At 74.1% G+C, this 40467-nt stretch carries 34 protein-coding genes; 24 read left to right on the plus strand and 10 right to left on the minus strand.

The window, feature by feature from the left end; all coding sequences use genetic code 11:
* The 6 genes from BI06_RS13285 to BI06_RS13310 form a co-directional block, all read left to right on the plus strand.
* Positions 1 to 944, plus strand: a 944-nt coding sequence (locus BI06_RS13285; protein ID WP_051740965.1) for a lysylphosphatidylglycerol synthase domain-containing protein, incomplete at its 5' end; no start/stop codon positions are given.
* Positions 931 to 2331 (plus strand): aspartate aminotransferase family protein, encoded by a 1401-nt coding sequence (locus tag BI06_RS13290; protein WP_030395676.1) that lies wholly within the window; start codon positions 931 to 933, stop codon positions 2329 to 2331. The genes BI06_RS13285 and BI06_RS13290, both read left to right, overlap by 14 nt.
* Positions 2332 to 2444: 113 nt before the next feature.
* Positions 2445 to 3476, plus strand: coding sequence for an NAD(P)-dependent oxidoreductase (locus BI06_RS13295; RefSeq protein ID WP_043469444.1), 1032 nt, complete (start codon positions 2445 to 2447; stop codon positions 3474 to 3476).
* 13 nt (positions 3477 to 3489) lie between these two features.
* Positions 3490 to 4425 carry a UbiA prenyltransferase family protein gene (locus BI06_RS13300; RefSeq protein WP_030395678.1) on the plus strand — a complete coding sequence of 312 codons (936 nt, stop codon included), beginning with the start codon at positions 3490 to 3492 and terminating at the stop codon, positions 4423 to 4425.
* 56 nt (positions 4426 to 4481) lie between these two features.
* A complete protein-coding gene (locus BI06_RS50685) occupies positions 4482 to 6671 on the plus strand; it encodes a glycosyltransferase (protein WP_158516428.1) in 2190 nt (729 codons plus the stop codon).
* A gap of 22 nt (positions 6672 to 6693) precedes the next feature.
* A complete protein-coding gene (locus tag BI06_RS13310; RefSeq protein ID WP_051740967.1) occupies positions 6694 to 7629 on the plus strand; it encodes a class I SAM-dependent methyltransferase in 936 nt (311 codons plus the stop codon).
* A 144-nt stretch (positions 7630 to 7773) separates the two neighbouring features.
* On the opposite strand, the gene BI06_RS13315 is transcribed toward BI06_RS13310, so the two are convergent.
* The 5 genes from BI06_RS13315 to bioB all read right to left on the minus strand — a co-directional run bounded on the left by BI06_RS13315 (position 7774) and on the right by bioB (position 12970).
* Positions 7774 to 8517 (minus strand): AfsR/SARP family transcriptional regulator, encoded by a 744-nt coding sequence (locus BI06_RS13315; RefSeq protein WP_149030370.1) that lies wholly within the window; start codon positions 8515 to 8517, stop codon positions 7774 to 7776.
* A 210-nt stretch (positions 8518 to 8727) separates the two neighbouring features.
* A complete protein-coding gene (locus BI06_RS13320; RefSeq protein WP_063764289.1) occupies positions 8728 to 9174 on the minus strand; it encodes a hypothetical protein in 447 nt (148 codons plus the stop codon).
* 192 nt (positions 9175 to 9366) lie between these two features.
* Complete coding sequence (gene bioD, locus BI06_RS13325) at positions 9367 to 10293, minus strand: dethiobiotin synthase (protein ID WP_233290137.1); 927 nt, start codon at positions 10291 to 10293, stop codon at positions 9367 to 9369.
* On the minus strand, positions 10290 to 11594 hold the full coding sequence (locus BI06_RS13330) for an adenosylmethionine--8-amino-7-oxononanoate transaminase (protein WP_030395684.1): 1305 nt from the start codon (positions 11592 to 11594) through the stop codon (positions 10290 to 10292). Before BI06_RS13330 ends, bioD begins: the two co-directional genes overlap by 4 nt.
* Before the next feature lie 71 nt (positions 11595 to 11665).
* Positions 11666 to 12970, minus strand: coding sequence for a biotin synthase BioB (gene bioB / locus BI06_RS13335; RefSeq protein WP_043468241.1), 1305 nt, complete (start codon positions 12968 to 12970; stop codon positions 11666 to 11668).
* A gap of 260 nt (positions 12971 to 13230) precedes the next feature.
* On the opposite strand from bioB, the gene BI06_RS50690 reads away from it, so the two are divergent.
* Positions 13231 to 14127, plus strand: coding sequence for a hypothetical protein (locus tag BI06_RS50690; protein WP_158516429.1), 897 nt, complete (start codon positions 13231 to 13233; stop codon positions 14125 to 14127).
* Positions 14128 to 14246: 119 nt separating this feature from the next.
* On the opposite strand, the gene BI06_RS13345 is transcribed toward BI06_RS50690, so the two are convergent.
* Entirely contained in the window at positions 14247 to 16757 is a 2511-nt protein-coding gene (locus BI06_RS13345) for an RNA helicase (protein WP_043468246.1), read from the minus strand.
* Positions 16758 to 16910: 153 nt separating this feature from the next.
* Here BI06_RS13345 and BI06_RS13350 point away from each other — a divergent pair, with 153 nt between their 5' ends.
* Entirely contained in the window at positions 16911 to 18107 is a 1197-nt protein-coding gene (locus BI06_RS13350) for an 8-amino-7-oxononanoate synthase (protein WP_043468249.1), read from the plus strand.
* A 110-nt stretch (positions 18108 to 18217) separates the two neighbouring features.
* The gene (locus BI06_RS55115; RefSeq protein ID WP_030395688.1) at positions 18218 to 18820 is read left to right on the plus strand and encodes a hypothetical protein; all 603 of its coding nucleotides are present in this window, start codon (positions 18218 to 18220) and stop codon (positions 18818 to 18820) included.
* A 29-nt stretch (positions 18821 to 18849) separates the two neighbouring features.
* On the opposite strand, the gene BI06_RS13360 is transcribed toward BI06_RS55115, so the two are convergent.
* From BI06_RS13360 to ligD, 3 genes are all read right to left on the minus strand, one after another.
* Entirely contained in the window at positions 18850 to 19773 is a 924-nt protein-coding gene (locus tag BI06_RS13360) for an aminoglycoside phosphotransferase family protein (RefSeq protein WP_082558459.1), read from the minus strand.
* A complete protein-coding gene (locus BI06_RS13365) occupies positions 19770 to 20426 on the minus strand; it encodes a GNAT family N-acetyltransferase (protein ID WP_051740971.1) in 657 nt (218 codons plus the stop codon). The genes BI06_RS13360 and BI06_RS13365 overlap by 4 nt, the downstream gene beginning before the upstream one ends.
* A 106-nt stretch (positions 20427 to 20532) precedes the next feature.
* On the minus strand, positions 20533 to 21531 hold the full coding sequence (gene ligD / locus BI06_RS13370) for a non-homologous end-joining DNA ligase (RefSeq protein WP_030395691.1): 999 nt from the start codon (positions 21529 to 21531) through the stop codon (positions 20533 to 20535).
* A gap of 150 nt (positions 21532 to 21681) precedes the next feature.
* Between ligD and BI06_RS13375 the strand changes: the two genes are divergently transcribed.
* The gene (locus tag BI06_RS13375; protein WP_030395692.1) at positions 21682 to 22743 is read left to right on the plus strand and encodes an ATP-dependent DNA ligase; all 1062 of its coding nucleotides are present in this window, start codon (positions 21682 to 21684) and stop codon (positions 22741 to 22743) included.
* 84 nt (positions 22744 to 22827) lie between these two features.
* Here the strand turns inward: BI06_RS13375 and BI06_RS13380 are convergent, their stop codons facing one another.
* A complete protein-coding gene (locus tag BI06_RS13380) occupies positions 22828 to 24291 on the minus strand; it encodes a serine hydrolase (protein WP_233290138.1) in 1464 nt (487 codons plus the stop codon).
* Positions 24292 to 24571: 280 nt separating this feature from the next.
* Here BI06_RS13380 and BI06_RS13385 point away from each other — a divergent pair, with 280 nt between their 5' ends.
* The 14 genes from BI06_RS13385 to BI06_RS46250 all read left to right on the plus strand — a co-directional run.
* Positions 24572 to 25501, plus strand: coding sequence for an ATP-binding cassette domain-containing protein (locus BI06_RS13385; RefSeq protein ID WP_051741279.1), 930 nt, complete (start codon positions 24572 to 24574; stop codon positions 25499 to 25501).
* Positions 25498 to 26154 (plus strand): hypothetical protein, encoded by a 657-nt coding sequence (locus tag BI06_RS13390; protein WP_043468252.1) that lies wholly within the window; start codon positions 25498 to 25500, stop codon positions 26152 to 26154. The genes BI06_RS13385 and BI06_RS13390 overlap by 4 nt, the downstream gene beginning before the upstream one ends.
* 425 nt (positions 26155 to 26579) lie before the next feature.
* A complete protein-coding gene (tdh, locus tag BI06_RS13395) occupies positions 26580 to 27608 on the plus strand; it encodes an L-threonine 3-dehydrogenase (protein WP_030395696.1) in 1029 nt (342 codons plus the stop codon).
* A gap of 38 nt (positions 27609 to 27646) precedes the next feature.
* Complete coding sequence (locus BI06_RS13400; RefSeq protein WP_030395697.1) at positions 27647 to 28840, plus strand: glycine C-acetyltransferase; 1194 nt, start codon at positions 27647 to 27649, stop codon at positions 28838 to 28840.
* An 820-nt stretch (positions 28841 to 29660) separates the two neighbouring features.
* Positions 29661 to 30572: a LysR family transcriptional regulator gene (locus BI06_RS13405; protein WP_030395698.1), complete on the plus strand. Its 912-nt coding sequence runs from the start codon at positions 29661 to 29663 to the stop codon at positions 30570 to 30572.
* 306 nt (positions 30573 to 30878) lie between these two features.
* Positions 30879 to 31199 (plus strand): hypothetical protein, encoded by a 321-nt coding sequence (locus BI06_RS13410; RefSeq protein WP_030395699.1) that lies wholly within the window; start codon positions 30879 to 30881, stop codon positions 31197 to 31199.
* 121 nt (positions 31200 to 31320) lie between these two features.
* Positions 31321 to 31881, plus strand: coding sequence for a helix-turn-helix transcriptional regulator (locus tag BI06_RS53485; protein ID WP_369826116.1), 561 nt, complete (start codon positions 31321 to 31323; stop codon positions 31879 to 31881).
* A gap of 1 nt (position 31882) precedes the next feature.
* The gene (locus tag BI06_RS13420; RefSeq protein WP_043468256.1) at positions 31883 to 33748 is read left to right on the plus strand and encodes a BTAD domain-containing putative transcriptional regulator; all 1866 of its coding nucleotides are present in this window, start codon (positions 31883 to 31885) and stop codon (positions 33746 to 33748) included.
* A 228-nt stretch (positions 33749 to 33976) separates the two neighbouring features.
* Complete coding sequence (locus BI06_RS54680) at positions 33977 to 34108, plus strand: hypothetical protein (protein ID WP_255360214.1); 132 nt, start codon at positions 33977 to 33979, stop codon at positions 34106 to 34108.
* A gap of 219 nt (positions 34109 to 34327) precedes the next feature.
* The gene (locus BI06_RS13425; RefSeq protein ID WP_063794963.1) at positions 34328 to 35650 is read left to right on the plus strand and encodes a glycosyltransferase; all 1323 of its coding nucleotides are present in this window, start codon (positions 34328 to 34330) and stop codon (positions 35648 to 35650) included.
* Positions 35556 to 36614, plus strand: coding sequence for a hypothetical protein (locus BI06_RS55120; protein WP_043468258.1), 1059 nt, complete (start codon positions 35556 to 35558; stop codon positions 36612 to 36614). Before BI06_RS13425 ends, BI06_RS55120 begins: the two co-directional genes overlap by 95 nt.
* Complete coding sequence (locus BI06_RS13435; RefSeq protein WP_043468260.1) at positions 36611 to 37873, plus strand: radical SAM protein; 1263 nt, start codon at positions 36611 to 36613, stop codon at positions 37871 to 37873. The genes BI06_RS55120 and BI06_RS13435 overlap by 4 nt, the downstream gene beginning before the upstream one ends.
* Positions 37870 to 38991 (plus strand): hypothetical protein, encoded by a 1122-nt coding sequence (locus tag BI06_RS13440; RefSeq protein ID WP_233290141.1) that lies wholly within the window; start codon positions 37870 to 37872, stop codon positions 38989 to 38991. The genes BI06_RS13435 and BI06_RS13440 overlap by 4 nt, the downstream gene beginning before the upstream one ends.
* Positions 38988 to 40467, plus strand: a 1480-nt coding sequence (locus BI06_RS46250; protein WP_082558554.1) for an MFS transporter, incomplete at its 3' end; no start/stop codon positions are given. The genes BI06_RS13440 and BI06_RS46250, both read left to right, overlap by 4 nt.

The raw sequence follows: 40467 nt of genomic DNA on the forward strand, positions 1-40467 counted from the left end.
CCCTCGCCCGCGCCGACGCGGTGCCGCCGCTGCTCGCCGCGCTGGCCGCCAACGTCGGCGGCCTGGTCCTCGCCGTGCACGCCTGGCGGGTGCTGGTGCCCGCGCCGCCCGGCAGTGCCCCCGGCACGCCGGGCCCGGTCCGGGGCCTGCTCGCGGCCCGGATCTACTTCCTCGGCCAGCTGTCCAAGTACCTGCCCGGCCGGGTGTGGGGCGTGGTCACCCATGTCACCCACGGCCGCGCGGTGGGCGTGCCGGCCGCCGCGATGACCTCCGCCTATCTGCTGAGCCTCGCGCTCACCGTGCTCACCGGAGCCTGCGTCAGCCTGTTCGCCGCGCCCGCCGTCCTGCCGGGGCAGTGGTTCTGGCTGGTCCTGCCCGTCCTCGGCCTGCTCGCCTGCCTGGCCAGGCCCGCCCTGGCGACCGGGCCGGTGGTGGCGCTCGCCCGGCTGGCCCGCCGCACCGTGGAGCCGCCGCCGGACGCCGCCGTCCGCCGGGCGATCGCGCTGGCGGTCGCCGCCTGGCTGGTGTCCGGGCTGCACCTGTGGTTCCTGGCGATCGCCCTCGGTGCGCCGGCCGTGTCCTCCGCGGGGCCGGCGATCGGGGCGTTCGCGCTCGCCACCGTGGTGAGCAGCCTCGCCGTGGTCGTCCCCGACGGCTGGGGCGTGCGCGAGCTGACCATCGCCGCCGCGCTCGCGGCCGCGCTGCCCGACGGCACCGCGGCGACGGCGGCCGTCGCCAGCCGCGTGGTGTGCGTGGCCGCCGAACTCGGCAGCTCCGCCGTCGTCCTGGCGCTGGCCCGGGCCCGGCTCGGCGCCCCGGGCACCCGTACCGACGCCCCGGGCACCCGTACCGACGCCGACAGCGGCACGCTCCCCACGCCCGCCCCAGCCTCAGTCCCCGCCCCAGCCCCCACTCCGATCGGAGATTCCCGTGTACACCCTTGACGACGCCGAACGGTTCGAGGTCGGCGAGGTGCACGACCTGTACCGCCGGTACGTGAACAAGAGCCAGGTCTCGCTGATGACCTCCTTCGGCTTCGGCCGCGAGCTGGTCGCGCACGCCGAGGGCGCCCACCTCACCCTCACCGACGGCCGGCGGATCCTCGACGTCACCGGCGGCGTGGGCGTGCTCAACCACGGCCACAACCACCCCCGCATCCTCGCCGTGCGGGAGCGCTTCGCCCGCGAGCGCCGGATGGAGGTCCACAAGACCTACTTCTCGCCCTACCTCGCCGCCCTCGGCCACAACCTGGCCGAGGTGCTGCCCGGCGACCTGTCGATGTCCTTCCTCCCCAACTCCGGCGCCGAGGCGGTCGAGGGCGCCGTCAAGCTCGCCTTCAAGTACCACAACGGCAAGCGCCGGACGGTGCTGCGCGCGGACCGGGCCTTCCACGGCAAGCTCCTCGGCTCCGGCGGCCTCACCGGGCAGTCGCAGTTCGCGTTCCCCACCATCCCGGGCATCGACACCTTCACCTACAACGACCTCGCCTCCGTGCGGCGCGCCGTGGCCGCCCACCCCGGCGACGTCTACGCGATCCTGATCGAGCCGTTCAGCGCCTCCACCATCGAGGCCTGCTCGGAGGAGTTCCTGCGCGGCCTGCGCGAGCTGTGCGACCGCGAGAAGATCGTGCTGATCTTCGACGAGATCTACACCGGCTGGGGCAAGACCGGCACGCTCTTCCACTTCATGCGCTACCCGGGCCTGCTGCCGGACGTGCTCACCACCTCCAAGTCCTTCGGCGGCGGCAAGTCCTCCATCTCGGCGTTCGTCGCCCGCGAACCGGTCTTCCGCAAGGCCTACGACAACCTCGGCGACGCCCTGCTGCAGTCCACCTCGACCACCTACTACGGCTTCGGCGAGGAGTGCGCCACCGCGCTGGAGGCCGTCAACATCGCGATCGAGGACGACTACCCGGCCCGGGCCCGGGCGATCGGGGCCGTCCTCGAACCGGGCCTGCGGCGGCTCGCCAAGGAGCACCCGGACACCGTCGCCAGGGTGGACGGCGCGGGCGCCCTGTGGGGGGTCTTCATCGACGGCGGGCCGCGGATCCTCGACCTGGTCGCCAAGCTCGCGCCCGGCGGGATGGCGCGCGACCCCCGGTTCAAGACGAAGCTGGTCACCTGCGCCGTCATCAGCGCCCTCTACCAGGACCACGGCATCTTCGCCTACTACACCCTCAACGGCCGCAATCCGCTGATCATCGGGCCGTCCCTGATCACCGAACCGGCCGACGTCGAGCGGACCGTGGACGCCCTCGGCACCGTTCTCGAGGAGGGGCTCGGCCGGCTGGTCACCCGCTTCGTCAAGCAGAAGGTGGCCTCGCAGTGGTGACCCCGACCGGCCCCGACGGCCGTCCCGACGCAGGCTCCGGCACCGCCCCCGAAGCCCGCCCTACCCCGGAAGCCCGCCCTGCCCCCGAAGCCCGCCCCGGCCCCCGCCTCACCGTGGCCGTCACCGGCGCCGCCGGCATGCTCGGCTCGCGTCTCGCCGAACGCCTCACCGCCGACGGCCACCAAGTACGCGGCATCGACCTGCGCCCCGGCCCCGGCGTCGAGGTGGTCGGCGACATCCGCGACCGCACCGCCCTCGACCGCGCCCTGCACGGCGCCGACATCCTGGTCCACGCCGCCGCCGCGCTCCCCAGCTACCCGGACGAGCAGATCCGCTCCATCATCGTCGACGGCACCCGCGCCGTCTTCGCCGCCGCCCGCGCCGCCGGCACCCCGCGCGTGGTGCACATCTCCTCCACCGCCGTCTACGGCCTGCCCCGCCGGGTCCCCACCCCCGAGACCCACCCCCGCGAACCCGTCGACACCTACAGCCGCGCCAAGGCCGCCGCCGAGGAGATCGCCGAACGCCACCGCGCCGACGGCCTGTGCGTCCCGATCCTGCGGCCCAAGACCTTCGTCGGCCCCGGCCGGATGGGCCTGTTCGCGATGCTCTTCGAATGGGCCGAGGAGGGCCGCAACTTCCCCGTGCTCGGCCGGGGCGACGTCCGCACCCAGATGTTCGGCATCGACGACCTGGTGGACGCGGTGGTCACCGTCCTGCACGCCCCCGACCACCTCGCCAACGACACCTACAACCTCGCCGCCGCCGAATTCGGCACCCTGCGCGAGGACTTCCAGGCCGTCCTGGACGCCGCCGGCCACGGCAAGCACGTCGTCGGCCTGCCCGCCCGGCCCGCCCTCGCCGTCCTCAACACCCTGCAGCGCGCCCGCCTGTCGCCCGTCTACGGACGCCTGCTGCACAAGCTCACCGCCGACTCCTACGTCTCCATCGACAAGGCCCGCGACCGGCTCGGCTTCGACCCCAAGCTCTCCAACCGGGACGCCATCCTGCGCACCTACGACTGGTGGCGCACCGCCCGGCACGAGACCCCGGCCGCCCCGCGCACCGGCGGCCCCGACGCGGGCCGCACCAGCCGCGACCCGTGGAGCCAGGGACTGCTGTCCGCCGTGAAGATCTTCTTCTGAGGAGCGCTCCGCCATGACCTCCCTGAGCGAACAGAGCTCGCAGCACGAGACGGGCCGCCCCGAAGGACCGCCCGAGCCCGCCCGCCGCACCGCCGGGCCCTCCCGGCTGCCCGCACCGCTCGCCCTGCTCCGGCCCGGCCAGTGGCCCAAGAACATCCTGGTCGTCCCGCTGCCCTTGCTCGGCGCCGACCTCGCCTGGGACATGACCGCCCGGATCGCCGTCGCCGTCGGCGCCTTCGTCCTCGCCTCCTCGCTCGTCTACGTCGTCAACGACCTCGCCGACGTCGAACGCGACCGCCGCCACCCCGTCAAACGCCACCGGCCGCTCGCCTCCGGACGGGTCGCCCCGCGCACCGCCGTCGGCCTCGCGCTGCTCCTCGCCGCCCTGCTCGTGCCCGTGCTGGCCGTCGCCGGACCGGGCGTCGCCGCACCCGTCCTGCTCTACCTCGGCGTCAACGCCGCCTACAGCTGGCGGCTCAAACACCTCCCGCTGCTGGACGTGTTCGTCGTCGCCACCGGCTTCGTGCTCCGCCTGCTCGGCGGCTACGGGGCCAGCGGACGACCGCTCTCCGCCTGGCTGGTGCTCACCGTGCTCACCCTCTGCCTGGTCCTCATCGTCGGCAAACGACGCCACGAACTCGGCGTCGCCGGCAGCGGCCACCGCCCCGCGCTGGTCGGCTACTCCGCGCACTTCCTCGACCTGGTGCTGGTGCTCTGCTCCGGACTCACCGTCGTCGGCTACCTGCTGTACCTGCGCACCGAGTCCGGCTACGAGACCGGCGCGCTGCTCACCGCCCCGCTGGCCCTGTTCGCCCTGTTCCGCTACCTGCAGATCGTCGTCGTGCACGCCGAGGGCGGGAACCCCGTGCACACCCTGCTGCGCGACCGGGCCATGCTCGCCACCGCCGCGCTCTGGGTCGCCCTCCTGCTCACCTTCCAGCTCACCTGAACGAACTCACCGGAAACCCGAGCCCGTTGACCCCCCGCCGTTCCGAACGAGGAGCCATGCCCACCACACCGCTCGTCTCGGTGGTCGTGCCGATGTACAACGACAGCCGCACCGTCGACCTCTGCCTCGGCTCCGTCCTCGCCCAGAGCCACCCCGTGCACGAGGTGATCGTCGTCGACGACGCCAGCACCGACGACTCCGCCGCGCTCGCCGCCGCCCACCCCGTCACCCTGATCCGCGCCGAACGCAACGGCGGCCCCGGCGCCACCCGCAACCTCGGCGTCGAACACGCCACCGGCGACATCGTCTTCTTCCTCGACGCCGACCTCGCGATGCACCCCGACGCCGTCGCCGAAGCCGTCGCCGTCTTCGCCGAACACCCCGAGTACGGCGCCGTGTTCGGCGTCCCCGACAAGGAACCCCTGTTCCCCGAGGGCCCCGTCGGCCAGTACCGCATCCTCCAGTACCACTACTGGCGCAAGAGCGCCGAAGGACTGGTCAGCGGCGGCTTCTACGCCCTCGGCGCCGTCCGCCGCACCGCCTTCCTGGAAGCCGGGCCGTTCAATCCGGCACTGCGCCAGACCGAGGAGATCGACCACGCCGAACGGCTCGCCGCCCGCCACCCCATGCTGCTCACCTCACGCGTCCGGGGCCGGCTCTCCGACGAGAACCGGCTCCGCCCGCTGCTGCGCAAGGCCTTCGTGCGCAGCCGGCTGCGGGTGCCGTTCTACCTCGACCGCGGACGGGCGATGCAGGGCATGGAGACCCCCGGCCGGGCCCTCGCCTCGGTGCTCGCCGCACTCACCCTGCTGAGCCTGCCCCTGATCGCCTGGCAGCCCGCGGCCGCGCTCGCCACCGCCCTGCTGCTCGCCGCCTTCGTCCTCACCGACCTCGGGCAGTACCGCTTCGTCCGCCAAGAGCGCGGCTACCGCTTCCTCGCCTTCTTCACCCTCTGCCACCTCCTGCTGAACGCCGTCGTCACCGCCGGACTCGCCGCCGGGGTCGGCCGGTTCGCGGTCAGCCGGGAGTTCCGCCGGATGTACCGGCGGGACGACCCGGCCGGGGCGACCGCCGAGGCACCCGCCGACGGACCGGACGGCGGACCGACCCCCGAACCCACCCGGGCCCGCCGGGCCGCCCGACGGCTGCGCACCTGGTACGGCCGCGCCCTGGTCGGCCTCACCGGCATCTGGCTGATCTACGCCTTCTTCCGCTGGTCGGTCAGCGGACGCTGGCACTGGGCGATCCTGTTCGACGCCGTCCCGCCGGTCCTCCTCGTCGCCGTGCCGCTGTTCCTGGTGCTCGCCGCCGCGGGCGCCTGCGGCCCCCGCCGCGGCTGGGCGCTCGGACTCGCCCTGCCGCCGCTGCTGCTCGGCCTCACCACCGGCTCCGGCCTCAACTGGCCCGCCCTGTGGCACGGCGAGCGGACGGTCCCGGCCGGAGCGCTCCACGTGGTCTCCTTCAACACCCAGTACTGGGCCGCGTCCACCGGCGTCGACCGGCTCTACGACCTGATCCACCGTCAGAACGCCGATGTGTACCTGTTCCAGGAGCACGTGGTCTGGCAGCCCGGCCTCGGCGAGGACGGCTACCGCCGGCTCGACGACGACGCCCGGCTCGCCGCCGAGTTCCCCGGCTACCACATCGCCCGCACCGGGGAGCTGCTCACCATCTCCCGCTACCCGATCGTCGAGCAGCGCTCCGTCGGCACCGGCGCCGCCCTCGAGGCGGACGCCTCCTTCAGCCGGATCTTCGCCCGCGACAAGGTGATGCGCACCGACCTCCAGGTCGGCGGCACCCTGCTCAGCGTCTACAACGTGCATGTCACCGTGCCGCTGGCGCCCGACCTCGACCCGTTCTCGGGCTTCGACTTCGACTCCTACTTCAAGCGCAAGTTCGCCTGGCGCCAGGAGGAGATCCGGGGCCTGGAGACCGACCTCAAGGGCAACCCCAACCGCACGGTGATCGCCGGCGACTTCAACGCCAGTCCCGCGATGCGCGACCTGGACGGGGTCCGCTCGCTCGCGGACGACGCGATTCGCGCCAACAATGACTTCCTGCCGCTGAGTTGGAAATTCTCCGCACCGGCCGGCTTCGACTGGGACAGCGCGATCAACCGCCCCTACCCGCTCTGGCGGCTGGACTGGAGCTTCACCCGCGGCCCGGTGAAGGTCCACCGCTACGACTTCCGGTCCGCCGAGGGCATCTCCGAACACCGGCTGCAGGACCTCTGGCTCTCGCTCTGAACCCCCCCCGAAAGGACACGACATGGTGCTCAAGGATCTGCGGACCGCCGTCCGTACCGCCTCCGGCGTCGAACTGCTGGAGCGCCTGCCCGCGCTGCGCCGGCCGGTGGACTGGCTCGGCGAGCGACCGGTGCTGCACGGCCTCACCCTGTGGGCGTTCGGGCTGCGCAAGCCGCTGTTCTGGGACCACGTGGTCACTCCCGAGCCGCGCGCCGAACTCACCGAGGTGCGAGAGCTGTTGGAGAAGAACCGGGATCGCTACGCGGAACGCCTGGCCGGCTTCGTGGAGTTGGGCGACACGCTGGGCGGCATCCCGCTGCGGGGCACCGCGGCCGGCTCCACGCCCTACTGGAACAACGGCTGGCTGCCGCCGCTGGACGCACTGTCGCTGTACGGGTTCCTGGCCCAGCTGCGGCCCGCCCGCTACCTGGAGATCGGCTCCGGCAACTCCACCAAGTTCGCCCGCCGGGCCGTCGAGGACCTCGGGCTGAGCACCCGGATCACCTCGATCGACCCGGCCCCGCGCGCCACCGTGGACCGTCTCTGCGACGAGGTGGTCCGCACCCCGCTCCAGCACGCCGACCTCGCGGTGTTCCGCGAGCTGGAGCCGGGCGACATCGTCTTCTTCGACGGGTCGCACCGGCTCCACATGGGCTCGGACGTCGCGGTGTTCTTCTTCGAGGTGCTGCCGGTGCTCAAGCCGGGGGTGATCGTCCACGTGCACGACATCATGCTCCCGGCGGACTACCCGAGCTCGTGGCGCTGGCGGCACTACTCCGAGCAGTACCTGCTGGCGGCGCTGCTGACGGCCGCGCCGGGGCGGTTCGACGTCGAGCTGCCGGACGCCTTCGTGCACGCCGACCCAAAGCTGCGGCGGATCGCCGAGCCGCTCTGGCGCAGGCTCGGGGTCACCGAGCACTACGAGCCGGGGTCGTTCTGGTGGCGGCACACCGGCTGAGCCGTACCGGCCGAGGCGCATCGGCTGGGACGCACCCGGCCGAGCCGCACCGGCCGGCCCGGCCCGGGCGGGTGGCCCGGGGGACCGGGAGCGGCCGGCGCGGCCAGCGTGGACCGGCCGGGTCCGGGAGGCCCGACGGACGGCTCAGCGGGCCGGGCAGGCGCCGTTGAGGATGTCCTGCTCCAGCGTCCGCAGCTCCGGCCCCGGCTCCAGGCCCAGCTCCTCGACCAGCTGGGCGCGCAGGGTGCGGTAGACGCCGAGCGCCTCCACGGTCCGCCCGGAGCTGTGCAGGGCCTGCATCAGCAGGGCGTGCAGATGCTCGCGGAACGGATGCGCGGAGACCAGTTCGAGCAGCTCGCCGACCAGGTCCCCGGAGCGGCCGAGGGCCAGTTCCAGGCGCACCCGCTCCTCGACCGCGCGCAGCCGGTTCTCCTCCAGCCGGCGGGCCCAGGACTCCAGCGCCGGGCAGTCCAGGCCCGCCATGGCGGGCCCGGTCCACCGGGCGAGGGCCTGCCGCAGGACGGCGGCGGCCTCGGGGAGGTGGCCGGCGGCGGCCCGCATCCGGGCGCGGGCGACCTCCTCGTTGAACAGCGTGGCGTCCAGCTCACCGGGCCCGAGTCGGAGCCGGTAGCCGTTCGGATGGGTCTCGATCACCGGTGGCGCGCCCGCGTCGGCGAACACGCGGCGCAGCTGCGAGACGCAGATCCGGATCTGCGTCCGGGCGCTGGCCGGTGGGGCGGCGCCCCACAGGTTGTCCACCAGCCGGTCCAGCGGGACGACCCAGTTGGGTGTCAGGGCGAGGGTCGCCAGCAGGAGTTGGCTGCGTCGTCCCCCGAGTGGTACCGGCCTTCCGTCGACGTCGACCTGGAGTGGTCCCAGGATATGCACCAGCACAATACGGCCCCCGTTCGTCGCTCTCACCTGCGCCGAAATGGCGCCGCGGAAGCGGAGAAGACTCCGCCGTCCGGGCGCCGGATGGCAGCATGGTATAGACCTTTGAGGGTGTCAAGGGCACTTCAAGGCCGCCTGATGGCCGGATCGGACCCCGGTTCGGGCGCCCGCCTCCGCCGTCCGGGAACCCTCGTGACTGACGAACCGTCAGGAACTGTCGCTCAGCGCGTAGGTGCGGAAAGTGGCGAGCAGGGGCAGCACATCGGTCTTGCTCGGCTCCTCGGTGACGGCCCGCATGGCGTCGATCACCGCGTGCGCGATCACCTTGACCACGCCCAGGTCGTCCCCGGCCGTCTCGCCCCAGGCGCGCAGCGTCCGGGTGAGCAGGGCGCTCATCCGGGCGCCGATGTTGGAGCTCACCGCGTCGGTGAGTTCGGCGAGTTCCTCGTCGGTCATGCTCGACCGCAGGCCGAAGGCCAGCGCCATCAGCGTGTCGACGGCGTGCTCGCCGTAGCGCGCGACCAGCGCGGCGAGCGGCTGCTCGGTCGGCCCCCCGGCGGCCAGCGCGGCCAGGGCCTCGTCGTCGTCCTTCCAAGCCGCTTCGAGCGCGGCCAGGGCCCGCAGGGCCTCGTCCACCATCAGGCCATCCGTCATGCGGAGAACCGTATTGAGCGTCCGGGGGCCGGGGGCGGGGTCGGGCCGCGATCTCACCCGATCGAGCGAAAACGGTGCGGTTCCGCCACCGGGGGCGCAGGGGGCGTGGCGGTGCGCGGTGGTGGGCGGCGGTGCGTGCCCGGCCGCCCCCCGGTGACCGTCCCCGGTTCGGTCGGTCCCCGGCCCCCGGGTTCAGCCGGCCCCGTGCTCGGCGGTGAAGGCGGCGGCGTCCCAACTGCCGTGCAGCGCGGGCGCGAGCGCGGCGACCGCGAGCGCGGTGAAGTCCGCCGCCCGGCCCGCCCGTTCGGGCAGCGCGCCGAGCAGCGGCGCACCGGCGGCCGCCCGCGGCAGGTCGGCGAGGTTGCAGCGGTCGGCCAGCCCGGGGGAGTCCGGCCAGGCGCCGACCACCACGCCGAGCAGCGGCAGACCGCGCGCGGCCAGCGCCTCGGCCGTGAGCGCGGTGGTGTTCAGCGTGCCGAGACCGGCCGTCGCCACCAGCAGCACCTCGGCGGGCAGGCCGAGTTCACGCACCGCCCGGGCCTGGTCGGCCAGCGTCCGGCCCTGCTCGTCGTAGCGCACCAGCAGCCCGCCGGCGCCCTCGACCAGCACCAGGTCGTGCCGCTCGGCCAGGGCCGCGACCTCCTTCGCCACGTCCTCGGGCGCCAGGCACGGCAGGCCGGACCGGCGGGCCGCCGTGTCGGGCGCCAAGGGCTCGGGGTAGCGGGCGAGTTCGCGCAGGGTGAGGGCGTCCGGGGCCGGGGCCGCGGGCCCGGCCAGCCGGCGGACCTCCTCGGCGTCGCCCGGCTCCTCGGGGGCGACCCCGGTCTGGCCGGGCTTGAGCACCGCGACCCGCAGACCGGCCCGCAGGGCGCTCGCCGTGACGGCCGCCGTGGTGACGGTCTTGCCGACCTCGGTGCCGGTCCCGGTGACGAAGACGACGCGTCCGCGCGTGGTGCCGTCCGTGCCAGTGCCAGTGCCGGTGCCGATGCCCGTGTTCGTTCCAGTGCCAGGGCCGCTGCCCGCGTTCCCGCTCATGTCCCCGTCCGTGCCCATGCCCATACCCATGTTCTCGTTGCCGTTGCCGTTCCTGTCCGTCGTGTTCCCGGCCGCGGCGCTCATCCGGCGGCGGCCGCCGCGGTGACGGCCCGGGCGATCCGCGCCACGTCCTCGTCGCCGGTGATGTACGGCGGCATGGTGTAGACGAGGTCCCGGAACGGGCGCAGCCAGACGCCCTCGCGCGCGGCCGCCTCGGTCGCCGCCGCCATGTCCACCGGGTGGTCCAACTGCACGACGCCGATCGCGCCGAGCACCCGGACGTCCTTGACGCCCGGCAGCGCGGCGGCGTCCGCCAGGCCCGCGGCCAGCCCGGTGCCGATCCGCTTCACCTCGGTCGCCCAGTCCTGCCCGAGCAGCAGGTCGATCGAGGCGTTGGCGACCGCCGCCGCCAGCGGGTTGCCCATGAACGTCGGCCCGTGCGCCAGCACCGGCATCGCGCCGCGGCTGATGCCGTCCGCGATCTCCGCGGTGCACAGGGTGGCCGCCATGGTGAGGTAGCCACCCGTCAGCGCCTTGCCGAGGCACATCACGTCCGGGGCGACGCCCGCGTGGTCGGCGGCGAACAGCTCGCCGCTGCGGCCGAAGCCGGTGGCGATCTCGTCGAAGACGAGCAACACCCCGTGCCGGTCGCACAGTTCGCGCAGCATCCGGAGGTAGGCGGGGGAGTGGAAGCGCATCCCGCCGGCGCCCTGCACCACCGGTTCCACGATCACCGCCGCCAGTTCGCCCGCGTGGCGCTCCACCAGCTCCTCGAAGGCCCGGGCGTACGCGTCGTCGATCGGGGCGTCGAAGCCGGCCGGCGGCTCGTCCACGAACAGCTGCTGGGGCAGTACCCCGCCCCAGAGCTGGTGCATGCCGCCCTCCGGGTCGCACACCGACATCGGGTGGAAGGTGTCCCCGTGGTAGCCGCCGCGCCAGGTGAGCAGCCGCCGCTTCTCCGGCCGGCCCACGGACTGCCAGTACTGCAGACACATCTTCATCGCGACCTCGACGGCCACCGAGCCCGAGTCGGCGAGGAACACGTGCCGCAGCGGCTCCGGGGTGATCTCCACCAGGGTGGCCGCCAGCCGGACGGCGGGCTCGTGGGTGAGCCCGCCGAACATGACGTGGCTCATCCGCCCCAACTGCCCGCGCACCGCCTCGTCCAGCACCGGGTGCCCGTACCCGTGGATCGCCGCCCACCAGGACGACATGCCGTCGACCAGCTCGCGCCGCCCGCCCGCGACCGGTGCGGCCAGCCGCAGCCGGACGCCGGAGGCGGACTCCACCACGTACGGGGTGGCGGTGCCGGGCATCGGCCCGTACGGGTGCCAGACGTGCGCCCGGTCGAGCGCGAGCAGGGTGTCGGTGGACAGCTGGGTCATGAGGGGAGCACTTTCCGAGGGGTGCGGTCGGGGCCCGGCCGGACCGGGCCCCGGACGGGCGGGGCGGGGCGTCAGGCGTTGGGCGCCAGCTCGGTGCCGGCGCCGCGGCGGCGGACCCGCACCAGGTCGGTGCGCACCTCGTCGGCGGCCCTGTCGGCGTTCTTGTCGTCGGTCGCGCCGACGGTCGCCGCCGGCACCGCGTGCCCGTGGCCGCCGCAGGGGCCGCAGCCGCCGCCCGTGCCGCAGCCACCGCCGACAGCGGCGTCCGCGCTCTCGCTCTCGCCCTCGCCGGACACGGCGCCCGTGCCGCAGCCACCGCCCGCGGAGCCACTGCCGCAACCGCCGGTGGCCGCCGCCGCCGCCGCGATGTCCGCCCGGTGCCGGGGCAGGGTGCTCTCGCCCATGCCCTCGACCTCGAAGCCGGCGTCCGCGATCATGTCGAGGTCGGTCTGCCCGGCCTGGCCCTCGCTGGTCAGGTAGTCGCCCAGGAAGATGGAGTTGGCGAGGTGCAGGCCCAGCGGCTGCATGCTGCGCAGGTGCACCTCGCGGCCGCCGGCGATCCGCACCTCGGTGTCCGGGTTCACGAACCGCACCATGGCGAGGATCCGCAGGCAGCGCTGCGGCGAGAGGTTCCACTCCTTCGCCAGCGGCGTGCCCTCGAACGGGATCAGGAAGTTCACCGGCACCGAGTCGGAGCCCAGCTCGCGCAGCGCGAAGACCACGTCCACCAGGTCCTCGTCGCTCTCGCCCATGCCCGCGATCAGGCCCGAGCAGGCCGACAGGCCCGCGCCGTGCGCCTTCTGCACGGTGTCCACCCGGTCCGCGTAGGTGTGGGTGGTGGTGATGTCGCCGTAGGTGCCCTCGGAGGTGTTCAGGTTGTGGTTGTAGGCGTCGACACCGGCCGCCTTCAGCCGCTCCGCCTGGTTGTCGGAGAGCAGACCGAGGCAGGCGCAGATCTCCACCGCCGGGTCGGCGTCCTTGATGGCCGCGACGGTGTCGGTCACCCGGTCGATGTCACGGTCCGTCGGACCGCGGCCGCTCGCCACCAGGCAGACCCGCTTGGCGCCGCCCGACACGCCGGCCTTCGCCGCCTCGGCGGCCTGGTCCGGCTTGAGCCAGGTGTACTTCAGGATCTCGGCCTTGGAGCCCAGCCGCTGCGAACAGTAGGAGCAGTCCTCCGGGCACAGCCCGCTCTTCAGGTTCACCAGGTAGTTGAGCTTGACCCGGCGGCCGAACCACCGCCGGCGCACCCGCCCGGCGGCCGCGACCACGTCGAGCAGCTCGTCGTCAGTGGTGGCGAGGACGGCGAGCGCCTCCTCGCGGGTGGGGGTCTCCCCACGCAGGCCCTTGGCGGTGAGGGTATCGAGCAGATCCATGCGCCTGATCCTGCCTGCTGGGCCGCGACGGACGCCAGAGGAAACCCACCAGAAGATCCCGGGGAGGATGTGCGAGTTGTCACAGTGTCGAAGCTCACGGTAGTGGTGCCGGTCACGTCGCCGGCGAGGGCCCCGGCGAGGGCCCCCGGCGAGCCTCCTGCGGACCGTCCCGACGGCTGCCCGGCCGCCTCTCCCACCGCCCCGGCCGCCGCCCCGCCCCCGTGATCTCCACCACTCGTGACCTGCATACAATCGGCCGCATGACCACGCAGGGGGAGCGCGCCCCGTCATCGGCAGAATCACCGGCGGAGCGGCCGGCGTACGACGTGTCCGAACAGCCGGGCGGGGCCCACCGGCCCAGACGCGTGACCGCCCGACGGGTCGTCGGCTGGATCACCGTCGTCGGCGTGGTCGCGGCCGGCGGCTGGATCGTCACCCGCCCCACGCCCGGCGACTACATACCCGGGCTGGGCCCCTCCAGCAAGGAGGCGTCCAAGACCCCGCCGATCGTCGGCGACCCGCCGCAGCGCACCGTCGTCGACCCCGAGGCCCTCGACGTGGAGGCCTACTTCCCCGCCCAGCGGATCGTGGAGTCCGGCTCCTACAAGGGCAAGCGCTCCGGCGTGCGGCGCGGCGACAACTGCACCGAGGTGCTCCAGGACCGCACCCTGGACCTGCTGCGCGAGGCCGGCTGCAAGGGCTACCTCGCGGTCAGCTTCACCGCCCAGGACCGGCCGGTGCTGAGCAGCGTCACCCTGCTGCGCTTCACCGACGCCGCGGTCGCGGCCCGCGCCGCCGAGGCGCTGCGCGCCAAGTCCGGCTCGGTCGCCTTCATCCTCCCGGACGCCTCCGCCGCGCCGGCGCTGGCTGCCGGAGCGGCCCGGCCCGCCATCGAGCCGCGGGTCGAACTCGTCGGCCACTACGTGACGGTGGCCAGTTCGCGGCCCGCCGAGATGTACCCCGGCGGCGTGGCCGCCCCCGCGGCCACCCCCGTCGTCCCCGGTGCCGGCACCGCCTCGCCCACCGTCGGCGCGTCCGTCCCCCCGGCGAGTCCGCTGCCGGTGCCCTCGGCGAGCACCCCCGGCCTCGACCAGCAGCTCGACGAGGCCACCCGGGCCGTCTCGCACAGCGCGGGCGCGCCGTTCGTCTGGATGTAGCGGCACGGACCGGACGGGGGAGGGGCGGGCCGCGGCCCGCCCCTCCCCCGATTCACCGACCGGTCACGGCCCACTGACCGGCCCCGACCAACCGAGGGGCCTGGGCCGCTGACGTGCCGTCAGCCGCCCAGTCGGTCCACGGCGGTGACCCGGACCACCGCGCGGCCCTCCTCGTCCGAGCCGAAGAGGTCGACCTCGGCGCTGATGCCCCAGTCGTGGTCGCCCTCCGGGTCGTCGAAGATCTGCCGCACCCGCCAGGCCGAGTCCTCCTGCTCGATGATCAGCATCTTCGGGCCGCGCGCGTTCGGACCGGTGCTCAGGTCGTCGTACTCGTCCCAGTACCCGTCCATGGCGTCCGCCCAGCGGTCCGCGTCCCAGCCGTACTCGCCGTCCAGCGCGGCCAGTTCGTCGTAGTGCTCCAGTGCGCACAGCTCGACCCGGCGGAACATCTCGTTGCGCACCAGCACCCGGAACGCCCGCGCGTTCGCCGTCACCGGCGCCGGCTTGTCGTCCAGCACCACCTCGGCCGTCTGCGGTCCGGTCGGGTTGGCCAACTGCTCCCACTCGTCCAGCAGGCTGGAGTCGACCTGGCGGACCAGCTCGCCCAGCCAGGCGATGATGTCCTTGAGGTCGTCGGTCTTCACGTCCTCGGGGACGGTCTGCTCCAGCGCCTTGAACGCGCCGGCCAGGTAGCGCAGCACGATGCCCTCGGTGCGGGCCAGCTCGTAGAAGCCGACGTAGTCCGAGAAGGTCATCGCCCGCTCGTAGAGGTCCCGCACCACCGACTTCGGCTGGAGCTGGTGGTCGCCGATCCACGGGTGCGCCCGCTGGTACACCTCGTAGGCGTGGGTGAGCAGCTCCTCCAGCGGCTTCGGGTAGGTGATCTCCTGGAGCCGCTCCATCCGCTCCTCGTACTCGATGCCGTCGCGCTTCATCTCGCCGATGGCCTCGCCGCGCGCCTTGTTCTGCTGCGAGGCGAGGATCTGCCGCGGGTCGTCGAGGGTCGCCTCGACCACCGACACCACGTCCATAGCGAAGGACGGCGAGGTCGGGTCGAGCAGCTCGAAGGCGGCCAGGGCGAAGGTGGACAGCGGCTGGTTGAGCGCGAAGTTCTCCTGGAGGTCCAGGGTGAGGCGCACGATCCGGCCCTCGGCGTCCGGCTCCGGCAGCCGTTCCACCACGCCGCCCTCCAGCAGCGAGCGGTAGATGGCGATCGCGGTGCGGATGTGCCGGCGCTGCGAGGCCCGGTCCTCGTGGTTGTCGGTGAGCAGCTTGCGCATCGCCTCGAAGGCGTTGCCCGGCCGCGCGATCACCGACAGCAGCATCGCGTGGGTCACCTTGAACCGGGAGACCAGCGGCTCCGGGTCGGCGGCGATCAGCTTCTGGAAGGTCTCCTCGGACCAGCCGACGAAGCCCTCCGGCGCCTTCTTGCGGACGATCTTCCGCTTCTTCTTGGGGTCGTCGCCCGCCTTGGCGACGGCCTTGTCGTTCTCGATGACGTGCTCGGGCGCCTGCGCCACCACCTGGCCCACCGTGTCGAACCCGGCCCGTCCGGCCCGTCCGGCGATCTGGTGGAACTCCCGGGCGCGCAGGATCCGCACCCGCTGCCCGTCGTACTTCGACAGCGCCGTGAACAGCACCGTGCGGATCGGCACATTGACGCCCACGCCGAGCGTGTCCGTCCCGCAGATCACCTTCAGCAGACCCGCCTGGGCGAGCCGCTCGACCAGCCGCCGGTACTTCGGAAGCATGCCCGCGTGGTGCACACCGATCCCGTGCCGGACGAAACGCGAAAGATTGCGTCCGAACTTGGTGGTGAAGCGGAAATTCCCGATCAGCTCGGCGATGGCGTCCTTCTCCGCCTTCGAGCACATGTTGATGCTCATCAGCGACTGCGCGCGGTCCACCGCCTCCTTCTGGGTGAAGTGCACGACATACACCGGCGCCTGGCCGGTCTGCAGCAGCTCCTCCAGCGTGTCGTGCATGGTGGTACGGCGGTACTCGTAGAACAGCGGCACCGGACGCGTCGTGTTGCGCACCACCGTCGTCGGCCGGCCGGTGCGCCGGGTGAGGTCCTCCTCGAACCGCCGCACGTCGCCCAGCGTCGCCGACATCAGCAGGAACTGCGCCTGCGGCAGCTCCAGCAGCGGGATCTGCCAGGCCCAGCCGCGGTCCGGCTCCGCGTAGAAGTGGAACTCGTCCATGACCACCTGGCCGACATCGGCCCGGGTGCCGTCGCGCAGCGCGATCTGCGCCAGCACCTCCGCCGTGCAGCAGATGATCGGCGCCGTCGGGTTCACCGAGGCGTCGCCCGTCATCATGCCGACCTGCTCGGTCCCGAACATCTTCACCAGGTCGAAGAACTTCTCCGACACCAGCGCCTTGATCGGCGCCGTGTAGAACGTCCGCTTCCCCTCCGCGAGCGCCGCGAAGTGCGCACCCGCCGCCACCAGGCTCTTCCCCGAGCCCGTCGGCGTCGCCAGGATCACGTTGTTCCCCGACACCAGCTCGATCAGCGCCTCCTCCTGAGCCGGGTACAGCGAGATCCCGCGCTCCTCCGCCCAGGCGGCGAACGTCTCGTACAGCGCGTCGGGCGTGGCGGGCTTCGGCATCAGATCAAGGAGGGTCACCGCCCCATCTTGCCTGCTCGCCGCCACCCCCGGCAAAGCCCGGGCGCACGAACGGGCGGGCCGGGCGACCGCGAGGGCAGCGCCCTCCGCCCGCCGACCGTGTGCCACGGCGCACATTGCCCGGGTCGCGCCGGGCGTGCCAGAGTGCCGGGCATGGTCAACCGCACCGCGCCCGAACCGCGCACCCTCGCTCCCGGCGCCGTCTTCGACTGGCTCGACGAGACCGCGGAGCAGCGGGCGGCGGCCGGGCTCACCAGGACGCTGCGCAGCCGGCCCGCCGACGACCCGGTGCTGGACCTCGCGGGGAACGACTACCTCGGGCTGACCCGCCACCCCGCCGTCACCGGGGCCGCCGCCGAGGCCGCGCTGCGCTGGGGCGCCGGTGCCACCGGCTCCCGGCTGGTGACCGGGACCACCGCGCTGCACACCGAGCTGGAGCAGGAGCTCGCCGACTTCTGCGGGGCCGAGGCCGCGCTCGTCTTCTCCTCCGGCTACACCGCGAACCTGGCCGCGCTCACCGCGCTCACCGACCCGGACACCCTGATCGTGTCCGACGCCTACAACCACGCCTCGCTGATCGACGGCTGCCGCCTCGCCCGGGCGGACGTGCACCGGGCCCCGCACAGTGATCCGGGCGCCGTCGCCGGGATCCTCGCCGGGCGGGAGCGGCCCCGGGCGCTGGTGGTCACCGACTCGGTCTTCTCGGTCGACGGCAACGCCGCCCCGCTCGCCGAACTCGCCGACGTCACCCGGAGGTTCGGGGCCGCGCTGCTCGTCGACGACGCGCACGGCCTGGGCGTCCTCGGCCCCGGCGGCAGCGGTGCCCCGGCCGCCGCCGGTGTCGCCGGTGCGCCCGACCTGGTCACCACGGTCACCCTGTCGAAGTCGCTCGGCTCCCAGGGCGGCGCCGTGCTCGGCCCCCGCCGGGTGGTTCGCCACCTCACCGAGACCGCCCGCACCTTCATCTTCGACACCGGTCTCGCCCCCGCCGCCGCCGGTGCCGCCCTCGGCGCGCTGCGGCTGCTGCGCGCCGAACCCCACCGCGCCGAGCGCGCCCGGGAGGTGGCCCGCAGCCTGTCCGCCCGCCTCGCCGCCGCCGGCCTGCACGCCTCCGCCCCCGATGCGGCCGTGGTGTCCGTCCGCGCCCCGGGCCCCGAGGCCGCCGTCGGCTGGGCCGCCGACTGCCGCCGGGCCGGGCTCGCCGTCGGCTGCTTCCGCCCCCCGTCCGTCCCGGACGGCATCTCGCGGCTGCGGCTGACCGCGCGCGGCGACCTGACGGACGAGCAGATCGCCGAGGCCGTCCGCGTCGTCGCCGCCACCGCCCCGGAGGGCGCCCGCGCGGTCGGGTGACGCCCCGGCCCGGACGGGGACGAACAACTCGCTTGTGGCAAAAGGCTGCTGACGGTGCGTCGGGCTGCCATCATGGGCGCGTCGGACGGCCGGTGACGGAGGCGGGGATCATGAGCGAGCAGATCGTCACGGCCCTGCTGTCCGGGCTCGTTGCCCTGGTGGTGGCCGCCGTCGGCGCGGCACTGACCCTCGCGCAGCAGCGGCGGGAACGGGCCGGGTGGCTGACCGACCTCAAGTCCGGCTGGGCACTGGATCTTCACAAGGTCAGGCTGGAGTCCTACCCGGAGGCCTTCCGGATCCTGGGCGGGCTGTCGCACGCCGCCGGTTCCCCGCTCACCCCGGAGGCGGCGGGGCGGGTGGCGGCGGCGCTCAACGGCTGGTTCTACGGGCCGGGCGGCATGTGCGCGACCGCCACCGCCCGGGGCGCCGTCCTCGGCCTGCGGCACTGCTGCCGGACCTGGGAGCGGGAAGGCGGTCGGCGTCCCGAGGAGCTCTACGGGTGGCGAGACCTGGCGGTGGCGGCCCTCCGCCGGGACCTCGACCTGTCCGGCCTGGAGTCGTACGACTTCCAGCCGGGTTCCACGATCCTGTCGGACCTCCGGCGGGAGCTCAAGGACGCGGAGAACCACCGCCCGTCGCCCTCGACGGGCGGCGGACCCGGGATCGCCGGGCGTCCCGGTCCGTCCCCCCGCCGAGGCCCGTCCGCCCGCTGAGGCCCGTCCGCCCGCTGAGGGAGGCCCCGCTACAGCCCCGCCAGCTCCCGCAGGAACACCGTGCCGGCGTCCCCACGGCCGGCGGCGACGCGCGGGGCGGCGATCAGGACGGCCGCCGCCCGGCACCAGGCGAGGACGCGGTCGGCGTCCGCGCCCGCGACCAGGTCGGTCAGCTCCGAGATCCGGTCGGACAGCGCCGCCCGGTCGGCCACGCCGTCGAGGGCCCAGTCGACCAGGTCGAAGTCCGGGTCGCCCAGGCAGGCGCGCGGGTCGATCGCCACCGGACCGGCCGGGCCGAGCAGCGCGTTGGCCGGGTGCAGGTCGCCGTGGACCAGCCCGAGCGGGGCGCCGTCGCCGGTCAGCTCGCGGGTCAGGGCCCGGGCGTCCGCCGTCGACACACCGGGGGCCCGCCGCTCGGTGAGGTCGAACAGGAAGTCCAGCCGCTCCGCCAGGGACGGGAGGGCGGCACGGGACGGCGCGGGCACCGAGCGCAGCCCGGTCAGCATCCCCGCCACCTCCGCCGGCCGCCAACCGCGCTCGCGCAGCGTCGTCCCCGGCCGGACGTCCGCCAGCAGCAGCGCCCCGGCCCCGACGTCCTCCGCCAGCAGCCCCACCACCGAGGGCACCTCCCGCCACGCGGTCAGCGCCACCGCCTCCTGCCGGGCCACCTCGGTGTCCGGCGTCAGCTTGAGCCACACCGCGGCACCGTCGGCCGGCCGCTCGCAGCGGAACACCCGCGACGTGCCGCCCCCGCCGGCCGCCCGTACCGCCAGGCCCCAGCGCCCGGCCAGCTCGTCCACCAGCCGCGGCAGCTGTGCGCACCACTCCCGGGCGCCGGGCCCGAAGCGGGTCACCAGCCGGTCCCGCACCTCCTCGGGGACGGCGGCGAGGGCGGCGAAGCCGGCCGTTCCGGAGGCAGCGTCGGCCGTCCCGGCGGTGCGGTCGGCGGTCACGGCCGCCCCACCACCAGCAGCGTCTCCGCGCCCACCGGCCGGTAGCCGGCGGCCTGGAAGGCCCGCACGCTGGTCGCGTTGCCCGGCGCCTGCTGCGACCAGACCACAGCACCGTCCGGGACCAGGTGCCGGGCCGCCAGCGCCAGCGCCCGGCCCAGGCCCCGGCCGCGGGCCGCCGCACCGACCTCGATCGCACACTCCCAGCGCCCGGCGACGCCGCGCCCCAGCACCAGGACCCCGCTCCCGCCCTCGGCCTCGAAGACCCGCACGTCGTCGCGGTAGCGCAGCGCCCGCACCACCCGGGGATGCTCCCGGTCCTCGACCGGGGCGAGCGGCAGCGGCGGCTCGCCGGGCAGGCGGTCGGCCACCGTCAGCAGGTCGATGTTGCCGTTCTCCCGTCCGGTGCGGCGGGCGAACGCGCTCAGGAACGGCGGGCACAACGGCGCGGCCAGCGGGTCGCTCGGCGTGGCCGCCAGCGTCGCCCGCACCCAGTCCGGGTCCTCGTCGGTGAACACCACCGCGTGCGCGGAGAACGACAGCACCCCCGCCTCGCGCGGCGACGGCTGCGGCACCACCGTCACCGACCCGTCCGACGGCGGGAACACCCCGCTCCCCGCGTCCGCCAGAATCTCCCGCAGCCCCCGTGCAGCCATCGTTCCCCGCCCCTTGGTGATCTTCTTGGTGATCTTCGTGGGCGATCAGCCTACGTGATCACGTCACACCCGGAGCGGGGTGCTCCCACGGGGCCGGGTCCTGCGCTCAGGTCTTCTTCCGGGCCCGGCTCGGCTGCACCCGGGTCGGCTCGCCCGCCGCCTTCGGATGGTCCGGCGGATACGGCAGCTCGCCGTGCGCGCCGTCCGCGACCTGCCGCTCGTACAGCTCCAGCAGCGCCTCCAGCCGGAACGCCTCGTCCTGCATGCCCGCGTGCGGATCGCCCACCTCCGCGAACCGGGCGGGCACCGTCCGCAGGTCGAAGTCCTCCGGCAGCGCGTCGTCCAACTCCTCCCACAGCAGCGGCGTCGACGCCGTCGCCCGGGGCCGGGCCCGCAGCGAGTAGGCGGAGGCGATCGTCCGGTCCCGCGCCATCTGGTTGTAGTCGACGAAGATCCGCTCCCCGCGCTCCTCCTTCCACCACGCCGTGGTCACCCGCCCCGGCAGCCGCCGCTCCAGCTCCCGGCCCAGCGCGATCACCGCGTGCCGCCCGTCGGTGAACGTCCACTCCGGCACCAGCGGCACGTACACGTGCACCCCGCGCCCGCCCGAGGTCTTCGGCCACCCCCGCAGCCCGTGCTCCTCCAGGACGGCCCGCAGCTCGTGCGCGACCCGCACCGAGTCCCGGAAGTCCGTGCCCGGCTGCGGGTCCAGGTCGATCCGCAGCTCGTCCACATGGTCGGTGTCCGAGCGGCGCACCGGCCACGGGTGGAAGGTCAGACAGCCGAGGTTCGCCGCCCACAGCACCGCCGCCGGCTCGGTCGGACAGATCTCGTCCGCCGACCGCCCGCTCGGGAAGGCGATCCGCGCGGTCGGCAGCCAGTCGGGCAGGCCCTTCGGGGCCCGCTTCTGGTAGAAGAACTCGCCCTCCACCCCGTCCGGGAACCGCTGCAGCGTGGTCGGCCGGTCCCGCAGCCCGCGCAGCACCCCGTCCGCGACCGCGAGGTAGTACTCGGCGACGTCCAGCTTGGTGAAGCCGCGCTCCGGGAAGTACACCTTGTCGGGGTTCGAGAGCCGGACGGTGCGTCCGGCGACATCCAGTTCCACGGCAGAGCCCATGCCACTCACGCTAAGCGCGCGCCGCCCGCCGCGCCTGTCCTGACCTGGGCGCGCGTACCTACCTGGGTGCTCGTGAGGCCCGCGTGCCGCCCGCGCGCCGCCGCGCGTGCGGACCGCGTCGGCGCGAGGATCGGAAGCATGGACCTGCCCGTGATGCCGCCCGTCGCCCCGATGCTCGCCAAGTCCGTCGCCAAGATCCCGCCCGGCATGCAGTACGAGGCCAAATGGGACGGCTTCCGCGCCATCGTCTTCCGCGACGGCGACGAGATCGAGATCGGCAGCCGCACCGGCAAACCCCTCACCCGCTACTTCCCCGAACTCGTCACGGCCCTGCGCCGCGAAACACCCCCGCGCTGCGTCCTCGACGGCGAGGTGGTCATCGCCCGCGACGGCCGGCTGCGCTTCGAGGAACTCCTCGAACGCATCCACCCCGCCGCCAGCCGGGTCGAACTGCTCGCCGAACGCACCCCCGCCTCCTTCGTCGCCTTCGACCTGCTCGCCCTCGGCGACGAATCCCTCCTCGACCGGCCGCTCGCGGCCCGCCGCGCCGCCCTCGAAACGGCCCTCGCCGACGCCGCCGACCCCGTCTTCACCGCCCCCGCCGCGACCGACCGCGACCTCGCCGAGACCTGGTTCGCCCAGTACGAGGGCGCCGGACTGGACGGCATCGTCGCCAAACCCCTCGACCAGCCCTACCGGCCCGGCGAACGCACCATGTACAAGATCAAGCACGAGCGCACCGCCGACTGCGTGGTCGCCGGCTACCGCGAGCACAAGAGCGGACCCGTCGTCGGCTCCCTGCTGCTCGGGATCCACGACGCCGAGGGCCGCCTCCAGCACGTCGGCGTCTGCGCCGCCTTCAGCATGGCCCGCCGCAGCGAACTCGCCGAGGAACTCGCGCCGTTGCGCACCACCGACCTCGCCGGCCACCCCTGGGGCGCCTGGGCCGACGAGGCCGCCCACGCCGACGCCAGACTCCCCGGGGCGCAGAGCCGCTGGACCGGGAAGAAGGACCTCTCCTGGGTGCCGCTGCGCCCCGAACGCGTCGTCGAGGTCGCCTACGACCACATGGAGGGCACCCGCTTCCGGCACACCGCGCAGTTCCGGCGCTGGCGCCCGGACCGGGCGCCGGAGAGCTGCACGTACGAGCAGTTGGAGGAGCCGGTCTCCTACGACCTGGCGCGGGTGCTCGGGGGCTGACCGCCCCTTGGCACCCGCGCCGGGTCACGCACCCGCGCCAGGTCACGCCCGCCAGGTCACGCCCGCCCGGTCACGCCCGCCAGGTCACGCTGTCGAAGGCACCGGCGGCGTCACCGAGGTCGACACCGACGCGTCCGCCGTCGCCGAGGGCTCGTCCCCGCCCGCCGGGGCCGCCGGCAGGTCGTAGACGTTCCCCGGCGAGACGACCTCCGTGATCGCCTTCGCGAACAGCGTCGACGGCGCCGACCCCTTGTACGTGATGTCGGTGTTCAGCAGCACCACCAACGAGGCCTGCGCGGACGGCAGATACACCACCACCGTCTGGTAGCCCGGCAGCGAGCCGTTGTGCCCGATCCACCCGTGGTTGTAGAACACCCCCAGCCCGTACCAGGTGTCCGGCACCGCCGAGGGCTGCGGCTGGAGCCGCTGCGCCTGCGTCTGCGGAGTCAGCAGCGTGCCGGTGGCCAGCACCTTGGCCCACTTCTTCATGTCCGCCTGGTCCGAGATCATCGCCCCCGCCGCCCAACCCCAGGACGGATTCCAGTCGGTGGCGTCCGCGATCGTCCCGTCCGCGGTCTGGTTGGTGTAACCCTGGGAGTGCGGCTGCGGGAACGCGTTCGTGGTCGGGAACACCGTCCGGCCCAGGTCCGCCGGGTCGAACACCTCCTTCTTCAGGAACTCGCCGAGCGGCTGCCCGCCCAGCTTCTCGATCACCTTCCCGATCAGCACCGTGTTGGTGTTGGAGTAGTCGAACTCCGCCCCCGGGGCGAAGTTCACCGGGTGCTTGAACGCGTACGCGAGCAACTGGTCCGGCGTGAACGAGCGTTGCGGGTCCGCCTGGAGCGCCGCCACGAAGTCCTCGTCCTGGGTGTACGAGAACAGGCCGCTGCGCATGTCGGACAGCTGGCGCAGGGTGATCGTGTCACCGTTCGGCACGCCCGAGACGTACTTGCCGATCGGGTCGTCCAGCCCCGCCTTGCCCTGGTCCACCAGCCGCAGCAGACCGGTGACGGTGAAGGTCTTCGTCTCGCTGCCGATCCGCATGTTCAGCCCGGTCACCATCGCCGTGCCCGCGACCTTGTCGGAGACACCGAAGGCCTTCAGGTACTCGCCCTGCGGCGTCGACAGGTTGACGATCACCCCCGGCACCGAGGCCTCCGTCAGCACCCGCTGCACCGCGGTGTCCAGCCGGGCCGTCACGTCCGGCGTCAACGGCAGCGCGGTCGGGCCCGCGGAGCCGCCCGAGGACGTGGTGGGAGTGGTCGGGGAGGGGCTGAGCAGCGTCGCGCTCGCGCTCGGGCCCGAAGCCGAGGCCGAGGGGCTGAGCGCCGCCGGGACGGCCGTCACCGCCCCGGCCGCCGGGGAGCCGGCGGAGGAGCCGCCCGAACAGCCGGCCGAGGCCAGCAGCCCGGCCAGCGCCAGCGCGACTGCCGCCGGGGCGGGCCGGGCCGAGGCCGCCCGGGCCGTAGCCGCGCGGGTCGTACCCGGACGGGCCGCGGCCGGGCGGCGTGGGGTCGTGGCTCGGGCCGTCGTCACACGATTCGGCACGCGGTCGTGATTCGTCATCGTCGAGGCGCCTCTCTGGGCAGGACGGACCCGGAGCACCGCTCCACGGGCCCGCAAGGGGGAGCGATCGCCACCGTATGCGCCGGTCACCGGCACCGCGCGCCCTGCGGCCACCCGCTGGCCCGAACGGACCCACCCGTCAGCCACCCGGCCCGGCCCCGGTCGCGCCACCACCGGATCGGCCCGCACCATATCCGCCCCCTACCGGCCGCCGCGTAAGGTGCCCACCGCCCGACCGACGGAGGGGAACACCGAGGTGCTGCTGCACTGCGAAGCCGTAGGCAAACGCTACGGACGGGGCCGCTGGATCCTGCGCGACGTCGACCTGGACCTCGCACCCGGCGACGTGCTCGCCGTCGTCGGCGCCAACGGCTCCGGCAAGTCCACCCTGCTACGGATCCTGGCCGGCCTCACCCGCCCCACCGCCGGCCGCCGCACCGGAACGGCCACCGCCCAGGGGGCCTCCGTCGGCTACGTCCCCGACCGCTTCACCGCCCACGAACGCCTCACCGCCATGGCCTACCTCACCCACCTCGGACGCATCCGCGGCCTGCCCACCGCCACCGCCCGGGACCGCGCCGGCCGACTGCTGGACCGCCTCGCCCTCGCCGGCGGCCCGGACGCCCCGCTGCGCACCCTCTCCAAGGGCAACGCCCAGAAGGTCGCGCTCGCGCAGGCCCTGCTCGTGCCGCCCGACCTGCTCGTCCTCGACGAACCGTGGTCCGGCCTCGACGCCTCCGCCCACACCGCGCTCGCCGGGATCCTCGCCGAGACGGCCGCCGCCGGCGGGGCGGTGGTGTTCACCGACCACCGCGAGGCCCTCGCCCGGACGCACGCCACCGCCGTGCACACCGTCGCCGACGGACGGGTCACCCGCCACGCCGACCCCGGCCCGGGCGCGCCCGTGGTGGTTGTCCTCACCCGCCGGGGCGGCCCCGACCTCCCCGGTGTTCTCGACCTTCCCGGCTTTCTCGACCTTCCCGGTTTTCTCGACCTTCCAGGTGTCCTCGCCGCCGAGCGCCACGGGGCCGAACTCCACCTGCGGGTCGACCGGTCGAGGACCGACGCCGTCCTGCTCGCCGCACTCCGCGACGACTGGTCCGTGCAAGCCGTCACCCGGCCCGCGCCCGAACCGGCCCCCGCTGCGGCCGAACCGGCGCCCGCACCCACCCCGAGGACCACCGCCCGATGACCGCCCTCGTCCGCTACCGGCTCACCACCCTGCTGCTCTCCCAGCGCTACCTCGCCCCGCTGCTCCTGTTCGCCGCCCTCGTCACCGTGCTCACCAGCAACGACACCGGTCCGCTCACCGCCGCCCACGCTGCCTCCGGCCTGGCGATGCTGCTCGCCGCGACCTGGCTCACCATGGCGCTGGCCGGGCTCGACGACCCGCCCCACCGGGCCGTGCTGACGGCCGCCACCGGCGGACACCGGCGCCTGACCACCGGGACCGTCCTCGCCGCGCTGGCGGCCTGCCTGCCCCTCACCGCCCTCGGCCTGCTCCTGCCGCTGCTCGTCGGCGACCACAGCCCCACCGCCGCCGACCTGCTCCTGGGCGTCGAGGTCCAGCTCACCTGCGCCTGCACCGGCGCCGCCGTCGGCCTGCTCACCGCCCGGCCGGTGGTCCGGCGACAGGGGCACGGACTGCTGCTCGCCCTCGCGCTGCTGCTCGTCCTGACCCTCGGCAAGGGCCTGCCGCCGGTGAACCTCCTGCTCACCCGGCTCTCCGGCCACCACCGGTCGGCGGACCTGGTCGGCTCCACCGCGCTGCTGCTCGCGCTCGCCGCCGTTCTGCTCGGGACCGCGGCGGTGGTCGGGCACGCCGTCGCCGTCCGGCGGGACTGACCGGACCGGGCCGGACCGGGCCGGGACTGACCGGGACTGACCGGACCGGCGTGGACCGGCGTGGACCGGCGTCGGCGGCCCGGGTCGGGTCGCGGTCCGGCGGGGCCGCCGGGCGGGCGCTCCGTGCGCCCCGAACGCGCCCCGCGCGCTCCGCCGTCGGGGTGCCGACCGGCACGCCGCGACCGGCCCCGGGCGCAGCTCGGGCACGATCGTTCAGCCCAGCTGTCGCGGCCCTTAAGAATTCCTCGATGGACCGCACCCCCTCCGACCAGGCAGATTTCTGCCTGCCCGGATTACGGACGCCAGGACCGACACCAGGACCCCGGCCCCGTCACCACCCTCCGGCCCTCCCGGGGGCCGCCACCGCCGGGCCTCGTCGGCCTGCCCACACCAGGCCGCCCCACCGTGCGTCAGGAGCCACCGCCGTGAAGGCACTCGTCAAGCAGAAGGCCGAGCCGGGACTCTGGCTGATGGACGTCCCCACCCCGGCGATCGGCCCCGGCGAGGTGCTCATCAAGGTGCTGCGCACCGGCATCTGCGGTACCGACCTGCACATCCGCAAGTGGGACGGCTGGGCGCAGCAGGCCATCAGGACCCCGCTGGTGCTGGGCCACGAGTTCGTCGGCGAGGTCGCCGAGCTCGGTGCCGGCGTCGCGGACATCGCCGTCGGCGACCTGGTCAGCGGCGAGGGCCACCTGGTCTGCGGCAAGTGCCGCAACTGCCTGGCCGGCCGCCGCCACCTCTGCCGCAACACCGTCGGCCTCGGCGTCAACCGCGACGGCGCCTTCGCCGAGTACGTCGCCCTGCCGGCCTCCAACGTCTGGGTGCACCGGGTCCCCGTCGACCTCGACGTCGCCGCGATCTTCGACCCGTTCGGCAACGCCGTGCACACCGCGCTGTCCTTCCCGCTGGTCGGTGAGGACGTGCTGGTCACCGGTGCCGGCCCGATCGGCATCATGGCCGCCGCCGTCGCCAAGCACGCCGGCGCCCGCAACGTCATGATCACCGACGTCTCCCCGTACCGCCTCGACCTCGCCCGCAAGGTCGGTGTCACGCTGGCGCTCAACGTCGCCGAGCACACCATCGAGGAGGGCCAGCAGAAGCTCGGCCTGCGCGAGGGCTTCGACGTCGGCCTGGAGATGTCCGGCCGGCCCGAGGCGATGCAGTCGATGATCGCCAACATGACCCACGGCGGGAAGATCGCCATGCTGGGCCTGCCCGCCGAGCAGTTCCCGATCGACTGGGCCTCCGTCGTCACCTCGATGCTCACCATCAAGGGCATCTACGGCCGGGAGATGTTCGAGACCTGGTACGCGATGTCCGTCCTCCTGGAGGGCGGCCTCGACCTCAGCCCCGTGATCACCGGTCGGTACGCCGCCACCGACTTCGAGGCAGCCTTCGACGAGGCGGCCGGCGGCCGCTGCGGCAAGGTCATCCTCGACTGGACCGCCTGAGCACCCTCGCCGATCCGACGATCCTTTTAGGAGCAGCTGTGTTCGACAACGTGCGCGACGAGGTCGCCGCCACCCTCGAAGAGATCCGTGAGGCCGGCCTCTTCAAGCCGGAGCGCGTCATCGGCAGCCCGCAGAGCGCCGCCGTCACCGTCACCGCGGGCGGCACCCCGGGCGAGGTCCTCAACTTCTGCGCCAACAACTACCTCGGCCTCGCCGACCACCCCGAGGTGCTCGACGCCGCCAAGGACGCGCTCGACCGCTGGGGCTACGGCATGGCGTCCGTCCGCTTCATCTGCGGCACCCAGGACGTGCACAAGCAGCTCGAGGACCGCCTCTCCGCGTTCCTCGGCCAGGAGGACACGATCCTCTACTCGTCCTGCTTCGACGCCAACGGCGGTGTCTTCGAGACCCTGCTCGACGAGCGCGACGCCGTCATCTCGGACGCCCTCAACCACGCGAGCATCATCGACGGCATCCGGCTCTGCAAGGCCCGCCGCCACCGCTACGCCAACCGCGACCTCGCCGACCTGGAGCAGCAGCTCAAGGAGAGCCAGGACGCCCGCCGCCGCCTGATCGTCACCGACGGCGTCTTCTCGATGGACGGCTACGTCGCCCCGCTGCGCGAGATCTGCGACCTCGCCGACCGCTACAACGCCATGGTCATGGTCGACGACTCGCACGCCGTCGGCTTCGTCGGCGCGGGCGGGCGCGGCACGCCGGAGCTGCACGGCGTCATGGACCGGGTCGACATCATCACCGGCACCCTCGGCAAGGCGCTCGGCGGTGCCTCCGGCGGCTACGTGGCCGCGCGTCGGGAGATCGTCGCGCTGCTGCGCCAGCGCTCGCGCCCGTACCTGTTCTCGAACTCGCTCGCGCCGGTCATCGCGGCCGCCTCGCTGAAGGTCCTGGACCTCGTCGAGAGCTCGAACGAGCTGCGGGAGCGGCTGGCGGCGAACACCGCGCTGTTCCGTTCGAAGATGACCGAGGCGGGCTTCGAGATCCTGCCCGGGGACCACCCGATCGCGCCGGTGATGATCGGCGACGCGGCGAAGGCGGGCCGGCTCGCCGAGCTGCTGCTGGAGCGCGGCGTGTACGTGATCGGCTTCTCGTACCCGGTCGTCCCGCACGGCCAGGCCCGGATTCGGGTCCAGCTCTCCGCCGCGCACACCACCGAGGACGTCGAGCGCGCCGTCGCCGCCTTCGTGGACGCGCGCGCCGCGCTGGGGGAGTAGCTCCCGCGCTGTTGCGCTTGCCGCAACCGCCGGCTACCGCTGTGACCGCCGTGACGCTGTGACCGCTGCGTCCGTTCGTCCGCCGCGTCACTCACGCGGTGGCGGTCGCCGGGAACGGCCCCTTGCCGGGCCCGTTCCCCCTCGATCGCCCGTGGCACGTCCGCTCGGAACCGGACGTGCCACGGGCTCCAGAACCGCTGTGCGGTGTCGGCGGGGCCGGCCCCGCCGACATCGCACAGCACCAAGACCACCTGCCCCACCCTCCCGCCGCGGGAGTGGGAAGTCGGCCCGACCGACTTCCCACTCCCGTTCGCGGTTTCCGGGGCCGGTCGGCTCCGTGCCGGTGGCGCGGCTCGGTGCGGAGGTGTCCGGCACCGGGCTGTGCTTCGTCGGGCTCGCCCTTCCGCTCCCTCGTTCTGGTCCTCTTCGGGCGCGCCTTCGCTTTCTCCCCGCTCCACTGCTGCTGTGCCGCTGTGCCGCTGTGCCGCTGTGCCGCTTCGCCTCACCGCACTCTTTCCCCGCTCTCCCTCCCCGCTCCGCACTTTGCAAAGTCACACTTTGCAAAGTGCGGGAAGGAGCGTCGAGGAGGCTGTGCGCCCGGGAATCAAGGGGATCGCCTCTCGTTGCACTTTGCAAAGTGTGACTTTGCAAAGTGCTGGGGGCGGGGATCCGGGGCGAGGGGCAGGGGGTCGCCGGAGTACTGCGTGCGGTGTTGCCGGGAGTGGGAAGTCGGCGGGGCCGACTTCCCACTCCGTAGTCCCTCGCGACCGGTTCGTCACCCCCGCCCCGGCAGTCCCATCGACGCTGGCAGAATTGGTCTGTGATCGACGCGAGACGGCTGCGGACCCTGCGAGCGGTGGCGGACCACCGGACGGTGACCGCCGCGGCGGCCGCGCTCTACCTCACCCCCTCCGCCGTCTCGCAACAGCTGGCCGCCCTGGAGCAGGAGACCGGCCACCACCTGCTCGCCCGCGAGGGCCGTGGCGTGCGGCTCACGGCGGCCGGGGAGATCCTGCTCGGTCACGCCGACGCCGTCCTCGCCCAGCTCGAACGGGCCGAGGCCGACCTCGCCGCCTACAGCGCCGGCGTCTCCGGCGAGGTCACCGTGGCCTCCTTCGCCACCGGCATCTCGCTCGTCCTCGCGCCCGCCATCGGCACCCTCGCCACCCGTGCCCCCGGTGTCCGGCTCAAGGTGCTCGACGCCGAGGGCGACGCCAGCCTGCCGATGCTGCTCGACGGTCGCGCCGACCTCGCCGTGGCAGTCGAGTACCGCGGCGCCCCGCGTGCCGACGACGCCCGGCTCACCCGCGTCCCGCTCTACGCCGAGCCCTTCGAGGCCGTTCTCCCGCTCGCCCACCCGCTGGCCGCCGCAGAGGGGCCGGTCGCGATGGCTGACCTCGGCGACGAACCGTGGATCGGCCCCTATCCGGGCAACCCGTGCCACGACGTGGTGCTGCTGGCCTGCGAGCATGCCGGTTTCCAGCCGCGCCTGGTGCACTCCTCCGACGACTTCCGCGCCGTCGTCGCCCTCGCCTCGGCCGGTGCCGGCGTGGCTCTGGTCCCGCGCTCGGCCCTTCTCGGCGTAGACCTGGCCCGGGTCGCCGTCCGCCCCGTCGACAGTGCCCTCGCCACCCGCCGGGTCTTCGCCGCCGTCCGCGCCGGTGCCGACGGCCACCCGCTCATCCGCCCCGTCCTCGACGCCCTCGCCGAAGTCGCTCCGGCCACCCTCTGACCTCGCGGGGCGCCGCCGGGGAGGCGGCGCCCCGGCAGTCCTCCGCACTTTGCAAAGTGCACTTTGCAAAGTGCGAACAGGGGCCGGAGGTGTCGGCGTGGGTGACCCGCGGCTCGCGCCGGCCGAGGGGTGACGGGCGAGGGTCGAGGAGCGAGGGCCGAGGGGTGGCCAGCGATGGGTGGCGGGTCGCCGGCGGTGGACGATGAACGATGAGATGACGAACGGCGGTCGACGGAAGACCAACGACCGCCGACCGCCGACCGCCGACGGCCGACGGCCGATCGACGACAGGACGGGTGGTGCCAGGTGGGGTTCCTCGGGGAGAGCTGGCGGTTGGTGCGGGAGGGGGAGGTGCTCGGTGAGATCGTGATCGACGAGGCGGACTTCCCGTGGCTGCACGGGCGGTTCGTGCCGACGGCGGCGTTCGGTGCGGTGCGGGCGTGGTTCGAGGAGTCGTTGGCGCTGCTCGACGCGGAGGAGTACGAGCGGTTCGACGTGAGCTACGAGCGGATCGCGGGCGCGCTGTCGCTGGTGGCACCGGCGGGGCCGGTGGCGGAGTTCCTGCTGCACGTCGACGGCGGGCGCGCATGGTTCCGGTGGAGCGACGAGCCGTTCGACGAGGCCTGACCGCCGCTCCCGGGCGTGCTGTTGGCATCATCCGGGCACGTTCGACCTCTTGCCGGTGTCCGACGGGAGCGTCAGCATGAGGGCACCGCAGTGGTGTGCCGCCGGAGGGGGGATCCCGTCGATGGGTGGTGGAGATCCGGTGTGTCCGGCGTGCGGAGCGCCACGCGCGCCGGGGGTACCGCTACCGCCGGCGGCGGCGCTGCCGCTGACCCGGGAGCTGACGCCCCGGGAGCGCACCGTGCTGCAGCTGTTGGGCCTCGGGTACGACAATCGCTCGATAGCCTACGAACTCAATATCAGTGAGCGCACCGTCAAACGGTTCGTCACCGCCATTCTGGCGAAACTGGGACTCCGGTCAAGACTGCAGGCCGGACTGCTCGCACTGATTCTCGCGACCTCCCCCGCCGAAGGCGGTTTCTGGCCCAAAGGTCTCATGGACGGCGTCCCGGGCGGCGGTGATGATGATCTGGCATCCGAGAAGGAGGGGACCATGACATTCGACGCCCTCGCCGCCCTCCGGCAGGCGGGCAACCCGGTCGACCTGCTGACACTGGAGCAACGGGACGTGCTGTCCCGGCTCAGCGAGGACGAGGTCGCTGTCCTCAATTCCGTGAAACAGCGGCTCGACGCTGTTTCGGACGCCGAGGTGGAAGGGCATTCCTTCGTCATCAAGTTGGCGTGAGATGGCGGTCAGATTCGGGATTCTCGGGCCGCTGCACGTGCTGGAGAACGGTCGGGCCGTCGATCCGGGATCACGGAAACAACAGATTCTCCTGGCGGCGCTGCTGTCCCACGCGAATACCCGGGTGTCGGCCGACTCCCTGGTCGAGGCGCTGTGGGACGACGCGCCGCCGCGTACCGCCCGGAAGAACCTCCAGGTGTACGTCTCGGGGCTGCGCCGACTGGCCGGTCCCGAGTCCGGCCCGGACACTTCCTGTCCCGGCTCCGGCACGGGACACGCAACCGCCCTCGGGGCCACCCGGATCAGCCACCAGGCCGGCGGCTACGTCCTGCACACCGCCGAGGGGGAGCTCGACGCGCTCCGCTTCGAACAGCGGGCCAGGGCAGGGGCGTTCACCGAGGCCCTGGAGCTGTGGCGCGGCTCGGCGCTCGACGGGTTCCGGGACGTCCCGCTGATCGACAGTGCCGCGCAGCGCCTCGACCGCCGCTTCCTCGGTGTGTTCGAGGACTGGCTGGACGCCGAACTCGCCGCCGGGCGCGGGGCGGAGGCGATCGAGCGAGCCACCGAGACCGCGCAGCGGCACCCGTTGCGCGAACGCCTGCGGATGCTGCAGATGACCGCCCTGTGCCAGGCCGGCCGCCGCTCCGAGGCGCTCGCCGTCTACGACGAGCTGCGGCAGACGCTGGCCCATGAACTCGGCCTGCCGCCGAGCCCGGCCCTGGCGCGCTTCTACCGTTCGCTGCTCTGCGAGGCCGGCCCCGTCCATGCGCGGCCCGCGCCGCCCGCCGAGCTGCGGCCGCCGCCTCCGCGCCCGCACCGGGTGGCGGCGCCGAACCTGCTGCCCACCGACCCGCCCGCGTTCACCGGCCGCGCGGCCCCCGTGCGCCGGCTGGCCGAGGTGCTCACGGGTGGCGCCGGCCGGCTGGCGGTGGTGACCGGACCGCTGGGCGCGGGCAAGACCGCGCTCGCCGTCCACACCGCGCACCGATTGGCCGAACAGTTCCCGGACGGCCGGCTGTTCGTCCGGCTGCGCGGGGAGGACGGCCGCCCCCGCCCGCTGGACGACGTCCTGCGCCAGCTGCTGGCGGCCACCGCCTGCGCCGAACGGGACGGTCCGACCGGCGCGCCGCCCGCCGCGGAGTGCTCCGACCCGCGCTGGGCCTGGCAGTTGTGGCTGACCGGGCGCCGCGCGCTGGTGGTCGTCGACGACGCCCGCCGGGAGTCCGAGGTCCGGCCACTGCTGCCGGAGGCGGGGGAGAGCGCCGTCGTGGTCACCGCCAGGCCCGGGCTGATCGGCCTGGAGGGCGCCCACCGGGTCTGGCTGCCACCCTTCACCGCGGACGAGGCGGTGGAGTTCCTGGGTCGGACGATCGGCGCCGAACGGGTCGACGCGGACCGGGAGTCCGCCGCCCGGATCGTCCGGGCGACCGGACTGCTGCCGCTCGGGGTCAGGCTGGTCGCCGACCGGCTGGCGTTCCTGCGGCACGTCCCGTTGGGCGAGTACGTCGCGCGGCTGGGCGGCGGCCGGGCGCTGCTGGACGAGCTGTGCGGGGGCGATCCGCTGGTGCGGGTGCGTCTGGCCGAGTCGGTCGGCGAACTGCCGGAGGCCGCGCACTGGGCGGTGCTGCGGCTCGGCCTGCTGGCCCGTCCGGTGTTCACCCTGGACCGGGCGGCCGCGGTGCTGGACTGCGATCCGGGGACGGCCGTGCGGGTGCTGGAGGACCTCCTGGAGGCCAGCCTGCTCACCGTCGCCGACGCGGAGGGGCTCGCCCACACCGTGCGGTACGAGATGCCGGCGCTGCTGTACGCGTACGCCCGGGAGCGGGCCGGCCGGACCGCCGACCGGGTGCCGGTCCACCTCCACTGAGCGAGCCGGGTGCACGGGGCGGACGGGACGAAGGGGAAGCGCGTGGCGCACGGGTGCGGTGGGCCGCCGGTCCGGAGCCGGAGTGAAGAGCCAGGAGCGAAGAGCAGAACGGCATATGACCAACCGTCATACCGAAATCGAACCGCCGCCTAATCGCCGCCATACCGGGGATCCCTACGTTTCTCCCGGGCCGGCGTAGCGGACGCCGCACTGCAGAGGGAGGTCAGCATGAGTGACTCCATCAACCCGGAGCCGACCGAGGCCGAGGACGAGGTCGACGTCGTGGCGCACGGCATCGACGTCGAGGACGACGGCGTCGTCGACGACATCTGTGTGATCAACAACAGTTCGGCGATGTGACGTTGTCGCAGCCGGTCGTCGAGTCACGACGTCATGACCTGGTGACCTTGTGACCTTGTGACCTGGTGACTTTGTGACGTCATGGCGTCACGACGCCCGAGCGGGTCATCCGCCACCGGCCCGAGCCGCCGGCGGCCGGGTGGCCCGTTCGGCCGGTCCCGCCGACCGCCGCGCCCCGACCGCCGCGCCCCGACCGCAGCCCCCTGGCCCGGAGGCCCCGTGAACATCCTGCTCTGCCCGCTCAGTGACGGCGGCTACCTCTACCCGACGCTCGCCGTCGGGCGCGAACTGCGGCGCCGCGGCCACCGGGTGTCGGTGCTGGGCCGCGCCACCGCCGCGCCGTTCGCGGCCGAGGCCGGCCTGCCGTTCGCGGCGGCGGAGGAGTTCGGCGGCGAGCGGGCCTTCTCCGCCGCCCGCTGGGGCGTCATGGGTCTCGGGCAGTACCGGGCGACCGTGCGCGCCGCCCGGCAGGCCCGGGCCGACCTGCTGGTGACCTCCGTGCTGTGCAACGGCGCACTGCTCGCCGCCGAGACGCTGGACGTACCGGTGGTCGTGATCGGACTCTCGATCCACCTGTGGACCTACCGCTCCGGGGGCGAGGGCGAGCCGCAGTACGGCCGCAGCCGGGAGAACCGGACCCTGGAGACGATGGCGCTCTACGACGCGACCCGGGAGGAGGCCGGTCTCTCCGCCCGGCCGTCCCGTCGGCCGCGGGCGACGGTCGCGGCGGCCGCCGCCGGCGGCCCGGAGGACTCCCCGCTGCTCGGTGACGCGCTCCTGCTCCGGGGGGACCCCGAACTGGAGCACCCGGGAGCGGAGTTGCCGCCACGGGTGCACCAGGTCGGCCCGCTGTCCTGGGAGCCGGCCGCCGACCCGGGCGAACTCGCCGCCGTGGACGCCGCGTTGGCGCGCAGTAGCAAGCCGGTCGTCTATGTGCACCTGGGTCGCTTCTTCGGCGGCGGCACTCCGTGGCCACGCCTCAACGCGACCTTCACCGGCGGCCGTTACCAGGCCGTCGTGGAGCAGGGCCGGACCGCCGAGCCGTGCCCGGCCCCGGACGCCGACATCCTGCTCGTCCGCAAGCCCTGGCTGGGTCCGCTCGTCGACCGGGCCGGGCTGGTGCTGACCGCCGGCACCTCGGCGCCGGTGCTCGGCGCCCTGCTGCGCGGCCGACCGCTGGGCGTCACCCCCAACGGCTCCGAACAGCCCGTCCTCGCCGGTGCGTTGCTGCGGGCCGGCGCGGCCGTCCACCTCCCGCGAACGGGGGAGCCGGACCAGGCCGGGCTGGTGGACGCGGCCTGGCGGGACGACCGGCTGCGTTCCCACGCCCAGCGCCTCGGCCGACGGCTCGCCGACGCCGCCGCGGACGGCCCCCGCCGAGCCGCCGACCTCGTCGAGCAGACCGCCCGCACGTCCGACCGGCAGCCCGCAACCTCAAGGGAGAACCATGGGTACTCGATCAGCCGCCCCGGACCTCGCGGCCGTGGAGAGCCTCTCGGCGGGCGCGCGGCGGTGGATCGGTCGGCACTGCGGCTTTCTTGACGAGCCGGCGGGCCGGGCCGAACTGCCGGTGACCCCCCGGGTCAAGGCGCTGCTGCAACTCGCCCTGCTGTACCGCTGCTGGGCGAGGGCCACCGGGGCTGCCGGGGCCACCGGCACCTCCGGCACCTCCGGGGCCGACCGGACTGCGGAGGCCGTCCGACCGCGGCCCCCGGACCCCGACCTGGCCGCCGTCGCCGCGACCGTCGAGCAGGTCTGGCGCAGCCCCGACCACCCGCCGCTGCTCACCGTCGAGCCGCGCTACGCCCGGCAGTTCCAGCTCATGTACGGCGCGCTCGCCCCGGCCGGCCTGGACGCCGACGGCCCGCACCGGGCGGCCCTCGCCGAAGGGGTCGCGGGCGACCTCCTGACGCCGCGCCGCAAGTCGCCCTTCCTGCACCTGGAGACCCGCTACTACGCCGAACTGGCGGACGTGAAGCACCAGTTGCTCGACTACCCGGAGCTGTACCGGATCAGCCGGCTGGCCGCGCACGCCGACGGTCAGCCGCTGGCCGAGCTCGACGTCTGCAATGTGACCCACACCGTCTTCCACCTGGCCGACTTCGGCTTCCGGGACCCGGGCCTCGGCGAGGCCGATCTCGTCCACGCCCGCGACCGGGTCGAGCGCCTCACCGAGGAGTCCGTCCGGCGCGGCGAGTGGGACCTCACGGGCAAGCTCGTCCTCGCGCAGCACTGCCTCGGCCTCGACCCGCTGACCACGCCCTCGGGCGCGGCTGCTCTGCGCCTGCTCGCCGAGGCCCAGTCGCCGGAGGGGGCCTTCCCCGGCCGCTCCGCCACCGACCGGGTGCCGGACGACGCGACGGCCGTCCACCTCTTCCGGAAGTCCTACCAGTCCACGCTGGTGGTGGCACTGGCGACGGTGATCCTCCTGCGCCCACGCGCGTCCGCGTCCGGCGAACGGCCGCCGACGGCGTCCGCCGCCCCGGTCCTGGGCGGTGCCCGATGAACCGGACGAGCGCGAGTAGCCCGACGGCCCCGAGCAGCCCGACGAGAGCGCCGGCCCCGACCAGCCCGCCGGCCCCGCCCCCCGTCGCCGCCACCGGCGCCCGCCTCCTCCAGGGCGAGCGCAACTGGTGGTTCCTCGGCCCCGGCGGTGGCCTCGCCCGGCTGCGCCCCGGCCAGTTGACCGAGGACGGCACCCTGCGCCCCGGCGCCGAACGCGGCCTGCGCGAAGCCGGCCTGCTGACCGCCCCGGCCCCGCGCAGCTACGCCCTGACCGTGCTGACCAGCACCCACTGCAACCTCGGCTGCGGCTACTGCTTCCAGAACACCGCTCAGGACAGCGCCGGCGGCAGCCGCCCGCCCCGGATCGCCCGCAAGCGGCTGACCTCGCGGACCATCACCGAGATCCTCGATTTCACCGACCGGCAGATGGCCGCCGCCGAACTGGCGAAGCTCCGCATCCTGCTGTTCGGCGGCGAGCCCCTGCTCAACCCGCGCGGCTGCCTGGAACTCCTCGAACGGGCCGCCGACCACGGTCTCGCCTCCGCCTGGATGATCTCCAACGCGACCCTGCTCACCCCGGCGCTCGCCACCGGGCTCGCCGACCGGGGCCTGCGCTCCGTCCAGGTCACCTTCGACGGCGACCGCCCGGACCACGACCGGATCCGGATCCGCCGCTCCGAGGGCAGCGGCACCTTCGACACCATCGTCGGCAACCTCGCCCGCGCCTCCGAGGCCTCCCCACTGCGCTGGATCTTCCGGGTCAACGTCTCGCAGGAGACCTACCAGGGCGTCGACAGCCTGCTCGACCGGCTCGCCGCCGCGCTCGACCCGGCCCGCTGCACCATGTACTTCGCCCAGGTGGGCGATGTCGGCGTGGGCTACGGCAACGACCTCCGGCACACCCGCGACCTCTCCGCGCGCTTCACCCGCTGGCAGCGCCGCGCCCTCGACCTCGGTCTCGGCGTGACCCGCCCGCAGGCCCACCGGCCCTGCGCCACCTGCGGACACGGGGACGGCCGGTACGGCGCGGTGGTGAGCGCCGACGGCACCCTCGCCAGCTGCTGGGAGACGGCGGGCAAACCGGACTGGGAGGTCGGCACCGTCTCCGGCGGCTACCTGCCGGGCGCCCTCACCCGGGACCGCTGGGTCGGCTGCGAGGACCTCTACCGGCGGGACGAGGACCGGCGCACACTCGCCGCGTTCCACGACACGGTCGACGCCGCGCTGCTCGACTACCTGGACGAGACGGGGCGCCTGTGAGCACGACACCCGGCCTCCGCGCCGGCCCCGTCCCCGCCGGTTCCGGTCCCGGTCCCGCCGTTCCCGTCCCCGCCGGTCCCGGTCCCCGTCACCCGGAGGACGGCGCGCCCGGCCACGGCCTGGAGCGGCTCGGCGCCGGCACGCTCGGCTGGATCGGCCGCCACCTCGACCACTTCGACCCGTTCGCACCCGCCCGCGGCGCCGTCCGCACCCCCGACCCCGGTGGCGCGCACCGGCCCGCCAAGGCCGCGCTGGAACTCGCGCTGCTCACCCACTGCTGGACCCGCCTCGACCCCGGCGACGACCCGCGCCGGGCCGAGGCGACCGTCCGGGTCCGCGCCATCTGGTTGCACCCCGGCTTCCCGCGCCTGCTCACCGCCGAGCCGCGCGGCGCCACCCAGTACCGGCTGGCCTGCGCCGCCCTGGCACCCGCCGGGACCGAGGACGCGCCGTTCCGCGCCGCCCTCGCCCGGCTCACCGCCGCCGACCTCGCCCCGGCCGGGCGCTCGCCCTACCAGCGGCTCGAACTGCGCTACTACGCGGACAAGGCGGGGGTGGCGCACGCCGTCGAGTCCTACCCGGAGCTCGCCCGGCGCAACGTCCTGGTCACCCTGCCCGCCACCGCCCTCGCCCGGGCCCGGCGCCGGGACGTGCAAAGCGCACAGGACGCGCAGAACGCCCAGGGCATCACAACACCCCGTCCCGACGAACCGCCGGTGACCGTCCCCGAGGCGTACGCCCTCACCCACTCCGCCTTCTACCTCAGCGACTTCGCCCGCACCGGCCCCGGACTGCCCGACGGCGCGGTGGCCGACGCGGCGGCCCTGACCGGACGGCTGCTCGACCACTGCGTCCGGCACGACTGGTGGGATCTCGCCGCCGAACTCGTCATGACCCAGGTCTGCCTGGGCCTGGACCCGACGGGCACGCCCGAGGGCACCGCCGCCCTCGCCTGCCTGGCCCGCGCCCAGCGCCCGGACGGCTCCATCCCCGGCCGGTCCGCCGCCACCCGCGCGAGCACCGCCGACCCGGCCGCCGAGTACTTCGCCAAGGCGTACCACACCACCCTGGTGACGGCCCTGATGACGCTGCTGCTCGGAACGGGGCGCACCCCGTGACCGCCCTCGGCAGGCTCCGGCCGACCCTCATCAACCCCACCTACACCCGGCTCTGGTTCGGTCAGGCGGTCTCCTCGGTCGGGGACGCGGTGTTCAGCACCACGCTCGTGCTCTGGGTGGCGACCGTGCTGGCGGAGGGGAAGTCCTGGGGCCCGCAGGCGGTCAGCGGCGTCGTCCTGGCGACCAGCGCGGCCGTGATGTTCGTCGGGCCCTTCGCCGGGGTCTTCGTCGACCGCTGGGACAAGCGCGCCACCATGCTCGGCACCGAGGTGCTGCGCGGCGCACTGGTCGCCGTCCTGACCGCCGTCGCCTTCGTGCCGACCCGGGAGCTGCCGGCGGGCGTCTGGCTGGCCCTGATCTATGCGATCGTGCTGGTGCTCAACGCGGCCAGCCAGTTCTTCACCCCGGCCCGGTTCTCGATCATCGCGGAACTCGTGACGGACGAGGCCGACCGGGCCAGGGCAGCCGGCATCGCCCAGGCGACCGGGCAGACCGCCTGGATCATCGGCCCGCCGCTCGCCGCGCCGCTGCTGTTCGCGGTGGGCCTGCAGTGGGCGCTGCTGTTCAACGCCCTCTCGTACCTGGTGTCGTACATCGCCATCAGCTCGGCGGACCTGCGGCCGGTGAACCCCGCGCGCACCGCGCCGACAGCCCCGAGGACCGGCAAGCCCGCCCAACGCCCCGGCCTGTTCAAGGACTTCGCCGAGGGTCTGCGCTTCTTCGCCCGCAACCGGTTCCTCGTCGCGCTGCTGCTGCTCACGGTCATCGGCCAGCTCGGGATGGGCGCCCTGAGCACCCTGAACATCTTTTTCGCCACCCGGAACCTGCACGTCTCCGCCGAGTCGTACGGCTACCTCGGCATGGCGCTCGGCATCGGCGGGATCGCGGGCGCGCTCGCCGCCGGGCGGGTGGTGCAGTGGATCGGCGCCCGCCGGACGACCTGGATCGGCCTGATGGCGAGCGGCGGGCTGCTGGTGCTGTACTCACGGCAGACCGGCTTCCCGGCGGCCGTGACGCTGCTGTTCGTCTTCGTGGTGCCGATCACCATGCTGAACACCGCGATGGCACCGCTGCTGCTCGCCGCCACCCCGCAGGAGTTCCGGGGCCGGGTGATCTCGGTGTTCTACCCGGTGACCCGGCTCGCGGCGATGCTGACGGCGGTGCTGTCCGGCTGGTTGGCGGGCAGCGGGCTGCGGGACTTCTCGGGCTCCTTGGCGGGGCTGCGGTTCGGCCCGATCGACACGATCTTCGCGGTGTCCGGGCTGGTGGTCGTGCTCGCCGGGGTCTACGCGCGGGTGGGCCTCCCGGCGAGCGGGGCGGCCCCGACTCCCGCACCCGCCCACGCACCCGGCGCGGCCGCACCCGAGGCCGAACCGGCGCGCGAGCCCGCGGCCATGGCCGTCGAGGCGCACGGGGAGGTACCCGGGGAAGCACCGGGGGAGACGCCCGCCGAGAATCCGACCGACCCCGCCGCCC

This window comes from Kitasatospora sp. MBT66, assembly GCF_000710405.2.
GTDB classification, from domain to species: domain Bacteria; phylum Actinomycetota; class Actinomycetes; order Streptomycetales; family Streptomycetaceae; genus Kitasatospora; species Kitasatospora purpeofusca.

Bases quoted from the DNA above. Each gene is read 5' to 3' on its own strand.
- BI06_RS13300 (WP_030395678.1), top strand. From the start codon at position 3,490: ATGACCTCCCTGAGCGAACAGAGCTCGCAGCACGAGACGGGCCGCCCC.
- BI06_RS50685 (WP_158516428.1), top strand. From the start codon at position 4,482: ATGCCCACCACACCGCTCGTCTCGGTGGTCGTGCCGATGTACAACGAC.
- BI06_RS13310 (WP_051740967.1), top strand. From the start codon at position 6,694: ATGGTGCTCAAGGATCTGCGGACCGCCGTCCGTACCGCCTCCGGCGTC.
- BI06_RS13320 (WP_063764289.1), bottom strand. From the start codon at position 9,174: ATGACGGATGGCCTGATGGTGGACGAGGCCCTGCGGGCCCTGGCCGCG.
- bioD (WP_233290137.1), bottom strand. From the start codon at position 10,293: ATGAGCGCCGCGGCCGGGAACACGACGGACAGGAACGGCAACGGCAAC.
- BI06_RS13330 (WP_030395684.1), bottom strand. From the start codon at position 11,594: ATGACCCAGCTGTCCACCGACACCCTGCTCGCGCTCGACCGGGCGCAC.
- bioB (WP_043468241.1), bottom strand. From the start codon at position 12,970: ATGGATCTGCTCGATACCCTCACCGCCAAGGGCCTGCGTGGGGAGACC.
- BI06_RS50690 (WP_158516429.1), top strand. From the start codon at position 13,231: ATGACCACGCAGGGGGAGCGCGCCCCGTCATCGGCAGAATCACCGGCG.
- BI06_RS13350 (WP_043468249.1), top strand. From the start codon at position 16,911: ATGGTCAACCGCACCGCGCCCGAACCGCGCACCCTCGCTCCCGGCGCC.
- BI06_RS55115 (WP_030395688.1), top strand. From the start codon at position 18,218: ATGAGCGAGCAGATCGTCACGGCCCTGCTGTCCGGGCTCGTTGCCCTG.
- BI06_RS13365 (WP_051740971.1), bottom strand. From the start codon at position 20,426: ATGGCTGCACGGGGGCTGCGGGAGATTCTGGCGGACGCGGGGAGCGGG.
- BI06_RS13375 (WP_030395692.1), top strand. From the start codon at position 21,682: ATGGACCTGCCCGTGATGCCGCCCGTCGCCCCGATGCTCGCCAAGTCC.
- BI06_RS13390 (WP_043468252.1), top strand. From the start codon at position 25,498: ATGACCGCCCTCGTCCGCTACCGGCTCACCACCCTGCTGCTCTCCCAG.
- BI06_RS53485 (WP_369826116.1), top strand. From the start codon at position 31,321: ATGGGTGGTGGAGATCCGGTGTGTCCGGCGTGCGGAGCGCCACGCGCG.
- BI06_RS13420 (WP_043468256.1), top strand. From the start codon at position 31,883: ATGGCGGTCAGATTCGGGATTCTCGGGCCGCTGCACGTGCTGGAGAAC.
- BI06_RS54680 (WP_255360214.1), top strand. From the start codon at position 33,977: ATGAGTGACTCCATCAACCCGGAGCCGACCGAGGCCGAGGACGAGGTC.
- BI06_RS55120 (WP_043468258.1), top strand. From the start codon at position 35,556: ATGGGTACTCGATCAGCCGCCCCGGACCTCGCGGCCGTGGAGAGCCTC.
- BI06_RS13435 (WP_043468260.1), top strand. From the start codon at position 36,611: ATGAACCGGACGAGCGCGAGTAGCCCGACGGCCCCGAGCAGCCCGACG.